Genomic DNA, 57,671 nt, shown 5'->3' on the forward strand with positions numbered 1-57,671 from the left:
TGAGCTAAACGAATTCCCATATTTTTGCGTGTTGTATAAACACTACGTCCTCCAACGATTGAATCAGGACGGGAAAAATAAACATATTCAAACAGGCAAAGTTTTTCTGGTTTTTCATTTTCTGATTTTATAATTTTTTTAGTAATTTCTCCATTTTTTTGTATTTCACATATGATTATTTCTCCATTTTTAACATCACGGACATATTTTGCTCCAATAATGTCAAGTGCACACGTTTCAGAACAAAAGATAGGTTTACCATCAAGTTCTCCCATTACGAGGGGTCTAATCCCTGTTGGATCGCGGGCAGCAATAAGCTTTGTACGTGTAAGCGCTAACATAGCATACCCACCTTCTACCTTTCGAATCGCATCAACAAAGCGATCGGAGGATGATTCATAACGTGAGCGGGCTATAAGATGGAGAAAAACTTCTGAATCTGATGTTGATTGACAGATAGCACCAGAAGCAATGAGTTCACGACGCAATGTAAGCCCATTGGTAAGATTACCATTATGAGCAATAGCAATGCCTCCAGCTTTCAATTCAGCAAAAAGGGGTTGAACATTACGTAATGCTATTTCTCCAGTCGTTGAATAACGAGTATGTCCAATAGCGCGATTTCCCGGTAAACGCGCAAGTGTTGCGGGGTTTGTATAATGATCACCAACAAGACCCAAATGTTTTTCTTGATGAAACATTTTATTATGGTAGGAAACAATACCAGCTGCTTCTTGTCCACGATGCTGAAGAGCGTGGAGTCCAAGGGCTGTTAATGTTGCTGCATCTTCATGCCCAAGAATACCAAAAACTCCACATTCTTCATGGAGGATATCATCATCTAATGAAAATTCTTGACAGAAAATATCGCTTTTTATCATCATATTCTTTCAGTTGTGATTTGGGGAAATCATTAATATCACATTTTACATTATTTAGTTTTCTTTTCTGATGAAAAATTATTCTCTATTTTTTAGAATTATTTTTTCATGAGAGTGTTGTTCATGCGTATTTTTATCCCTATCTTTAAACAAATTTTCTGCTTTTTCGAGAACAGATTCAATATCTTTTGGGATTATTTCCCAAACTTTTTGTCCTAGCGAATCTAAAATAGGCTTTGTTTTTGCATTTTTTAACCAATTTGCCTGATGTTCAGGCTTAATCAGTGCATTAATTAGCAACATACCGATAACCATAATAAATAAACCGCGAAGCGCTCCAAAAATAAATCCAATAGCACGGTCAAGGATACCAATTCGACTATCAATAATAAAATCAGAGATCTTCATTGTAATAATTGAAGTAATAATAAGAACAATAATAAAAATGGTAATTAATGTTGTGATCAATGCAATTATTTTATTAGAGAGATATTGTTCAAAGAAAGGTAAGATAGGCTTGAATAAAAACAGTGTAGTAACAGCTGCAATTGCCCAAGAAATTAATGATAATACTTCACGTGAAAATCCTCGAAGCATAGCAAGAAAAGTGGACAACAGGATGACTACTACGACAATTCCATCAAGGATTGTTATGATCATTTGTTTTTTCCTTATACATAAAGTTGCGTTCTTTTAAGATACTATGCGAATATATTTTTTATTCTTATAGCAAGAATATTTTGTATTTTATATATTTTTTTCTATATTAATCTTCCTGTAGTGCAGACCATTTTTTACTTGTAGTAAGAATGGCAATGAGTTCGGGAAGATTGGAGAAAGTTTTTTGTTGAAAATTGAACGGTTTTATCATTTCGGTTGTTGTTGTAGGATGAAATGCACCTTGAAAACCAAGTTTTTTTGCTTCATTGATGCGTTGTGCTGTATGTGCAACAGTGCGGGTAGCTCCCGAAAGACTAACTTCACCAAAATAGACATAATCCGTTGGCAAAGGGATATTACTAAGCGAGGATACCAAAGCAGCTGCAACAGCTAAATCAGCGGCCGGTTCTGAGATACGGTATCCACCTGCCACGTTTAGGTAAACATCATGCTGTCCAAAACGAATGCCACAATGGGCTTCTAAAACGGCAAGAATCATAGAAAGACGATTTCCATCCCATCCTACAACTGCACGTCGTGGCGTACCAAGGGAAGAGGGAGCAACAAGGGCTTGAATTTCTACTAATATCGGGCGTGTTCCTTCTATGCCCGCAAATACAGCAGCACCAGGTGCTTTTTCATTGCGTTCTCCTAAAAACAATTCAGATGGATTTATTACTTCGCGTAAACCTTTATCAGACATTTCAAAGACACCAATTTCATCTGTTGGTCCGAAGCGGTTTTTTACAGTTCTGAGAATGCGATAATGATGTCTTCCTTCCCCCTCAAAATAGAGAACACCATCAACCATATGCTCCACAACCCGAGGACCAGCAATTTGCCCATCTTTTGTAACATGACCAACAAGAACAACAGCAGCTCCTGTTTTCTTAGCAAAGCGAATCATTGCCTGAGCACCGATACGTACTTGTGTGACAGTGCCAGGTGCTGAATCTACGGTATCTGACCATAGGGTTTGAATCGAATCGATAATCACCATATCAAGGTTTTTATGCTCGTTTAAGGTTGCAAGAATATCTTCTACATTGGTTTCAGCAGCAAGTTTTATTTCTGTATTGTTAGCGCCAAGTCTTTGCGCGCGCAGACAAATTTGCGCAATAGCTTCTTCACCTGAGACATAGATGATATTATGGCCTTTGCGTGATAAGGCAGCAGCTGTTTGGGTTAGTAATGTTGATTTACCAATCCCTGGATCACCACCAACAAGTAATGCCGATCCACGGACAAAGCCCCCACCGGTAACACGATCAAGTTCAGCAATGCCAGAATGAATGCGTGGAGCATCTTCGATATTTCCAGAAAGAGATGTGAGTGTGATGATGCGTCCTTTACGCATACTTTGCTTAGGGCCACTTCCTATGCCACTATTTACATTTTCTTCAATAAGAGAGTTCCATTTTCCACAAGCGCTACATTTCCCTACCCAACGGGAATGAATGGTTTCACAATTTTGACAGATAAATTGAATACGATTACGCGTCATAGTGTGAACCCATTTTTTCTCTAAGATAATCATTATCTGCCAGATTGCTAAAGCGTATGGAAACAGACTGAAAGGAAAGATGAACAGTTCTGGTTAAGCCATGGTGTTGTTTTGCATTAATGATATCAGTTTTCCTAAAAATGTTGTTCATTGTGTCTTGCCATTTCATATATTCAAGTCTAATAGACTTAAAATTCTACATTTTTGAGATAATTTGCTTTGCGATATTTAAAAATAAAAGGTCTAATGACGGCATTTTGTTTAATTGAACTAAAATCACCTAAATTTGAAAGTTGTGAGCATTTATCTGTTCGATTTTTAACTTGGTGTGAAAGCTGTGAAAGAGCAACAATGGGAATATTCAATTTTTTAGGCAGTGTTTTAAGATCTAGAGTGATTTTTTGAATATGATTCTCAAGTGAATGTCTTGAATTTTTGATTATTAACTGGGTATAGGCAATAATCAGGACAATTAAGTTATGTTGGCGCTTGAGACGTTGTCCATATGCTGCCAGTTGTGTGATTGATAGTGTCCCTATTTTGTTGATATAAAGTGGTGCTTTTTGTAGTTTCTTCACGGTATGAATGATTTTTAAAAATTGTTCATCTGAAATGCTACCATTTTGAATATAAAAAGAAAAAATTGCTGTTTGTTCAGAAATAATATGCATTGCGAGCTGTTCTAAGAATATTTCAAGTGAGAAGAATCCTAAAATGCTGTTTTCATTTTCTTGGATAATTCTATTGCGATTATAAGCATTAGCAATCTTAAAGGCAATATTGATGGTCAGAGAAGCTTTACTCATATTATGGAATTTTAAAAGGATAATTAATTTGGATGGTTGGAATTTCTCCATTTTTTCATCAAGTGTTTTAGGATAGAAAGCTACCTCTGATAGTTGTGAAGAGCGTTTTTTGCAGGATTTTCTGGATCAATAACTCTTTTGATAGTTTCATCAAAATTATCAAATCTACTATCGCAGTCTTCTTTTTTATGGCATAATTATTAATACTTCCTTTTTAGTAAGATATCAGTGTTTATATAATCTTATATCAAGAATATTTTGCATATTGTAGAATCTATTCTGTCTTGTAATGTTAAAAAAACAACTTGTTTTTTATATGCAGCAAGTAGGATAGCTTTTTTAGAGAGATTAAAAAATATCTTTGTTAAAAGATAAGGGATTTTCCGAAGAGAAAATTTTTTGATATTTCATATGATAACTGTCCTTACATGACAGCAGTAATTATTTTCGAATTTCAAAATAGAAAATAAGTGTATTGTGAAGAAGAATTTTCGTAAAAGGAGGGATAATATGTTAAGATTTAAATTGGTGATGGATTTTAAATATATGTTCTCTGCTTAGAATATTAAGAGGTATATTATTACCTCCATATTATCAAGATGGGTATTAATCAAGAGCTTTTTAAACAGCGAATAATGACAATTAGAATCATTAAAAAAATTTTCTGTAAAGAAATTCTATTCTTTAACAAGCATTGCTTTTTTCTAATGAGAAGAATTTTCCCACAGGTTTGACAGATAAGAATATGGTTGCGTGTTATGATAGTTTAACCAATTTGCTCTGGAAGATAGCTGCCATCAGCCAGATCGCTAAAGCGTGTGAAATCCGATTGAAAGGCAAGCTGCACGATTCCTGTTGGTCCATGGCGTTGTTTTGCAATAATAACATCAGCTTTTCCAAAAGCTTTGTCCATTAATTCTTGCCATTTTGTGTGTTCAAGGCTTCCTACTTTGGGTTCTTCATTTTTGAGGTAGTATTCCTCACGATAAACGAACAGAACGATGTCGGCATCTTGCTCAATAGAACCAGATTCACGTAAATCTGAAAGTTGTGGACGTTTATCTGTTCGATTTTCGACTTGACGTGAAAGCTGTGACAGAGCAAGAATAGGAATATTCAATTCTTTAGCTAAAGCTTTGAGTCCCATAGTAATTTCTGTAATTTCTTGAACACGGTTTTCAGATGAACGCTTTGAGTTGCTTGTCATGAGTTGGATATAATCGATAATTAAAATATCCAAACCATGTTGTCGTTTGAGACGTCGTGCACGGGCAGCTAGCTGCGTAATTGATATTCCTCCAGTTTGATCAATATAAAGCGGTGCCTTTTGTAGTTGGTTCACCGCGCGAATAATTTTTGAAAATTGTTCATCTAAAATATTACCACGTCTAATATCAGAAGAAGAGACTTCTGTTTGTTCAGAAATAATACGGGTTGCAAGCTGTTCTGAGGACATTTCAAGTGAGAAAAAACCTACAATGCCTCCTTCATTTTCTTGGACGTTGCTATACTGATTATAAGCTTTAGCAATATTAAAGGCAATATTGGTAGCAAGTGAGGTTTTACCCATTCCAGGGCGTCCTGCAAGGATAATTAAGTCAGATGCTTGTAATCCTCCCATTTTTTCATCAAGTGTTTTAATATGGGTAGCTATCCCTGATAGTTGTGAAGAGCGCTTTTTCGCAGCACTTGCCATATCGATAGCTTTTTTGATGGCCTCATTAAAATTTTCGAATCCACTTCCATATTTTCCTTTTTCTGCTAGTTCAAATAACTGATTTTCAACAGTTTCAATTTGCTGGGTAGGTGTAAGCTCTACAGGAGCATCAAAGGCTGTATTAACAACTTGAGTTCCAATGTTAATTAAAGATCGGCGGATAAAAAGATCATAAATGACGCGTCCATAATCTTCGGCGTTAATAATAGTTACTGCCTCTGTAGCTAAGCGGACAACATATTGGTATACAGTAATATCTCCAATTTTTTCTTCAGCTGGAATATAGGGTTTGATGGTAACTGGATTTGCAAGTTTTCCTTTTTGGATAGTTTGAAATAAAATCTTATAGATTTTTTGATGTAAGAGTTCAAAAAAATGGTTTGGTTTTAGGAAGTCTGAAACGCGATCAAGTGCATCATTGTTAATAAGGATTGCTCCAAGCAATGCTTGCTCCGCTTCAATATTATACGGGAGTTGGCGAAAAGAAGAGGGATCTTCTCTTTTTGAAGAGCTGATATTAACAACGCTAGTTTCTTCCATAATATTTTTCCACTAAAATTTCAGCTTTAGCTACTTTAAGCGATAAATTGAAAGCTGTATATTCTAAAGAATAGAGCTAAAAATTTTTATTTTAAGTTAAAATCATATAATTTTTAAAAATTCTCTTTAAGTCGTTTATTCGTCATTAGTGTATTAATAACAGCTATTTTTTATATTTTTTATAATATATGATTTTAAAAATGCCAATTTTGGCGTTCTAAATTTAATTATTTCGAAGTTACTCGACCTTAAAATTTTAATGTTGGTGGAAGTAAAATTATTTCTTTTCATAATTGAAATTATTTCAGAGAACGTGAGGTGGTAATCAACTCACTGCTCATACAAATTTTACTTTTGGTAGAATCTTAAACGATTTTACTTCTATGCTAAAAAACAAGAAGCATTTTCTCTAATTGATATGATCATTTCTAGCATGCAATGCTTTATAGAATATATCTATAATTCTTTCATAAAATTGGATTCTTTATGTATAATAATCATAAAATACTCAATTTTAAGAAGTGAGTATTTTATGACCAGTGTTAAATGCAATAAAAAATACAAAAACAGAAAGAAAAAATAGAAATTAAGCTTTTTAATTAATATCGCTTATATCGTTGCATCAATTTCTTCTGTCAATAATTCCTCCTGACTTTCTTCTAATATTTCTTCTTGAATATTAGATATTTCTTCGGCAGAAGTGAGGATTTTGCCTTCTGCTTGGCGTTGTGCTTCGCTGGTGGAGCGCGCAACGTTAATAACCACAGAAATTTGAACTTCAGGATGTAGGCTAAGAGTAATAGTGTGAAGACCGATCACTTTTATTGGATGGTTAAGTTCAATTTGATTTCGCTCAATAGAAAAGCCTTGATCTGTTATGATTTCAGAAATATCACGCGTTGACACAGATCCATAAAGCTGCCCCGTTTCACCAGCAGAACGAACAACAATAAATGATTGACCATCAAGTTTTTCAGCAATTTTTTGCGCTTCGCTTTTACGTTCAAGGTTCCGTGCTTCAAGTTGTGTACGTTGTATCTCAAAATGTTTTTTATTAGCTTCGTTTGCGCGTAAAGCTTTACCTTGGGGCAAGAGAAAATTACGTGCATAACCATCTTTAACTGAGACAATATCACCCATCTGACCAAGACGAGGAATGCGCTCAAGTAGAATAATATCCATAGTTTTTCCTTTCGAACAAATAAATTTAGTAAAGTTTTTTGCGTGATTGAAAGTTGTGTTGGATAGTAGCCCAAATACCCATCAAAAGCATCATGAAAGAGATGGGTGGGGAAAAAACGACAGTTAAAATAGCAATGTAGACAAGAGAAAGTATAATAATCCGACCGTTTATTCCTTTTGTAATATTGTGAAGATATGCTAGACCACTAATTGATATAATGATAGTATACGCAGAGCTAAAAACGCGTGTACCCAAATTAAGAGAAGTGTTTAATTCAACCATTGACGCGATGGATACAACAATGAAAATAACAATTCCAGAAATTGGAAGACGGAAAGTTTTGCTCCAATCATCTCGAGGTCTTTTTAGCCACTTTAGATATCGGGCTGTTATCATTGAAAAATAAAGATTACCAATAAGAAAAATCAAACTATAAACTGTCAGAGCGATAGCTGCTAAAGTTGGAGCATGTGCCATTAAAAACTCACTAATAGCAAGTATATTGGCCTCTTTTAAGGATTGAGATTGCTGTAGAGTTTGTACTATATTTTCAGTGATTTTTTTTGCAACAAGTGTGGTATCTGGGCGGGTTTTTATATAGAGTCCAATGAAGGTCACTATAAGAGCAATAAAGTTAGTTAAATGAAAAATAATGGATGACAATGGGTACCATATCAGTGTGTTTTCTTTTTGTGCTGGTCGTGCAAGTCCAAGAAGCCAAGAGGCATAACAAGCAGGAAGAAAAGATAACAACATAAGATTAAGGGCAATGTAGATATTAGCAGCTATAGCAAGAATAATAGTAGCACTTATTAAGGCAATAAAGCTGGCAAATGTCCCTTGACCGAACGCAACAATAAAAATTGGCAATGAAAGAAAGCAGCCCAGAAGAAAAGAAAAATAAGGCGCAATATTTGCAACGCTGATGATTGCCATTCCTATCACAACAGCAAACAATCCCGCCAAAACACCGGTTAATATTTCATAGGTGCGATTTTTTTTCATGTATTGCTGTCCTGCTTTTTGCAGTTAGAGGTATATCAACACCTCAACTCTGACTGTTTAATAGCTTAACACAGTATATAATAAGCTATTTTTCTAAACCATACAAGAAAAGCAACTGGAAAGATTTTCCAGTTGCGTAGTGTTTGATAGTTTACTTTATAACATATGGAAGTAAGCCTAAAAAGCGAGCACGTTTGATAGCATTAGCTAATTCACGCTGTTTTTTTTGACTAACGGCTGTAATCCGCGAAGGAACAATCTTCCCACGTTCAGAGATATAACGTTGTAACAACTTGATATCTTTATAGTCAATTTTGGGAGCATTGGCTCCTGAAAAAGGACATGTTTTACGACGACGATGAAAGGGACGACGTACAGAGTTTTGATTAGTATCAGTCATCATTCTACCCCTTCTATAGTACTTTCACGTTGACGACGAGAGAAACGAAGACGTTCTTCATCATGACTAACGTGCCCATTGCGATCAAGGTGCGAGAGCATGGCAGATTTGTCTTTTTCGTGTCTTTCTACACGAATGGTCATGTAACGTAAAATATCCTCATTGATACGCATTTGACGTTCCATTTCAGTAATCGCTGTAGCTGGTGCATCAATATTGACCAATACATAATAAGCCTTACGGTTTTTACGAATACGATAAGCAAGAGGACGAAGTCCCCAGTTTTCTACACGCCCAACTTTGCCACCATGTGTTTCAATGACACCTTTGTAAAGACTCAAAAGTTCATCAACTTGCTGTGGTGTAATGTCTTGTCGGGCAAGGAACATATGTTCATAAAGAGCCATTGTTTTGCCTTTCTTCAATTAAACTTCACCGGTTTTAGCGCAAAGCCTCTGCGACTTGTCTTTTCGGGAAATCCAAAGAAGAAAGGACGCATTTACAATTTGAGACATCCGAGAGCGGAGATACGGGAGGCCGGAAACATTGTATTTCCTACTGATATTTTACAGCCCTCCGTTCAACCTCCAGCTAAAGTACCGGCAATGAACGTTTCACATTTACAGGTTATCTTTAAAAATAGCAAGTTTACGCACATAAAAAAATTGATTTATTAAATCTTGATATGTTTGCAGTATATTTTCCTCTTTTACAAAGAGATGGCGCTATAATACTATAAATGGGAGAGAGAAATGGATTCCTTAAATCAAATTGATGTTACACTCTTTAAAATGTTTGCCGGGAATCATCAATCTTGGTCGATTTTAGTTTTGTTTAGTATTTTTTGTGCAAAGTTTTTAATTTACGTTATTCCTCTCCATCTTTGTGTGTTGTGGTTTTATGGTAGAGAGAGGGAACGATGTGGAGTGCTAAGCATTTGCGTAAGCATTTGTGTTGCTCTTTTCATTGGTTATCTCATTTCTCTTTTTTATTTTCAGCCACGCCCGTTCGTTGTAGGTTTGACAACACCGCTGATTCAACATCGCGCAACAGCTTCTTTTCCTAGTAATCATGCCTTGACGATTGCAGCTTATACAGCTGGCTTTTATTTTTATCAATACAAAGTTGCTTTTAGATTTGCTATGATATTTCTATGCTTGATTTGTTGGGCGCGCGTCTTTGTGGGTGTACATTATCCCTTTGATATTTTGGCAGGCATAATTTTAGGAAGTTTCATAAGTTTGGGTGTTATTCAGTTTATAGCACCATATTTTCCTAGGTTTTTATATCAAATTCCACCTTTAAAATATAATTTTAAGAGAAAATTTCGTTTTAAATAAAGGGCTGTGTCTTGATTTGTGTGGATGAATAAGGTCAAAAGAAAATAATTTAATTGCACAATTTGAGGAGTCGATTAATGAGTGCTGCTTTTATTTTTCCAGGGCAAGGGAGTCAAATTGTTGGTATGGGGAAGGCGCTTACAAAACAATTTGTTGCGGCGCGGATGGTTTTCGAGGAAGTGGACGATGCTTTAGGTGAGAAATTATCAGAAATCATTTTTGAAGGACCAGCGGATGTTTTAACGTTAACAGCAAATGCACAACCAGCATTAATGGCAGTATCCATGGCTGTTATTCGTGTGATGGAACAATTAGGGCTTCATATAGAAAAGAAAGTAAAGTTTGTTGCTGGTCATTCTTTAGGGGAATATTCAGCCCTTTGTGCTGTTGGTACATTTAGTCTTGCAGATACGGCAAGGCTTTTGCGTGTTCGTGGCAATGCCATGCAGGCTGCTGTTGCTGTTGGTGAAGGTTCTATGGCAGCACTTATCGGTTTGGAAGAGCAAGTTGTGGAAGAAATTTGCGAAACTGTTTCTAGAGAAGGACTATGTCAAATTGCTAATGATAATGGTGGTGGGCAAATTGTTATTTCAGGTGAAGCAAAAGCAGTTGAGATGGCGGTAGAAATGGCATCAATAAAAGGTGCAAAACGGGCACTTCTTCTTCCGGTTTCTGCACCTTTTCATTCGTCGTTAATGCAACCCGCTGCTGATGCCATGAAGAAAGCACTTTTGACTGTTAGCAAAATACCTCCTATTATTCCTTTAATTGCCAATGTTTCTGTTGCACCAGAAAGTGATCCAGAGCGTATTGCTACTCTTCTTGTTCAACAAGTGACTGGGAGGGTGCGGTGGCGTGAAACGATAGAATGGATTGGTGTTAATGGGGTTGATACGCTTTTTGAAGTTGGTTCTGGAAAAGTGTTAACAGGTTTAACACGGCGTATTAACAAGGATATAAAGGGAGTAACAATTGGAACAGTTAATGAAATAGAAGCAGCGTTGGGGATGCTTGGCGTTTAATCTTTAAGGAGTTAAAAAAATGTTTAAATTGACGGGGCGCAAAGCGCTTGTAACCGGAGCATCAGGAGGAATTGGTGAGGCAATAGCACGGTGTTTCCATGCACAAGGGGCTATTGTTGGACTTCATGGAACACGTGAAGACAAGCTTAGAGAAGTAGCAGCAGAATTAGAACAGAATGTTTTTGTGTTTCCCGCTAATCTTTCTGAACGGCAAGCGATTAAGCAATTGGCTGAAGTTGCAGAAAGAGAAATGAATGGTGTTGATATTTTGGTTAACAATGCGGGAGTCGCTAGAGATGGTCTTTTGGTGCGTATGCAAGATAAAGATTGGGATGATGTTTTAGCAGTTAACCTAATAGCTGCTTCTTTTTTAACCCGTGAATTAACACATTCTATGATGCGTCGCCGTTACGGAAGGATTATTAACGTCACATCTGTTGTCGGTGTTATAGGAAATCCTGGGCAAACGAATTATTGTGCTGCAAAAGCAGGCTTGATAGGTTTTTCGAAAGCGTTAGCACAAGAAATTGCTTCGCGAAACATTACTGTTAATTGTATTGCACCAGGATTTATTAAATCTGCAATGACCGACAAGCTTAACGAAAAGCAAAAAGAAAATATTATGGCTGCGATTCCAATGAAGCGTATGGGGAGTGGGCAAGAAATAGCTGCTGCTGCTGTTTATTTAGCAAGCGATGAAGCGGCATATATGACAGGTCAAACACTCCATATCAATGGTGGAATGGTAATGATTTAAGTATTTTCTTTATTCAACATTGATTTATAATCCGTATTATTTTAGATAGTAGTGATTGAAATGGAAAGATGCATCTGTTTCTTTAAGATGGTCGTTAATCAATTGATATCGGAATGTCAAATTGGCTTATTTTGTAGGGATATCCACAGGATATTTTAAATCATTGCTAAAATCTTTTAAAGTGATGCATCTATTACTTGATTAGATGAGCCGATATAGTTAACCAAATTATAGGAAAAATATAAATTCGAGGATTTCAACATGAGTGATACAGTCGAGCGCGTTAAAAAAATTATTGTGGAACATCTTGGGGTTAATGCTGATAAAGTTGTAGAAAATGCAAGCTTTATCGATGATTTAGGGGCTGATAGCCTTGATACCGTTGAACTCGTTATGGCTTTTGAAGAAGAATTTGGTGTAGAAATCCCAGATGAAGTTGCAGAAACGATTTTCACAGTTGGTGATGCAGTCAAGTTCATTGATAAAGCTTCTGCATAATTATTAAAGGGCAAAGGCATAAATTGCTTTTGCCTAAATTCTGTGGATCTCTTTTGAACAGAGAGCCTTGAGAGGTGAAATTTAGTTCAAGGTTAGGAATTATGAGACGTGTTGTTGTTACTGGTTTAGGATTGGTATCTCCATTAGCTGGTAATGTTGAATGTTGTTGGAAACGACTTCTTGAAGGAAGAAGTGGTGTTCGGCGTATCACTGAATTTGATGTATCAGATTTGCCGTGCCAAATTGCTGCGCGTATCCCCTTGGGGGATGGAACAGAGGGTACATATAATGCTGATTTATATATGGAACCTAAAGAGCAACGTAAGGTTGATGCGTTTATTGTTTATGCAATGGCTGCTGCTAATCAAGCACTTACAGATGCTGAATGGTTTCCTAAGAGTGATGAAGATCAGGTTTGTACAGGTGTATTAATTGGATCGGGGATTGGGGGAATTGAAGGTATTGTTGAAGCTGGTTGTACTCTTCGTGATAAAGGTCCCCGTCGTGTTTCTCCTTTTTTTATTCCGGGTCGTTTGATTAATCTTGCTTCTGGTTATGTATCTATTCAATATGGTTTACGTGGTCCTAATCATTCAGTTGTAACGGCTTGTTCAACAGGGGCGCATGCGATCGGTGATGCAGCGCGCTTGATTATGTTCGGTGATGCAGATGTAATGGTGGCAGGGGGGACAGAATCTCCAATAAATCGAATATCTCTTGCAGGTTTTTCTGCTTGTAGAGCTCTTTCTACTTGTCGCAACAATGATCCTGAACGGGCATCGCGTCCTTATGATGCTGATCGTGATGGTTTTGTGATGGGTGAAGGAGCGGCGATTATTGTTTTAGAAGAGCTGGAACATGCAAAAAAGAGGGGAGTGCGGATTTATGCTGAAGTTATTGGCTATGGTTTATCTGGTGATGCTTACCACATTACAGCGCCTTCAGAAAGTGGGGAGGGTGCGCAGCGTAGTATGATGGCTGCTCTTGAGCGTGCACAAGTGAATGTGAGTGAACTTGATTATATTAATGCTCATGGTACATCAACGATGGCTGATTCCATAGAGCTAGCGGCTGTTGAACGTGTTTTAGGGAGTTATGCTCCACAAGTTTCTATGTCATCAACGAAGTCATCTATCGGGCATTTGCTTGGTGCTGCTGGTGCTGCTGAGGCTATTTTTTGTATTTTAGCTATACGGGATAATATAGCTCCAGCGACGCTTAATCTTGATAATCCAGCGGTTGAAACAAAAATTGATCTTGTGCCACATAAACCACGTGAACGAAAAATTGATACGGTTCTTTCCAATTCTTTTGGATTTGGTGGAACAAATGCATCTTTGGTAATGCAACGTTTTAGAGAATAATAAGTATTCTTATTTAATTTCTACTTCTAAGTTTTCAATTTTATTATAAAGTGAATGAGCACTTATAAGATTGTACTTGAATCGCTATTGAAGGGTTATTTCCAATGTGAAAAATAGGAAATTACTAAAGGACAGAGCAAATCCTTCTTTGAAATCATTTAGCAGATAATCATAACATGTTAATACATAAAAAAACGAGTAAATCGTCTATTGTCCGTAATCCTTTGGTTATTTTCAGTCATATTTTTCTCATGCTGATTGTGATTGTTCTTTTCGGCATAAGTATTCTTCTTTATATTGGAAAAAGCATTTTTGAGGAAAAGGGAAAAATTGAGCAAGAACAAGTTATTCTTATCCATCCTGGTATGGGAATTCGTGAAATTGCTTTATTATTAGAAAAACGAGGTTTCATTCGATCACCAGATATTTTTGTTTACGGGGTGGGTTATTATCAAAAAACGGCTCACTTGAAGGCTGGTGAATATTTAATTCCAGCACATGCTTCTATGCAAGATATTATGGATATTCTTGTGAAGGGAAAATCCATTGAGTATACATTTACAGCACCAGAAGGTTTAACGGTTCAGCAAATTTTCGATCGATTAGCGGAGAATGAGATTTTGATTGGAGATCTTCCAAAGACTTTGCCTCCAGAGGGCTACTTGTTGACGGATACGGTTCGTTTTGTTCGGGGGACAACGCGTAAAGAAATTGTAAATAGATTGCGTAAGGGACAGGAAAAATTAATTCACGCTATATGGGCGACGCGTTCACCTGATTTACCTATTAAATCAATTGATGAATTTGTTATTTTGGCCTCAATTGTTGAAAAAGAAGCAAGAACTGCAGTAGATAGACCAATGGTTGCTGCGGTGTTTTATAACCGCCTTGCAAAGCGTATGCGTCTTCAATCGGATCCAACGGTAATTTATGGTCTTTTTGGGGGAAAAGGGAAGCCATCTGGTCGTGCAATTTACCGTTCAGATCTTGAGAAAGAGACACCATATAATACTTATAAAGTTACTGGTTTGCCACCAACAGCGATTACAAATCCAGGTCGGGATTCTTTGAAAGCAGTGGCTCAGCCATCAAACAGTGATGTGCTTTATTTTGTTGCTGATGGTTCAGGAGGACATGTTTTTTCTAGAACCTTAGAGGAACATAATATGAATGTTCGCAAGTGGAGAGAATTAAAGGCAAGACATTGATTGATGATAACGCATCTTTTTGCATCGTGAAATAAGAACCTAAGATATAGTAAAATTTTTCTATTTAAATTTTTGTATGAAAATTATAAAAAATCATTTTCTTGTATGTTACAAGTAGGCTTAACGTATGGATAGAAATATTTAAGAAAGAAGTAAATATACTACTGATAAATTATCTCAATAGAAGAATAGAGTGACATTGAGAGCTACTAAAGCAAATACATTTGATTGTGAGACAAATTGAGTTAATGTATTATTCAAATTGTGAAGAAAATTTATAAATAAAGTAGAGCGGCGTGATGACAGTCTTTGAAAGTAAAGTAAATGCTATAAAAACAAATCAACGTCGGGGTTTTTTATTTATTCTTTCGTCACCTTCAGGTGCTGGTAAATCAACAATTTCTCGATTACTTCTAAAGGATGGGCAATTAGAGCTTTCTGTAAGTGTAACCACAAGGAAGAGGCGTCCCAGTGAAGTAGAAGGACTCCATTATCACTTTATTTCAAAGGAAGAGTTTGAATATAAGTGTGATAGAGATGAATTTATTGAATGGGCGGAAGTTCACGGGAATTATTATGGTACTTTACGTGAAACTGTTGAAAATGCATTGAGTGCTGGTCATGATATGTTATTTGATATTGATTATCAAGGTACCGAACAACTGCAAAAAAAAATGTTAGGAGATACTGTATCTGTTTTTATCCTTCCACCATCAATGAAAGAACTTGTTTCGCGTTTACATCGTCGAGCAGAAGATAATCAAGATATCATCAATTTACGATTGCAAAATGCACAAACGGAGTTAAAGCATTGGCGTTCTTATGATTATGTTGTGATTAACGAAGATTTAGATCAATCTTTATCTTTTATTAAATCAATTTATTTAGCTGAAACCGTAAAACGCGAGCGTTGTACTTTTCTTGGTTCTTTTGTTGATGGACTTATTGCTGAAAAAATTGATAAATACCTTTATTAAAAAAGAGTGTAGGGAAAAAAGTGCACTTTTTAGAGCATTAGATGCGCTAAAGTTACAAATTCTGAAACCGAGAGCGTTTCAGCACGGCGTGTTCCATCGATTCCAGCTTTTTCTAACAGCACTTCACCGCCAAGAGTTTTAAGATTTTGACGAAGCATTTTTCGTCTTTGTCCAAAAGCAATTTTTGTAACGAGACTTAGTTTTTGAGCAGAGCAGGAAAGAGGTTGTGTTCGCGGAATAATATGAACAACGGAAGAAGTTACTTTAGGCGCAGGTATGAAAGCTTGAGGAGGCACATCAAAAGCAATTTTAGCAATGGTACGCCAGCCAGTTAGAACACTAAGGCGCCCATAGTGAGCAGATTGAGGTTTGGCCGTAATCCGTTTGGCTACTTCACGCTGAAACATCAATGTCATTGATTCATAAAAAGGAGGCCATGGTTCGGTCAAAAGCCAATTCAATAAGAGTTGTGTTCCAATATTGTAGGGAAGATTTGCAATAATGCGAGGTTTTTCTGAGCTTGTTTCAAAAAGTTTTGAGAAATCTTGCCTCAGAGCATCATTACAAATAAGTTTTAATTTTTGAGGATAGTGTTTTTCTATTTCTAAGAGAGCTGGTATACAGCGTTTATCGCGTTCTATTGCTGTTACAATGGCGCCTTTTGCCAGTAAGGCACGTGTAAGACCTCCAGGACCTGGCCCAACTTCAATAACAGTTTTTCCTTCTATATTTCCTGCTTGATGAACAATTTTAGAGGTTAAATTAAGATCAAGAAGGAAATTTTGCCCCAAAGATTTTTGTGCTTGTAATCCATATATATCAATGATTTCACGCAGAGGAGGGAGATTATCTATTGGCATGGTATCAAACTATTTTTTGCAAGTTGATTTGCAAGTTTAAGAGCAGCAATAAAGCTTTCGGGAGAAGCTATACCTTTATCAGCAATATCAAAAGCAGTTCCGTGATCTGGAGATGTACGAATAAAAGGTAGACCTAATGTGATATTAACAGTGGTATCAAAGTCTAATGTTTTAACAGGGATAAGGGCTTGATCATGATACATGCAAAGAGCAACATCGTATGTCTTTCTTGCGCATTCGTGGAACATTGTATCAGCAGGAAGCGGGCCTGTAATATTAAGTCCTTTATTTTTAAGATATTTAATAGTGGGAGTGATAACTTCCATATCTTCTGTTCCCATTGCACCTTCTTCTCCAGCATGAGGATTAAGACCAGCAACAGCTAGTCGGGGTGATGTTATTTTAAACCGCGTTTTTAAGTCATGTGCCGTAATGAATGCTGTTTGAATGATTAAATAAGGGGTAAGTTGTGAAGGAACATCTTTGAATGGCGTATGAACAGTAATTGGCACCGTTTTTAATCTAGGTCCTGCTAACATCATAACTGGATGATAATACTTATGAAAAGCTTTATGTGCCAAATCAGCTAAAAATTCTGTATGACCTGGAAATTGAAAACCAGCATCATAAAGATTCTTTTTTGCAATAGGGCAAGTGATAAGTGCACATGCATGGCCACTTTGAATTAATTGAACACTGCGTTGAATTGCTTCAATGATTCCAGCAGCATTATTCAATGAAGGTATTCCTAATTGATCACTTTGTTTATTTTTTAATGGTAAGATAGGAAGAGCGTTTTGAAAGTTTTTTACGGGGTTATTGATTAAAACAGATTCTACTTCAACATCAATTTGTAAAAAACGAGCACGTGAACGAATAACACTTGGATCAGCAAGAAGCACAAAAGGTGGGATTTGGCGTGTAACACGCAAATTCCACGCTTTTAATACTATTTCAGGACCAATTCCGGCGGGATCACCACCGCTAACAACAAGAGCAGCCATTATGAATTTTGAATACGCGCTACTCGTCGCAGTTCTTCCAAATATTTTTTGCTTAATTCTTCAAGTTTTTGCGGGCTACTTTTTTTACTGTCTTGAAGCGAAAATAACAACCGAGCAACATAATCATCAGAAACTCTTTTTATTTTGCAGACAGCAATTGCTTCGATTCCATCAGATGTTTCTTGGAATGTTGTCATTTTTCCAGCAGGTGTTGCAAGAATAGCTTGTTCCCATGCACTGGGAAGTTGGGGCTCTAGAAATTTTCCTAAATGGCGGATAGTAACGTCTAAAATACCTCTTGCTTGATTGTGAGAATTTGCACATCCATGGAAATGTGCGCGGAAATTCTTTGCTTCTCTTTGGCGCCTTTCAAAGATTTCTGAACGACGATGTGCAGGAATAACGAAAATAATTCGCTGTAATGTATATTCGTTAGTGGAAGGTTTTACACCACCATTTTTTAAGATTCTACGTACAGCATCTTGTTCAGTAACTATATTAGTTTGAGCTTGGTAGCGTGCGTTTACAAGACGCCCCCATCCTATTTGTCCACGGATGTAATCTTTAAAGTGTTGCACAGTGATATCATTCTGGATCAGAATCTGATTGAGTTGATCAATCGTCATATTATTTTGCGTTGCAAAGTTCTCAAAAGCTCTATCAACTTCATCATTGCTTACCTCAACATTACGGCGTTTAATCTCAATATTTTTCAACTTTTCGTCGATAAGCTCTTTTTTAGCTTGTACCACCAAATTGCCTTGCTTTTGTTGTAATTTAAGAAAAGCAAGGCGTCTTTGTAGATCATAGTTTGTAATAGGGTTGCCATTAACTGTAATAACAATAGTAGTTTGCGCAAAAACTGCTGAAATCAAAAATTCATTTACTAGCAGGATGTTTACGCTCAAAGGTGCAATACAAAATAAAGCAAGAAGACGCTTTTTAAATTTATTCATGTAAATAGGCTTTCGCATTGTTTATTAATTTTCATCAACAACTTTAAATATACGTTTTCTTTCATAAAAACAATGATAAGTTAAATTACTTATACATTCCCTTTATAAATTCGAATCTATCTTTTTTCCAATATCTGCAATTGTACGTAATGAAAAAGAGAAATTAAAGTTTTGCAAAGGTGTTTTTTTCCCTGGATTCGTTACTTGTTGATAACCAAATGTTAGCCCGAAGCATTCATCTGTATAATTCAAGCTAATCCCTCGTTTTATAAATGTACCAGATACTAAATCATAACCAGTGTTGCTATTAATGGACCAATAGTCTGCTAGTTTAAAGCCAGTTTGAAAAGAAATTTCTTGGCGCTCTTTGGGATATTCATAAGATGGTTGGCTTGTGATATAAGCATATTGCACAGATGCCCAAAAATTTTTCCATTTTTGTGATGCTTCGATTTCACTACGGCGAATCTTTCCTGTTTTTTTGTCAAAGCGTCCTCGCGTTTCTAAGGAAAAACCACTTTTATGGTTTGTACCAAACATGGCAACATAGTCTGAACGTTTTGCTTCGAGGCTAGAGTGAATGCCTACATTAACAAAGTCTTGCTCTGCAAAAGAATTCTTTCCTGCTAAATGAAAAGATTGTCCAAGAAGGCCATAAAGAGACCAATTATCGTCAAAGTTTCCAGAATATCTTAGACCTAGATTGGCTCTTGTGCCACCTTCTACACGATCATAACCAGAAAATTTATCCCGTTGAAAGAGCGTAGTTGCATCAAAGACGAAGCTTTGTGCATCTTCATTAGGAATTTGTCCGATATATTGTTCATTATTGCGTATAAAAATTTGGGCGGTTGGTTCGATAATATGCGTAGAATAATTAGCTGTAATGAGAAAGGGATAGCGTAGTTCCAACCCTGCTGTTGCCATGCTACGAATTGTTGAACCACGAATTGTAAATAAGGCATTGTTTTTTATAAAATCTGCGTGATCTTCGTGTACATTAGTTGTAATGATATCGGTCCGTAGAGAAAGAAGGGGGGTTAAGATGAGTCCATTGTGCGTGTTGAATCGTTTTTTCCATAGAATCTCGTTTGTTAAACGCAAACTATTTCCAGCCATCCCAGAAAGTCTTACTAAGTTGAGGGGAGTTCCATTTCGGTCGGTAGAACTGAAGTCAGCATGATGACGATAAATTGATTGCATATTACTATGGAAGGTAAGCTCTCCGTTAGAAATGGGGTCAGCTGGTGTAAAAGAATAATCGATTCGTGGTAGGACCCACCCTTGCCGAGAATGACGTTCATAATGAGGATCACTCAAGACTGAATCTTGAATTTGAAAATGATAAAAACGCATATCAAAATAGTTTTTTTCTGCAAGACCATTCAGATAGATCTGAGAAAGTTGTGTGGGATTGCTATAGTTTTCGAGTTTATACGCACGACTAAAATGCCGGTCGGATTGTGCAAGAATATCCCATCCATAAGTCCAGTGTGAATTAATACGAAAGTCTCCCTTTGTTGCCAGCATATAACGGTTTTTATACTGTGCATCAATCGTATCATTATCAAATCTATGTGGTTTCATTTGATATACATGAGCAAAGCGAATATTATAACGGCCCGTTTTTAAACGTTGACGCCATTCTCCTTCGGTTAAAAGTCCTTGTTGAGTATAAACCGTAGAGGAAAGGGTAAAATCATAATGGGGGGCGAGATTCCAGAAATAAGAATTCTTTAGCCCTATACCAAGATAATCAGTATAAAAAAAATGGGGAGTAAGCAGACCGCTAGCACGCTTGACGGTTGGATCATAGAGTTCAAAATTTGGAAATTTTATAATCGGGATACCAAAAATTTCAAAACTGCTATTTTCAAACAGAATTTTTTTAACGCTATTATTCCATATGATTTTTCTTGCTTTAATTTTCCACAGGACGTTTTTATCGGGGTTATAAGAGCAAGGTTCGCAGGCTGTATAGGTTGCATTTTCAAAAATGGTTATCTGATTGTTTTTGCGTGTAGCATTTTGGGCTGCAAAGTGAACATTATTGGCTGTATCAATACGTAAGGCGTTTACAAAACCCTCGCCAAGATCTTTGGTCATATCAATTTGATTGGAATAAATTTTATGACCATCTTTTTGAGTAATTTCAACGTTCCCTTTCGCTATAAGCCGTCCTGTTTTTTGATTATAAATAATTTTTTGAGCGGTAACTTTATTGCCATCATATTCGATTTGGACATTACCTTGGGCAGAAACAGTGTTTTCATCACGATTGTAGATGAGTTCATTCGCAGAGAGCAAAAGAGGACGTTCTGGATTTTGAATGCGACCTAGAGAAGAAGACATAAGGCTTTGAGCGTGAACACAATAAGGTAAAATTCCCCCTAAAATACCCCCCATAACACTCTTAAAAGCGAGAGCACTTAACTTTTTTAAAATAATTTTCTTACGTATTAATGCTTTCACTTAGCTATCCTCTTTATGGAGTAAAAAAGAGATTCCCAAAAATAATGCAATAACAACAGGTGTCCAAGCTGCAATAATTGGTGGAATATATCCAGCATTACCAAAAGCTTGGACAAGGACAGAAATAACATAAAATATAAACCCTGCTATGATGCCACCAAGAATTAATGTTTTAGATTGTCCAAAACGTGTAAAATTTAAAGATACAGTCGCTGCAATGAGAGTCATTGCCACAAGCAAGGCTGGTAATGCAATCAAAGATTGTAAATACATGTCAAAATTATTAGCAGAATAACCAAATGAACGTGCAATCATAATTTTTTTTGGCAATTGATAAAATGAAATAGTCGCGGGATTCACTAATCGTTCCGTTAAAAATTCAGGTTTTAGATTGGTTTTTATCTTCATCATGGTAAATTTTTCAGGAGGATGCCCGATTTTATAGATTGTTCCATTTGTTAATAGCCAAGCGTCATTGGTTAATGTTGCTTTTGGAGCGTTAATCCAATTTTTGATGGTTGCATTGTCTGTGTATTGTACAAAGGTTGCATCGAGAAGAGTAAGTCCTTGATCAGTGATAAATTTAGCACCAATGGTTGTTCTGCCTAAATTTGTACGCTGTGTTAACCAATGAATACGTGGATTCTGAAGGGGTGTTAGTACATTATTATTGCGCCATTCAGTTATCATTTTTTCTGCTTGAGAAAATCCCCATGCAGCAAGTGGATTGATCACAAGAATTGAAAATAATCCCAAAAGCAAAGCTCCTAAACAAGCTGGCATAAGAAATTGCCATGCAGAAACACCGATTGAACGAGTCACCACAAGTTCAAGTTTTTTGTTAAGCGAGGTAAGCGTTGCCATTGCAGAAAAGAGTGCGATAAAAGGGACAAGTTGTTGCATGATAAAAGGGATGCGTAAGACAGAGAGGAGAAATGAATTTTTTGCTGTATAATGCGGAAAAGAGGATAGCCTACCGGAATTTTCTGTAAAATCGATTAAAAGAGCAAGAATGAAAATGCTACCCCAAAAATAACAAGTTATTTTAAGGTAACGGATAAAAAAATATCGTCCAAGTGTCCACCCAATCATGGTATATTATCCGACCAGTCTTGAGATTTTCGATGTTTAAATTTATTTATTATTTTTTGAAAAACGATTTGAAGAACCTCATTAAGTTTTGTGGGGATTTCAATTTTATGATTGGTTAAAAGCATAAAAAGGACAAATATACTTGTTCCTATGGGCGTAATGTAAAGGAGAGGAACGTATTCAAGATCGTTTTTTGCTTTTTCAGCAAAAAAATACCCGATCCAATACACTAAACAAGAAAGGGCAATTGCGGAAAAATTAGCGCAATGACGTGCTTGTCGATGTGAGCATACGTGTCCTGCCGTTGCTAATGCAATAAGTGAAAAAACGATTGGGTAGAGCCATTGTGTTAGTCTACGGTGAAATTCAGCTCTATATTGGAGTGGTTTTCGTTGATAGTAGGAATCTTTTGGGTCAGGATTTTGTAAATAAGAGAGAGACCGATCTTTGGGATAAAGAGTGGGTGTTTTATCACTAGGGATAAATTCTCCTAAGCTAAAGGTATAGGAGCTAAATTGAACGATTGAAACGCTGTTGTTTTGATGATTGATTCTTTCTATTTCGCCGTTATTGAGAATTAAAAAACAGCCGTTTTGATTATTTATAATTGATGCTTTTGTTGCATAATAAAAAAGATCAGTCTTAGGATCACGCTGGTCGGCAATGAAAAGACGTTCAAGTGTTCCATTTGGATTCCGTTCGCCAATTTCTATGTAAAGGTTATTAGCGAGTGTTTGAAAGCTCCCTTCACTGATGAAAAGATTAATAAGATCAAAATGGGCATTTGCTAGCATTTGCCGCATATGAAGACGCGCTTGAGGAACGACAAAATTAGCTATAGAAAAGGAGATACATGATGCAACAATAGCAAGAAGAAGAATAGGTTTCCAAATAGTCCTCCTAGGAAAACCGGAAGCATTGATGACAGCAAGTTCTGAGTCTTGATTCATTGCTGAAAGGGTAGTTGTGGTTGCGATCACTAATGCAAATGGAATGACAAGAAAAATAATAGAAGGAACCAATGAGAGTGAAAATTGTAAGACTGTGAGGAGTGTTTGTTTACTTGTTGTGAGAAAATTTATCCGTGCGAGAATTTGTACTGTCCAACTAACGCTTACTGCTGCAATCATGACAGAACTAAACAAAACAAAGAGGCGTTTTAGGATGTAAAACTCAATAATGCACATAAATTGGGGAACATCCTCAATCTTTAATTCGGTAGCAAATACTCTATACTGCTTTCAGTTAAAATGTTATAAAATAGCTTTCTTATGGATTACACATTTTTACCAGATAACATTAAACTACCATGAAGTTTTCTCTTTTCTAGAATATTATATTTTATTTTTAACTATAGTCTATAAAGAATCTAGAAAATAACTTAAAATCTTTATGAATATGTGAACAACTGTTTTTTGTCTTTTAAATAAAACATGCAAAAATATAATGCATTTTAATCAGGAAGAGGTTTATGTCTTGAGCTGTTGCTTTTGTGTTAAGAATATAGAAGTTTTTCTAAAAAGATGTTAGCTTTTTTCAAAGAGTAATGAGGATTTAAGAGTTTGGATATTTTATTCTATCATTTGACACAGTCAACGCTGAAAGATGTTTTGCCGACGCTTGTAGAACGTGCGTTGGTTCGTTTTGGGAAAGTAACAATACAGTGTGTGAGTGAAGAACAACGCGATTCTATGGATATACATTTATGGGTTTATGCTGATGAATCATTTATTGGACATGGAACTGAGTGTGATCAATATTCAAATTTTCAGCCTGTATTTCTTACTACAGGACAAGAAAATCCGAATGATTCAAAGATTCGTTTTCTCATAGAAGGGGCTGTTTGTTTGGATATTGATGCTTATCAACGGCTTGTTGTGATATTTGATGGGAAAAGTGATGAGCAGTTGAAGCTCGTTCGTGCACAGTGGAAAAAATATAAAATGGAAAATCGTAATTTAACATATTGGCAGCAAACTGAAGATCGTTATTGGGAAAAACAGGTTTAATGTGTCTCATATCTGCTTTTCTGATTTTTATAGGATTGATAGGAATAGTAAATCCAGCACTTTTTATTGCGAAAAGATTAGGGCGAGGGCGGTGGATTTTTATTGTGATTTTTCTTTTAGGCATGCTAAAAATATACTCTATAATAAAAAAATGAAACAGCACGATGATGATTGATCGGATTTTGCTTGTTTTATGGGCTGTGATGTTGGCTTTTTTGTGTGTTTCGTGGTTGGGGACAACGCATATCTTATCGCGGGTATTTTCTATTGCTTATATGAGCGATGTTGTAGATTTTTTATTTTTCTTTTTGAGTGTATTGTTTGCAGGAATATTATGGTGGAAAATACCTCATCCTATGCCTTTAAAAATGAAACTGGCAGCATTTTTGCTGCCAGTCCTTATTTCATTCTTCTTTATTATATTTTAGTTGGATATTTCATCGTCTGTAAATTTGATGAAGCAAATTAATGAAATAAAAGAAGCAAAAAGCAAGTAATAGCCGATATAAGACGTATCGAAATGCTGCACCAAATATTCTGCAATATAAGGCGCGAGAGATGCCCCTACGATAGCAGATAAGTTGAAAGTAATAGAAGAACCAGTATATCGAATTTCTACTGGGTATGGAGAAGCCAAAACAGCACCAAGAGGACTGTATATCATTCCCATGATAGATAAACCAATGACAGACATTGCAAGGACTCCTATAACTCCAGAATTCAAGAAATAAGGAATTGCAAAAGAATAGATACCGATGATGATAGTAATCCAAATCATCAAAGTTCTACGTTTAATATGATCAGCAAGTCTTCCAGTAATGACAGTAAAAAAACCACAGAAAACAGCACCGATAATTTCAATTTGAAGAGCTTTATGAAATGGCAATTGCAAATGGTTTGTTGAATAGCTTAACAAATATGTAGTGACCAAGTAAAACAGAACAAAAGTTGCCATACCAGAAAATATCCCAAGAAATAGGATTCTTGGACATTTTAAAAAAACATCGATGATAGGAACTTTGACATGTTCTTTACTTTCAAGAGTTTTTTGGAATTGAACAGTTTCATTGATTGAAAGGCGGACCCATAGTCCTATAATCATAAAAACAACCGAAGCAAGAAAAGGAATGCGCCAACCCCAAGCTAAAAGTGCACTACGATCAAGGAAATGCAACAGACCTAGATAAACAGCAATAGATAAAAACAAACCGATTGGAACACCCAATTGAGGGAACATCGCATACCAGCCGCGCTTTTCTGGAGGAGCATTTTCTGTTGCAAGCAAAACAGCTCCCCCCCATTCTCCTCCTAATCCCATTCCTTGTCCAATACGGCACAAGGCTAAGAGGAAAGGGGCAAACCATCCAGCTGTTTCATACGTGGGAAGAAAACCAATAATAACTGTTGAAAGACCCATTGTGAGAAGGGAAGCGATAAGTGTTGCTTTCCTGCCAATTTTATCTCCAAAATGTCCAAAAACAATTGATCCAAAGGGGCGAGCAAAAAAGGCTACTCCAAAGATCAGAAAAGATTGTAAAATGGCAATCTGATCATTTTGTGTTGGGAAAAATATATAAGGAAATACGAGAGCCGCAGCAGTGCCAAAGACGTAGAAATCAAAGAATTCAATTGTTGGGCCAATAAGGCTTGCAAACAAAATACGACGAGAGGAATTTCTGTTGCTTGTACCTTGCATTGCTAAGTTTGTAGACATGAATAAAATGTCCCTTTCAGTATATGGAAAATCAAATGTTGAATCAACTGAATGTAATTATAAAAATTTTAAATCAGTGTCGAGTCAATTATACTAGAATAATGATTATGGACTGATGCACATGAATTAAGTGTTCTATAGATTATCCAAATTGAATAGAATAAAAACGCTATTTTAATGCTATAGAAGATGGAAATAGGTAGCCAGAAACGCTGCTCTCGTTCATATTGCTGTTTTTTCAAAAGTTTAGTGCACTTTAGTTTAATGTACTTTTATCTATTGGGGGATCAATCTTATGTGTAGATCAGTATTTAGTGTCTCAAAAATATTAAAAAATTTTTCATAGATGTAATTATAACACTTTTTAAGTGTATGAAAAAATAAAATAGTTTTTTAGTTGTGTAGGCGTTTTAAAATACATGATGTATATTTTATCTTTCATAGTTTAATCCATAGAAGGCTTTATTGTCTTTAAAAGATACGGGGTTAAGCAATTGCATTGTGTCATTTTGGTCTATGTACTTTTTTCTAAATGGGGAGGTTTAAATTTGAAATTATGGAGTGTGAATAATGCAATGCAAATTAAAATTAAGTTTTTATGCGTTAATGACCAGTAGTTTTTTTATCAAGATTGCGAGCGCAGATGAAGTAGTCACACTAAAAGAAAAGCTATTAACACCAGTAGGGATCAGTAAATATTTAGAAGAGACAAGAAGGCTTTTATCAGAAGTGAGGGGATTAAAAGAAAAAAAAGAGGAATCAAAAAGGATAGTGCATAAAAAAACAGTAGAAGGAAGTAAATCTTCAGAAAAGGGAAGGAAGGGATTAGAAAATCTGTTTTTTGAAGTTCTCACAAATTCAATAATAAGCGATGGTGCTTCTATCTATATTGCTAACCGTTATTCCGATGATTCTGAAATAAATAGCTTTAACTATGAAGATGCGGGATATTCCATCAATAATACAGTTCAAGAGGATGGAAAACTTTACATTAATGCAGCAAGTGTTAGTAGGGATACGGAAATTAAGCATGGTGGGATTGAGTTTGTCCAAAACTTGAGCAGTTCAGAATATGCAATTGTTGGAAAAGGTGGTAAACAAATTGTTGAGAGTGGTGCAAATGCAGAAGGGGCTAAAATTTATGGTGGAGAGCAGATTATTTTTGGTAAAGGTAGCCTTCGATCTAGTTGGTTGCCTGAAGATAAAGCAAGTAGTGCTTATAATACTGAAATTTATGCTGAAGATGGAATGTTAGGACTACAAAGTGTCTATAGTGGGGGGATGGCTGTTGACACAAAGGTTATGAAAGGAGGTATCCAGAAGCTTGATGGTAAAGAGAATTTTAATAACGCATTCTCAGAAGATGCGGATACAGAAGATGAAGATTTCATAATAAATGAGGGGGCTTTTGCACTTGGTACCGAACTTTTTAAAAATGGTGCACAATATATCTTTGCAGGAGGGAATGCGAGGGAGGTTAATTTATATGATAATTCTACTCAGAAGATTTATGATTCTGGGTACGCGGATAATTTAACAATTAATCATCAAGCAAAATCATGGTTATCTGCTGGTGCGATATTAGGTGAAAATACAAATGTTAATGATTTTGGTAGTCTTTATCTTTATGCTGGTACCGGTGAAGTTGTTACGGAAGTAGAAAATCTTATTTTAAATGGAGAAAATGCCAAGCTATATTCTATTGCTCTTGACAATAACGGTGAAAAAAAACAGGTCAACATTAGGAGTTTAAAAGGAAGCGGTAGAGTTATTTTTACATCTTCTGAGACTGATAAGGGTTACTCTGAACTTAATATTGATTATCTTTCAGGTTCTTTACATTTTGATTTCAATGTTGATTTTTCCAAGCAGGTTGGTGATACCCTTCTTATTAAAAAAAGTGCTTCAGGGAATCACACAATAAGTGTGACTGATTTGGGGCGTGAAATTACAAATTCTTCTCACAAAAAGCTTAAATTAATTGTTGATCGTAGTGGAAATGCGCATTTTACTCTAAAAAACACTTTTGGTGAGAAAATTGGAACTATTGATGCTGGAACCTATAGGTATAGATTGAAACACAGAAGCAATAAGGGTATCGGTAAAATCTGGTATTTAGATGCAAATCATACCATTGATGAGGAAATTTCTCAAGTTTCAGATTTTGGGTTGAAATCATATATTGGCTCATCAAGTGGTTTACTCACAGAACTCACAATTGATCAAGGAATAAGTGTTTCTATTGCGGATCTTAGCTTTGACACGAGTGATAAGAAGGTTGATAGCAATGGAGAAACTTCAATTAGTAATACGGTTCGTGGTGGTGGGAGAATCTATGTTTATAACGGTGGTTTCAATTTGTATACTAGAATTGAAAATGGTGGTACTGAGTTTGTTAAAACACAGGGCCTTTCGCAGGATACTATTGTTTATAAAGGTGGGCGACAAAGGATTGAAAGTGGAGGAAATGCTGAAGGGGTTAGAATTTACGGTGGTGAACAGTTTGTTTCAGGAAAGTCTGATGTCAAAGGTGAGATGGTGAGGAGCAGAGCCTATGATACGGTAGTTTCTGGTGAAAATGGAGTATTAGGATATCAAAATGTGTACGATGATGGAGAGGTTTTTAGTACAAAGATCATGGAAGGGGGAATACAAAATCTTTATGTGGAAGAAAATTTAGATAATTATAGCAGTTTTGCATTTGACACGAAGGTTTTTTCTGGTGGAGAGCAACACGTTTTGGCTGGTGGAATCGCTATTGGAGTGCTTTTACAAGGGACTGCTTTCCAGGCAATAGAGTTAGGAGGCTATGTAAAAGATTTAATAATTAAGGATCAAGCACAATCATGGTTACATCATGGTGCGACATTAGAGGGAAGCACAAAGATTAATGATTCTGGGCAAATTTATCTTTATGCTGGTGCTGGTCTGTCTCGTACTGAAGTAGAAAAGATTGTTCTAAATGGAAAAGATGCCAAATTGTACTCTATTGCTTCTAATACTGATGGAGAAGGCACTTTGATTGAAAATTTAAGTGGTAATGGTCGAGTTATTTTTACTTCTACCGTATTTAATCCACATTACTCTAAACTTGAAGTTAATGAGCTTTCAGGGAATTTACATTTTAGGTTTAATATTAATTTTGCAGAGCAGCGCGGTGATTATCTTCTTATAAAAAAAGGAGCAGGTCATCACAAAATAAGTGTGATCGATTCTGGTGTTGAAATTGTCAACTCTCCTCTCCTAAATCAGAATTTAATTTTCGATCTCGATTTAATTCATGATCAAAGTGGAAATGCGCATTTTACTCTGATAGATTTTTCTGGTGAAGAAATTTCTACTTTTGATAGTGGAGTCTACATGTACGCTCTAAGGAAGAAAGATCATAACGGTGGAAAAATTTGGTCTTTATCTACACCAGAAAAAAAACCTTCTCCTTTAGTCCCTTCATTTCATATGAGGTTACCTATAGCTAAATTTTTCGAGCGAGAAAAGACGGTTTCCTTTTCAGAAGATTCCATAGTCAGTTCTTATACAGGCGATTTCAGTTTTTATGCAGAGGATTTCAATATAGGTACAGGTGACGAAATTTTGCGAAGCTCCATACTCAGCGACAATAGCATAGTTTACATTTCTGGTGATGGAGAAACGGATAATTTGAAATTATCCATTAATAATACGATTCAAGAAACAGCAGCACTCTATGTTGAGGCTGGTGGTTTCAGTAAGAATACGACAATTGAAAATGGTGGTTCAGAGATTATAGGAGAACAGGGAATCTCAGAATTTACAATTATTTACGAGGGTGGAAAACAAAGAGTAGAGGGAGGAGGATCTGCTTTGAAAACTGAAATTTATGGTGGGGAGCAGCTTGTTTTTGGAGATGGTTATGACAATGGGGGGGTGGTGGGGAGCAGCGCTTATAACACTACAATTTATGGACAAGCTGAAATACCAGGATTGCAGAATGTATATGATGATGGAATGGTTGTGGGAACGAAAATTATGAAGGGGGGAATACAGACTCTTGCTAAATGGTTTGTAGATGATGACGATTTTCTACAAAAGAGTGGTGGTTTAGCTGTGAATACTGAGGTTTTCGCGGGCGGTGTACAAAGGATATTAACAGGAGGAATGGCGGATACTGTGATTTTACACCGCCACGCTGCTCAAGAAGTTCATGCTGGTAGCACTGTAAGAAATCTAATAATTGAAGAGGGAGCCAATTCATGGGCCTTTGCTGGGGCAATATTAGAAGGGAAAATAACGGTTCATGATTTGGGACAACTTCATCTTTATGCTGGAAATGATAGTTCTTATACTGAATATCAAAATCATCCGACTACAGTAGATGGTATCAATTTAGAGGGGGAAAATGCTAAATTGTACTCTATTTCTAGTGGATATGGAAATACAGAAATTTATATTAAGGAATTAAGTGGGGTAGGAAATATTATTTTTACTTCTACAGAGTCTGATTTACATTATTCTCAGCTTTATGTTGATGATCTTTCGGGCAGTTTACACTTCGATTTTAATGTTAGCCTTGCAGAAGGAGAGGGTGATTATCTTTTTATCAAGAATGGTCGTGATTCTCATACAGTCAATATTATAGATTCTGGTATTGAAATTGTTGATCCTTCGTTAACAGAACTTGATTTAATTGTTGATCAAAGTGGGGGAGCACATTTTACGCTAAGAAGCTTTTCTGGTGCAAATGTTAAAGCTATTGATGGTGGAACCTATATTTATGGTTTAAAACAGAGAATTAGTGAGGATGGGGGTGAAAAAGTTTGGTATTTATCTGCAGTATTTATTGATAAATTTTCATTTCTTAACAGCTTTCCGGAGGGTAGGAGCAGATTTACGCGACATTTAAGTCAAAAACAACCGGTTTCTTCTCCTTTAACTCTTACAGCTACAGAAAAGCATGCTATTAAGTCGCTACGTCAAAGGGAAAATCACCGAAGCCTGCGGCAAAAATCTCCAGCTTTTGTTTCTTCAACTCTTTCAACTCAAGAGCATCGAGTTGCTGAAGTATCAGGTTCATCAGATTTTCATCATTTTTCTGATGCACAACAGCAAGGAGTTTTTTTAGCAGATGTTTCATTGACAAGTGATCAGATGATTTTGCGTCCTGTTCATAAATCTCAACGTTCTCTACGTTTGAGCGATACGCTTTCGGTTTCGCAGTTTTTAACAACACCTTCTACAGATGCGGTATTGTCTTTGTCTGTAGCTCCAGCGATGGTGTTTCACAATGAAATACAAACTGCACGTATGGGAAGAGGCATTTTAGCTAAAAGTAAAAAGAATGCAGCGTTGTGGACTTATGCGATCAAGTCTAAAGAGAGTATTGCCACAGAGCATATAGATTTTAAGTTGGATCAGACAGGTTTAGTTGTAGGGATCAATGGATTAAGCGAATGGGCAAATGGTGAGTTTTATATAGGGGGATTTAGCAGTTATGATCGAGTTCGCATTGCGCATGCGCGTGGTGGTACTAGCGGTATAAATACATATGGTATTGGTGCTTATATAACTTATTTAGATTATAGCGGTTGGTATTTAGATGGTATTTTAAAATACAATCATTATCAAAATACTCTAAAAGCAGTTTCAACGAATGGTTTAGGGATTGAAGGGAGTTATACGCAATGGGCAGTAGGTTCCTCTATTGAAGCTGGTTATCGTATTAAGATGTCAAAGAGTAGTTGGCTACAGCCTTATGGACAATTTACTTGGTTGCAGGTTGAGGGTAAAGAAATCAAATTATCGAATGAAATGACAGGTGATCTGCGTCCTTTCACTTCGTTACGCAGTGAGGTTGGTTTATCTTTAGGGTATGAATTTGGTTCTCGTATGGCGTCTTCATCATTTGCGTATATTACAGCAGCATGGTTGCGTGAGAACAAAGATAACAATCATGCGTTAATTAATCGACGTCATTCATTTACCAGTGATTTATCAGGTAATGCGGGTAAATTAGGGGTAGGTTTGAGCAGTTTGGTGGGTGAAAAGTTAAAGTTCTATGGTGAAGCACATTATGTTAAAGGACGTAAAATAAAACAGTCCTTTCAGGGTGTTGTAGGTGTACGCTATAGTTTCTAACTAAATGATTATCCTTTAGTTATCTTTAAATGTATGAATGGTTTTAAAAAGTCTTTAATGAAACGTCAGAAAACAATTTTTTAAAGCTTGCAGATTTATTTTATGGCAAATTATACTCTTATACATTTTATTGTATATTTTTTACTTCGATAAGAAAATTTTGAAGAAATGCTAAAGAAGTCCTAAAAATGTGTTTATGTTCTTGATCAAAAAACATCTGGAAGATCGTAAAGAACAGTTTTTACGAAATAAGAAATGCGTTTAAGAAGAATTATTACAATTCAAGGTTGAAAATATATTTTGTAGAGCTAATTACGTTTGGTGGCTATGCGGACGTAAAGGGGGAGGATATGGCTATACAATATAAATGGAAACGAAATTTTTGGCTATTCATGTTGAGTAGCTGTTTTGTGCATACTGCTGCTGCAAATGAGGGGAGCACATCGCTTTTTTGTCAATCTTCAAGTTATGAAAGTGACAAAGTATTCCAAGATCAATACAATAAGGATATAAAAACAGGAAGGTGCATACTTGGAGTATCTAATGATGTTATTGAAAGGATGCGCAATAAATTAGGCTTTTTAAAAAAGCCTAACGACTTTACTATGGATAAGCACGCTGGTCGTCGTGACAATGTTGGATATAATGCATCAAGACGAAATGTTGCGTTTTTTAAAAAATCTGAAATTATCTTTATTAAAGATGGTGCGCTTCTAGAAAATTATATCCTTGATAATGAAAGTAAAGTATATGTTTCAAATGATGGTGAGACTGATGATCCAGGGCAATCCATTAATAACACAATAAGGAATGGTGCAGAGCTTTATGTGTATGCAGGGGGATTCAGTGAGAATAGTAAAATTGAATATGGTGGAATTGAAAATGTTCAGGCTTTAAATGGAAAACAAGGTTTTTCGAAAAATGCTGTAGTTAAAGAAGGTGGACAACAAAGTGTTGGAAATGGAGGAAAAGTAGAGGGGACTAAAATTTATGGTGGAGAGCAGCTTGTTTTTGGCGAGGGAGATGTTAGAGGAGAGGTTAAAGGGAGTAGTGCTTCTCATATTGTCATTTATGGTCAAAATGAAACACTAGGCCAACAAAAAATATATGATGGAGGGAAAGTTTGGAATACGAAAGTGATGCGAGGGGGCATACAAGAGGTTGGAAAAAACTCTCAAAGTGCAAATGGTGCTTTTGCATTTGACACAGAAGTTTTTAGTGGTGGTAAACAACGTATCTTAAAAGGCGGTCAGGCTATTGGCGTGACTTTAAATGAGAATGCTGTTCAAGAAATATATACTGATGGATCTGTAAAAGATCTAACAATGAATGATGTAACAAAATCATGGGTGAAGGCTGGAGCTAGATTAGAAGGTAAGACATATGTGAATCATTCTGGGCAAATTAATCTTTATGCAGGTAATGATCAACATCGTACGTCAGTAGAAGATATTATTTTAAATGGAAAAGATACAAAACTGTACTCTATTACTGATGAGTTTGATGGAAAAAGCTCTTTGATACAAAAATTAAGTGGTGACGGGGATGTTATTTTTGCGTTTACTGGTTCTGATCCATATTATTCTCAGCTTCATGTAAATAATCTTTCAGGAAGCTTACATTTTGTATTCAATACCACGATTGCCCATAACCGAGGTGACTATCTGTTGGTTGAGAAAGGCGCTGGGAATCATACAATAAGTGTTGCTGATTCTGGAGTTGAAATCATTGATCCGTTTTCAAAACAGCGTGATTTAGTTACGGATCAAAGTGGTGGAGCGCATTTTACGCTGACAGATCTCAAGGGTGAAAAAATTAATGCCATTGATGGTGGAACTTATATGTATAGCTTGAAAGAAAGAGAAAATGAAACTGGAAAAGTTTGGTTTTTATCTGCAGATAGCTTCGGTGGATCAGAAAGTTTTCTTCCAGATTCGGAAAATCCTTTTGTTCCTGGTAAAACATTAACGACACCCTCTACAGATGCAGTGTTAACGTTGTTCGTAGTTCCTGGACTTATTTTTAACAATGAGTTGCAAAATGTGCGTAATGGTCGAAAAATTTGGAACAGAAATAGGAAAGATACTGAACTATGGACTTATGCAATTAAGAGCAGAGAACGCATCGCGACAGGCCATACAAATTTTAAACTTGAACAAACAGGTTTAGTCTTTGGTTCTGATCAGTTGAGTGAATTAATGCATGGAAAGTTGTATATTGGTGGTTTCGGTAGTTATGATCAAGTACGTGTTTCTCATGCCCGGGGTGGTGATAGTGATCTGAGCTCTTATAGTGTTGGAACTTACGCAACTTATTTTGATTATCGCGGATGGTATATGGATGGTGTTTTGAAATATAATTATTACCAAGATAATTTGAAAGCCATCTCAACAAATGGCTTAGCTATTCAAAGTCATTATAATCAGTGGGGGATAGGTGGGGCATTTGAGATTGGTTGTTATTTTGAACCGGCACAGAATACTTGGATGCAGCCTTATATGAAGTTAACAGGTTTGCAGGTTGAAAGTAAAAAAATAAGACTTTCTAATGGAATGATAGGTGATCTAAGTCCATTGAATTCATTCCGCAGTGAAGTTGGTTTGATGGCAGGACATGAATTTTTTGTGAATTCAGAAACCTCATTAACAGCTTACATTATGGCTGCTTGGTTGCGCGAAAATATAGATAATAATTATATGACCATTAATAACCAATATAAATTTATTACAGATTTGTCAGGTAGTGCGGGTAAATTAGGAATTGGTTTAAACGGTTCGGTCAATGATAAACTAACACTTTACGCGGAAACACATTATCTAAGCGGACATAAGATTAAGAATGCTCTTCAAGGTGTTTTAGGATTACGCTATAGTTTTTAAATATTTGTGTATATGGCTGATTAGCTTTACAAATGTGTTTTTGCAACTTTAAACAGATAATGCCCGATTGTATCTTCTCGAGAGTGTTGAAACAGTAAGATATGTTCACACTCTCTTTTAAAAGCACGAGCATTTTTTCCATTTATAATTTTAAAATATTTCAAATGAACAAATTGAATTTTATTCAGTTTTTTTGCTTTAAATTATAATTTTTTAGTGGTTTATAGATATACAACTTATAATTGTATATATAAAAATAACACTATTAAATTGTAATTAGACATAAATAAAACACATTATGATACAATCTAAGACGTGTTACCTACGGAGCCGCGGGATATTTTTCTAAATAATTGAGAGTGGAGTGTGGATAATGCGATATAAATACAAGTTAAGTTTTTCAGCATTGATGATCAATAGTTTCCTTGTGCAGGGTGCAAATGCAATTGAAAGCAGGAACGGAGAATTAACAACAGTAGAACATGTGCAAGAAGGAGAGAAGTTACAAAAAGGTTTAGCATTGGTTCTTTCTCCTTTTAGCAGCAATATTGTGATTGGAGATGGCAGTGTTGAGATTGTTGAAAATGGAGCAACATCTAGAGGGTCCACTATTGAAAGAGGGGGGATTCAGATAGTTACGCGTGGAGGAAATGCAATAGAGGCTAAAATTCGTGGAGGTAAGCAGTTTGTACATGAAGAAGAAGGTCTTGATCTTACAGACGTGGAGAGAAAAAGCAGTGCTTTTAATAGTACAGTTTTTGGTGATGAGGTAGAAGTAGGACAGCAGAATGTGTATGATGGGGCGTGGGCTTGGTATACGAAAGTGGGGAATGGTGGCGAACAAAATCTTTATGCGGCAAAAAGAAAAGAGGGTGGGAGAGCAATAGCAACAGAGGTCTCTGGGAATGGTAGGCAGCATGTTCTAGCGTTAGGAGAATCTTATGGTACTATTTTGAGTGGGAATGCAACTCAAGTTGTATATCCTAATGGTTTTGTGGATAGTCTGACCGTTAACAGTGCAGCTAAATCGTGGTTCCATGTTGATATGCAAGATGTTATTGGAGAAGTCAGGGTCAATGGTGGCGGAGAACTTTATTTATTTGCTGGTGATAGGACAAACCATACTACTAAGAAAAAGATTTCTCTAGAAGGAAGGGCTGATGAGGTAATATTTGAGGTTGGTAAACGAGATATTAACCATAAACCTCAAATTAAAATTGAAGATTTAGGGGGGCAGGATGGGACTGTTATTTTTTCTTCTATTCTTTATGATCCGCGTCATATTTCGCTTTATGTTGAGAGACTTTCAGGAAATTTGCATTTTCGATTCAATATTAGTGCTACGGGAGCTGCAAGTGATTACTTGTCGATTGGCGATGGCACAGGTAATCACAGAATAAGTGTTACAGATTCTGGAGCTGAAATTACAGGACTTCTTTCACAAAAAAATAGTTTTGTGTCTGAGTTTCCGTTAGTTACTGATAAAAGCCAAGATGGAGGAGCCAATTTTACTCTGGAAGATCGCTCTGGCAGAGAAATTACAACAGTTGATGGTGGAACCTACCAATATCGATTATGGAAGAGGGAAAGGTGTGCTGGTTCTAGTGGTAATGCTGCAATTTGGTATTTAGGAAGAGTGTCTAGAGACATGGAACGTTCGAATACTGAAGTACGGTGTATGAATAAAAAAACGAAGGTTCCTCTTGAATTATCTGCTGGTAGTGGTTTGCAGTCTGATCGGGGTGTTTCTTCTGGGAGAAAAAATACCAGTTCTCGTAAATCAATTTCAAAACAGTCAGCTAAACCACGGCCCCCACGTCATTTAAGGAAAGCACAAAATGTCTCTAATGTTTCAATATCTCCCTCTCAAGAGCATCGAGTTGCTGAAGTATCAGGTTCATCAGATTTTCATCATTTTTCTGATGCACAACAGCAAGGAGTTTTTTTAGCAGATGTTTCATTGACAAGTGATCAGATGATTTTGCGTCCTGTTCATAAATCTCAACGTTCTCTACGTTTGAGCGATACGCTTTCGGTTTCGCAGTTTTTAACAACACCTTCTACAGATGCGGTATTGTCTTTGTCTGTAGCTCCAGCGATGGTGTTTCACAATGAAATACAAACTGCACGTATGGGAAGAGGCATTTTAGCTAAAAGTAAAAAGAATGCAGCGTTGTGGACTTATGCGATCAAGTCTAAAGAGAGTATTGCCACAGAGCATATAGATTTTAAGTTGGATCAGACAGGTTTAGTTGTAGGGATCAATGGATTAAGCGAATGGGCAAATGGTGAGTTTTATATAGGGGGATTTAGCAGTTATGATCGAGTTCGCATTGCGCATGCGCGTGGTGGTACTAGCGGTATAAATACATATGGTATTGGTGCTTATATAACTTATTTAGATTATAGCGGTTGGTATTTAGATGGTATTTTAAAATACAATCATTATCAAAATACTCTAAAAGCAGTTTCAACGAATGGTTTAGGGATTGAAGGGAGTTATACGCAATGGGCAGTAGGTTCCTCTATTGAAGCTGGTTATCGTATTAAGATGTCAAAGAGTAGTTGGCTACAGCCTTATGGACAATTTACTTGGTTGCAGGTTGAGGGTAAAGAAATCAAATTATCGAATGAAATGACAGGTGATCTGCGTCCTTTCACTTCGTTACGCAGTGAGGTTGGTTTATCTTTAGGGTATGAATTTGGTTCTCGTATGGCGTCTTCATCATTTGCGTATATTACAGCAGCATGGTTGCGTGAGAACAAAGATAACAATCATGCGTTAATTAATCGACGTCATTCATTTACCAGTGATTTATCAGGTAATGCGGGTAAATTAGGGGTAGGTTTGAGCAGTTTGGTGGGTGAAAAGTTAAAGTTCTATGGTGAAGCACATTATGTTAAAGGACGTAAAATAAAACAGTCCTTTCAGGGTGTTGTAGGTGTACGCTATAGTTTCTAACTAAATGATTATCCTTTAATTGATTTCAGTATTTGAGGGGATTTTCAAACCTAGACACGAAGTGTCTAGGTTCCTTCTGATGATAATGTATAATATAAAAAAAGAAATAAAGTCAAAATGTTGAGTGCAATTATTTTATAAGAATTCACTTAAGAATCCATCCTTTTATGCATGATTCATTTGACCCTTTTTTATATAAGATTGCCATGTATGAATAGAACATAAAAAGCAAATCATAAAGAAGTTTAAGAAGAAAAAACAACTTCAAAATGTCCTTCAAGCGTTTTAACTTCTTTCGGATTAACAATAATCTTTATATCGTTTCCCAATTTTGCCAAACACTCAAGCATTTTCATTTCACTAATTCCTCGAAATTCTCCATTTAAGAATTTAGACAGTTTTGGTTGAGTCATTTTCAAAAGTTGACTAGCCTGTTTTTGTGTTAAGTTCTTTTCTTTCAGAATTTGACTAATCTTATGAGCAAGTTGCGCTTTGATAAGCATCTCTCTGGAATCTGAAAAGCCAAGATCCGCATAAACATTGGAACTACCGTGAAAAACATTGATCATTTTAATTTCTTTCTAATTGTTTTGCTAACTTGAGACGTTCTTTAATCAGATTAATGTCTGGTTTTGGTGTTGCAATGCCACGGGTCGATTTTTTCTGAAAACAATGCAACATATAAAGAGATTTTTTATATTGTATCGTTTAAACAATGTGATAAGTTCCTTGCATGTCATGTTCAACATGTTTGAGACAAAGATTGAGACGTATCAATGCTGTCCGAGCAGCTCCAGTTTTTGTATGCCAAATAGGGGCAAGGGTATTGCGTATCTCTGTTTGTGTAATCTCAGAAACGGGCAGACAACCTAATTTAGGGAGAATATGAAGGCGTAATGGTAAAAACCAACTTCCATTCTTACCATCATTTTTTAATTCAGCTTTACGACTTTCAAAAGCCTCTAAAGCAATATCTTTTAAATAATGGAGATTGCTTATTGCTTCACGCTTTTGTTTTTCACGTTCTTTAATAGGGTCACGCCCTTCACGTAGAACAGAGCGCCATCCTGTTGCCAATTCACGGGCTTGTTTTAAAGAAACATCTCTTAAAGCACCCAATCCCATTTCACGACGGCACCCATGAAGGGTATACCGTAAAATCCATTGAGCACCTCCATCTTTACGCTTATGAAGAAGCAAGCCGGCACCATCATTATATTTGCCAGCCCCCAATGTTGCGACAGATCTTGCATTAAGACGGTTCATAAGAGACATTTTTTACTCCTTTCTTATACAAATTTGATCCACACACTCATCCTACTTGTGATGTGCGAAGGAGTGGTTTTGATTGATTCAACATAGAGAGGTTTGAAATGAGAGAATCTTACGATATTCGAGACTCTCATTCAACATACAAAACAGTGAATTATCATTATAAATCAATGCATTGTCTTCTTAAATAAGGAGGTTTTCATAAAAGGTATATATTTTGCGTGTTAGATTTTTCTTATTAATTTTTTATTGCTTAAGTGGTCATTTGATGAGAGATGTTTGGGAGTATAAAAGCAGAGCCGACATTTTCAGATAGACAGTTGCATTTTTATGATGAGATGAGAAATTGTAGGTATTTCTATTTTTATTGAAGTTGTTTTCTAATTAATTCTACGTTTTGAGAATTTGTGTAGATTTTTAGAGAGTCACTTGGCAAAGGGTTTCTGGCTCGTTATAGAAATCGCCAGAAAATGTTATAAATGAAATAAAGGTGGTAAAATGGATTTAGAGCGTACTTTTTCGATGATTAAACCAGATGCAACACGTCGCAATTTGACTGGTGCAATTACAAAGATGCTTGAGGATAGAGGGCTGCGTATTATTGCGTCTAAACGTGTGTGGATGAGCAAGCGTGAAGCTGAAAATTTTTATGCAGTTCATAAAGAACGCTCTTTTTTTAACGAATTAGTGGAATTTATGTCTTCTGGCCCAACAGTTGTACAAGTTTTAGAAGGTAAAAATGCAGTAGCTAAAAACCGTGAAATAATGGGTGCTACAAATCCTAGTGAAGCAGAAGAAGGAACAATTCGTAAGGTTTATGCTTTGTCGATTGGCGAAAATTCTGTCCATGGATCTGATAGTATTGAAACTGCAAAAACAGAAATCGCTTTTTGGTTTTCTGAGATAGAAATTGTTGGTTAATAAAAATATAAAGAAGCAAAAACCTGAAACACTATGTTTTGAGTTTTTGCTTACAAGAATTATAGTTTTGGGGGGAAGGATATGAAGCGCTCTTAACTTTTTCGGTTTTTAATGTTGCAACTGTTTTTGCAAGGAAATATAAAAAGTATGTTTATTCGTTTCTCAAAGATTTTTTATTTATATACTAGCTGCGTTTGTGATGTGCAAAAGAAGTGTTTTGATCGTTTCATGCTAAGTAGATTTTAAATAAGTAAGTTTCAAGGTAGCTCTTTTTTCACTTAAATTGCAAAAAGATGAATTTATAGACTATTTCATGAGATGACGTGTTTTAAACCTGCACGAAAATAATCCCATCCTGTCCATAATGTAAGGAGTGCAGCAATCCACAGCATAGTAATGCCAAATTCCACCGTATAAGGGAGGATTTTATTACCGGCCGGTCCTGCTAAAAGAAATACAAGAGCGATCATCTGTACAAAAGTTTTCCATTTTGCAAGACGAGAGACAGGAACACTAACTTTTAGCTCTGCCAAATATTCACGTAATCCTGATACAAGAATTTCTCGGCAAAGAATGATAATGGCTGCCCATAGTGTCCATCCAGCGATGGTACTGTTTGCGGCAAGCAAGAGCAAACAAGCAGAGACAAGAAGTTTATCAGCAATTGGGTCTAACATGCGACCAATATTGGATGTTTGTTCCCAAATACGAGCCAGGTAACCGTCAAGAAAATCAGTAATAGATGCAATGATAAAAATGGAAACAGCAATCCAGCGCGCGATATCACTCGATTGTAGTCGCCCTTCTAAAAAAAAGCAGGCAACAACCATTGGAACGGCAACAATTCGTGCATAAGTTAAAATATTTGGAAAAGAAAAAGTATGATTTCGCATAGAGCCATTTTTAATTTTTGTGAAAGAGTATATATTGCCTAAACGTAACAAGGCTAAGGTTATGAAACAAGACTATTTTTCATGAAAATGATTATGAATTTTTTGTGCAATTGACATAGAAATACCCGTAACTTTTTTCAAATCTTCAAGTGAGGCATCAGCAACAGCTTTGGTACTTCCAAAATGATGAAGCAACGCACGTTTTCTTGTTGGACCAATATTTTCGATTTCATCAAGTAGATTTTTGAATGTTGCTTTTTTTCGTTTTATTCTATGAGTTCCAATTGCAAAACGGTGTGCTTCATCGCGAAGACGTTGCAGAAAATAAAGGATAGGATCACGGGGAGGAAGTGTAAAAGGGGCAAAACCTTTTATAAAAAATCGTTCGCGTCCCGCGTTACGGTCAGTACCTTTGGCGATTCCAACAACTGTGAAGAGGTCTTTTAATTGTAATTCAGCAAGGGTTGCATGCACACTGTTGATTTGTCCTTCACCACCATCGATTAAGATAAGGTCGGGCCAGTTGGGAAAAAAATCATTATCTTTTATATCATTCCTCTTATTTGGTAGATCATGCTCTTTGATAAGACGTGTAAATCTTCGTTTAATCACTTCTTTCATCATGCTAAAATCATCGCCAGGTGTAATATTTGTTGAGCGAATGTTGAATTTGCGATATTGATTTTTAATAAAGCCCATTTGACCAGCAACAATCATTGCTCCGACAGCATTTGTGCCCATAATATGAGAATTGTCATAGACTTCTATACGGCGTGGAGGAAAAGGCAGATGGAATGTTTCAGCAAGAATTTGAAGCAATTTTCTCTGGGTAGCTGTTTCAGAAAGCTTATGTTCAAGTGCTTCATGAGCATTGAGATAGGCATGATTAACAAGGGTTTTCCGTTCACCTTTTTGGGGGAAGGAGAGAGACACTTTATGATTTGCTTTGAGACTAAATGCTTCTGTAAGAAGTGTTTTTTCTTCAATTTCTTCAGATAAAAGGATGCTTTTTGGAAGTAGTTTATCATCGTAAAATTGGGCAAGAAAACTTGCTAAAATTTCAGGGCGGGAAAAAGAGGGATCTGCTTTAGGAAAATAGGCGCGATTTCCCCAATTTTGCCCCATGCGAAAAAAGAATACTTGAATACAGGTTATTCCTTCTTTTTGTGCAATTGCAAAAACATCTGCTTCTTTTATCGTTTGAGGATTAATACCTTGATGGCTTTGTATGTGAGAAAGGGCTGATAAGCGATCACGATAGGAAGCTGCTTGTTCAAAATCAAGATTTTCTGCGGCTTTATACATAGCTTGAACCATATCGTTTTTAACAGATTGATCTTTTCCCGAAAGGAATGCTTTTGCTCCTTTTACTAGTTTTTTATAATCACTGTCACTAATTTCATGTGTACAAGGTGCAGAACATCGCTTAATTTGATAAAGCAAACAGGGGCGCGTACGGTTTTCAAAAACTGCGTCAGTACAGGTCCGTAATAAAAAGGCGCGTTGTAAAACATGAATTGTTTGTGCTATCGCGCCAGCAGAGGCGAAAGGACCAAAATATTGAGCTTTTCGTGTTCGAGCACCACGATGTTTATAAAGTGCAGGTGCTCGATGGTCATCTGTAACCATAATATAAGGGAAGCTTTTATCATCACGTAGTAATATATTAAACTGCGGATGCAATTTTTTGATAAGATTGGCTTCTAAAAGAAGTGCTTCTGTTTCTGTGTGGGTAACGATAAACTCCATATGATAGGTTGCACGAATCATGCGGGTAATACGGTTATTATGTCCTTGTTCACGTGTGTAGTTTGAAACACGTTTTTTTAGATTACGTGCTTTGCCAACATAGAGAATGTTACCATTTTCACCTATCATTCGGTAAACCCCTGGTTTATGGGGGAGATGTCTAACAAAATCTTGTATGAATTTGATACCTTGGCATTGATTTTTTTCATTGTTTTGAGGGGCATTATTCCATGTAATATCAGAGAAAAAAGAAAGATTTTCTCGGTTAGTCGGTGGATAATTTGTATTATTTTTCAGGATCATTCCGTTTATAAGGATATATTTTTTTTTAATATATGAAATATTCTTTTCTATTAATAACTTATTTATGTCTTTATATTTTTTCTACAAATGATATTTTATAGCATAAGAGTGTAATTTTAGAGTACTTATCTTTTATAAAAAAGATCAAATTTCTTATTTAAGACAATTTTATCAATTTGCCTAATTTATTCATTAAAACGATTGAAGTAGAAAATCTATGATGATAAAATTCCACATTTTCTAAAAGAGAAAAAACAATTCACGCTTATCGTTATGTTAACTTTACTCCAAAAAACGAAAAATTTCATCATTTAATGCCTTTATATTCTACGGCTGATATTTTATTTAAAAAATATAGCTAAAAATCTAGTATAATAGATATTCTTTTTGAAGCCACTTATGCTTTATTTGAGCATTTTCATCTTCTCCAAGACGGTTGATGAGAAGGGGGGTGAGTTTTTTTATTTCTTCTTCCAAAAGATAGGGAGGGTTGATAATAATCATACCACATCCGTTCATGGTAGGTGGAGTTGAGCTTTTTCGGATGCGCATTTCAAGCTGTAGAATCTTAGGAATGCCTGTTTGACAAAGCGCGTGAAGAAAACTTTCAATTTCTTTGTCATATTTAACAGGATACCATAAAGCATAGATCCCTCCAGAAAAACGGCGGTAAGCTTTCATTAAGCCTTCAATAAGGCGAGAAAATTCTCCAGTTTTTTCAAAAGGAGGGTCAACAAGGATAAATCCTCGTTTTTCTTTTGGTGGTAAATGAGCATTTAAGGAAAGCCAACCATCCAAATGCAGAACTTTTGTCTGATAATCGCCGGTAAAGTTTTTTGCTAAAATATGATAATCTTCATTGTGCAATTCTATTGCAGTGAGGCGATCTTGTCTTCGTAATAATTGGCGAATGAGAATAGGAGATCCAGGATAAAATACAATTTCTTTTTTCCCTTTATTAAGAGTATCAATGATATCACACCATGGACAAAGAAGATTTCTTAAGTCTTTTGGGATAGGAGTTGAAAAGAATCGCTGGATACCTTTACGCCACTCTCCTGTTTTACGGGATTCTAAGGAAGAGAGGTTATAAATGCCGATTCCTGCATGTGTGTCTATAACGCGAAAAGCTTTTTCTTTGCGTTTGAGATATTCTACAATGCGGGTAACAATAATATGTTTAAAAACATCAGAAAAATTGCCTGCATGATAAATATGCCGATAATTCATGGAATAAACTTTAGCATGTATATAACTGTACTAGATTATTAGCATAGAAGAATAGAATTGATATCCATAAAATTTTTTTGGAGAAATCAGATAATACTCTCATCCACAAATTATACACATACAGAAAAATATTAATGTCATGGGAGCACTTATTTGCAGGGCTATTTTTATCTTATGAGATTAATTATTAAGATAGGAAATCTTTTGATCTGAAAAACAGACAGGAACAAACATTTTAATAGAGTATTTGTCAGATGATAAAGAAAATTTTATGATTGCTACGTCTCACAAGAAGGCTATGAAAGGCGTCAGTTAACGAGAATCCTAAGTAAAATTTGTTAAAATTTTTAAGCTTAGTTTTCAAATTTATTAATAGATTGTGTTAAAAATTAAAGAATTTAAAATGCCCGATAAAAACAAAGTATTGTTACGTTTATCAGTTTTTTCTTAAAAGTGAGCGTAAATTATGGGTAAAGCAATAAAGTTTTTGTGTTATATATAGCTTTTTTAAAGAGTATTTTAAGTGAATGAATCTCATTAGTTGGAACGAACGCTTTGACTTTATAGATTTACTAAACGCTAGATGATGATATCTGATGCTAAAATAAGGCTTTTAAAAATTGATAATGCTTTGCAAGCTGTCTTATGGAATGAGAAATTTAAAATTAAAATAAACAGTTCTCTCTGTCTCTAACACTGTTTTATCTAGCAATTTTAATGTTGGGATAATTTTCTAAAAAGACTAAGATAAGGGATTTTTTCTATATGGGTTATACTTCGATTACGTGTTGTTGATTAAATGTAATTTAGTCTTAATGGATGTTCTGTATTCAATACTGAGATAGGTTAAGCGCGGGATGTTATGAGAAAGTAGGTCTTAGGCTTGTGAGACTTGTAACTAGGGCAGATAGCTGCCCGGATGATTAGTTTAGAAAGTACATTTTATGCTTTCCTTTAAAAGGTTTTATTCATTCATCAGCTTTTTAATCGAATGCGATGATGGTTCATATTATTTGTGAAACGATGAAAAAATTCCTGCTAACGCAAAGAATAAATGTTATTCGTAAGATAATAGTTTTTGAGGAAGTTAATAATGTAGCAAGAAAGTCTTTTGTAAGATTTTTCATTGCTAATGGTAATTGGGCAGAAATTTTTGTAAATTACATGTGTGACACTGTTTAAAAGGAAAAAATCTGAATAAATATATGTATAGTATTTGCAGAAAAATGATTAGTTTTAAGAGATTAGATGAAGTTATTTTAGAAAAGCTTTTAAATCTTTTAAATTTTGTATGAAGCAGTTTATTATTTTTGAGTGGATTGTGTTATTAAAGAGATGAGATGATAAAAAGTTCTTTTGCAATCAAAAGTATGCAATTGCTTTTAAGTTGAGAAAAAATATATAAGTGATATAGGATGATTTGTGATATATTCTTTAGAGTAAACATGAATAAATGAAATCAAATTCAAAAGCATATAGTATTAGACAAATACGGCAGTAGTTTTTTACCAATGCACTTAATTGTAATTTTATTGATTATATTTGTGCTTTTCGGGTGTGGTAAAAATTCTGAATTAATAAGCGGTGTTGCTAAACGAAATAAACCTTCTGAAAGAATATGAAGGAAAAAGATGACAGTATTTGGCAGTAAAGATAATTTATATTTATAAATCAATGCGTTATGTTATTTAAGCTTATATCTTAATTTTTTTACTATGGTCGTATTAGGGGGCAGTAAAATATAGGGAGTAATCCTAAGAATATCCGTATGAAATCAACACAAATATAGGAATTTTTTTAATAAAGATAAAACTTGCTGCTTTTGGGAGGATTATTTTATCTTTTCCTTATACGATTTTTCAGTTTTATAGTTTTCTCGCACCAGGTCCTTATAAAATGAGCGTGTGGCTTTTTTACCATTTCTCATGGGTATCCTTATTTCATTTTGTATGGGGAGAATGTTTGTTTATGCATTGTTGTTAGCCTTTCTCAATAATTTCTTCCAGTTGTTCTTTTAAGAATAGATTTTATAGTGCGTATTTCCGATTATTTGAATGTTATGATATCGTTTATCCTAGTTTTTTGTTTGATTTTTCATTTACTTTTTGTCATCAGTTTTTTAACAAAAGTTCGATTTTTAACGTTTCATGATTTGATGTCTAAACGGAAATAGGCTATCTTGCTGTCCTTTAGCATTATGGCAATCATAGTAATCCCTTTAGATTTTTTTACAATGTTTGCAGTGGCGTTACCAACGATAGCACTTGATGAGATCTCAATTTTAATTGCTTATGGTATAAAAAGAGAAGAAAATCTGTTTAAGAAGAATGTATAGTTTTATGCAATGAGTTAAGAAGTGAATAAAAACAATATAAATGAGGAATTTTGATGCTTGATATTAAGTGGATTCGTGAAAATCCTGAAAAATTAAATAAAGCACTCGTAAATAGAGGTCTCGAGCCACAAGCTGAAAGGTTAATACAACTTGATCTTGCACGTCGAACGCATGTTGCTAAGGTGCAATTGGCACAGGAACGTCGCAATGCCGTTTCAAAGGAAATAGGACAAGCTTTAGCTGCGTCTGATCATCAAATGGTTGAGCAGCTTAGAGCTGAAGTTGAAGAAATTAAAGTATTTCTTTCTTCTGCAATAATTGAAGAAAAAGAGCTGACGGAAAGTCTTGAGAAAATTCTTTCAGCACTTCCCAATATTCCATTGGATGATGTTCCAGAAGGTAAAGATGAAAGTGATAATGTCGTCATTCGACATTTTGGTGCACCTCCAACATTTAATTTTATACCAAAGGAGCATTTTGAACTTGGTCAAAATCTCAAGCAGATGAATTTTGAGCGAGCTAGTCGTTTATCTGGAACACGTTTTACAGTGCTTTCAGGAGCGTTAGCACGGTTGGAACGAGCATTGGGACAATTTATGCTTGATGTGCATGTGAATGAGCATGGTTATACAGAAGTTTCTGTGCCTTTTCTTGTTCGTGATGAGATTGTTTATGGAACAGCACAATTGCCGAAGTTTGCGGAAGATCTTTTTCAAACAACAGATGGTCGATGGCTTATTTCTACAGCAGAAGTACCATTAACCAATTTAGTTAACGGTGAAATTCTTGAAATATCAGATTTGCCACTACGATTTTCTTCTTTGTCTCCCTGTTTTCGTTCAGAGGCGGGAGCAGCTGGTCGTGATACACGCGGTATGTTACGTCAGCACCAATTTTGGAAGGTAGAAATGGTCTCGATCACCAGTGAAGAGCAGTCTTTAATTGAATTGGAACGTATGACAGAGTGTGCAGAAGATATATTAAAACGACTTGATTTGCCTTTTCGCACAGTGGTTCTATCTACGGGAGATATGGGGTTTGCGGCGCGTAAAACCTATGACATTGAGGTTTGGCTTCCTGGTCAAGAATGTTATCGTGAAGTTTCGAGCTGTTCGGTTTGTGGAGATTTTCAAGGTCGCCGTATGAATGCTCGCTATCGTAAAAAAGGCGATAAAAAATTGCATTTTGCTCATAGCCTTAATGGTTCTGGGACAGCTGTTGGTCGTTGTCTTATTGCAGTACTTGAAAATTATCAACAGGCTGATGGATCAATTATTGTTCCAAATGTTTTACAATCCTATATGGGAGGCATGCGTTGTATTATGATTTAATTTTGCGAAAGGGGGACAATCTGCATTTTTTGCTAAAAGGTGATAAGATGCAAATGCAAGGTTTTTCTATTATAAAAGAAATGGTTTTTAGGTGCGAGAGAAAAGCTCTTTCATTAAAGATTGAATGATATTATGGAGAAAAAGGGTATTTTACAATTTCGTGAGGAGTTGGCTGCTCTTGTATTGAAAATACGTAGCAAAGGCATTGATGACGTGTGCTTTTTTTCGGCATTAGAAAAAATTCCGCGTCAACAGTTTGTTTCTGCCCCTTGGTTTAACAGCGCTTACGATAATAAAGTTATTCCCCTTGAGTGTGGTGAATATATGGAACGTTTGGAAGAACAACTCTTAATTCTTTCCGCATTATCGTTGAAAAAGAAGCATCGTGTCTTAGAAATTGGTACAGGATCTGGTTTTTGTACTGCTCTTATGGCGTGTCTAAGTGAGCGGGTGATGACAATTGACCGTTATAAAACACTTGTAGATTTAGCCCGTCAAAGATTTCAAACTTTGGGAATTGAAAATATTGTTATACGGCAGATTGATGGAAGTCATAGTGTAATAGGTTTGGGATCATTTGATCGAATTCTTATTTGGCCATCACGTTTTGATGAACCCAAGGATTTTTTAGAACTCTTAGCTGAAAACGGAATTCTTATTCAGGCTATAGGACCTGATGAAGGAGTACAAACGGTAACGTGCTATACAAAAAATGGTAGCCAATTTGAATGTTTAAAACTTTTTCAAGTGCGTTATCAACCTTTTATTAAGGGTATTGCGGAGATACTTTAAAGTTTTAAAAATAGCATAAATTATTTCGCCTTTTTGTTTTACACTAAATTCATTTTGATATTATTCAGAGATAGAGATATTTATGAATAAAGCATCTCATTTTAACTCTTCGGTAATTTTAAAAAGCTTTAATGGAATGAGTTGAGTATTGATGAGTGGGCAAAACTATGTGTTTAACGGCTTTGGATAATATTTTCAGGCATAATTTTCAGAAAATAACTTTTTGTGCTGCGGTAACTATTGTTGCTGGTTGTAGTTCTGGTACACAGCGTTTTTCCGATATTGCCTTTCATCGTATGGGATCGCCTCAATCAAATATATCTAACACTATGTCTACGGATTCGCGAATGTTATCGTACAGTGGTGGTATAATACAAAGCACTGAATTGCCACCTGTGGAACCAAGAGATGATTCGTGGGTAGACGATAATTCTCCCTATAATTCTCCACAACAAGGTAGGATGGCTTCTTTAGATAGTCGAGTTATGGGGGAACCTCCACGGAGTCTTGGAACGCTTTCTCGTTCACAAATGGATAACTCACCTATTTTTCAGCGGAATTCTTATATTGTCCAGAGTGGAGATACACTACTCAGTATTGCACGACAGATTGGGGTGAGTGTTGAGGCATTGAAATTAGCAAATGGCATCAATAGCAATTCTGTTTATATTGGTCAGATACTTGTGGTTCCAAGTAGGCGTACCTTAGCAACTTCAAATGCGCACAAGAATAATGATGGGGCGGCATCAACAGCAAAATCTTCATTCCAACCTCAGGTGCCGTTCCCTATAAAACACAAGGAGGCTTCTCCTGTATATAAATCTCCTGTAACAACACCACTTTCTGTAAGGATGAATAGATCAAGTTCTGAGAAAAATTCTTCCAAACAGATGATGCAATTGAATGATGATGCAACTGATTTATCAAGTACTGTTACCAAGACAGATAATATTCTGACTCCGCAAGCCACAGGAATTTCTAGGATGCGTTGGCCAGTACGAGGGCGTTTATTAAGTCAGTTTGGTCAAAAAAAAGGAACAATAATGAATCGAGGAATAGATATTGCTGTACCTGAAGGGTCATCGGTAAAGGCAGCAGAAAATGGCGTTGTTATTTACGCGGGAGATGGATTGAAAGAGCTCGGTAATGTTGTCATGATTCGACATGAAAATGATATTATCACTATTTATGGATGTAATAGTAAGCTTGTTGTCAACAAAGGACAAAGGATAAGGCGTGGTGATGAGATTGCTAAGTCTGGTGTGTCAGGAAATGTTAAAACTCCACGTGTCTATTTTGAGATGCGTAAGAATTCATTACCTGTTGATCCTCTTAAATATTTGGAAAACTAATTTATTAATGATTTTTGAATTTGAGAAATTTTTCTGTTGATAGAAATTTTATCAAAAACAATTGATTTTTTAAGATCAAAGAGTACTGCAGTAGAAAAATCACTGCTTTAAGGAAAGCAGTTAGTTTGGTTCATTAGATATTATCATCTTTGTGTTTATATAGATATCAGACTATAGCATCATGCTTTTGTCGGTTCTCAATGTTTTAACTGCTCTTGTATTTGATAAAGGAGTATGAGAAAAGGAATTTTACGCCTTTCTTAAATAGTTTTTATCTAAAGGCTTTTTTCACAGGTGTGACATGCAAGAAAATCATTTTGATTAATTCAGAAGAGTTGAAATGAGAGCGTTTTACTTGTATTTAGGCTTATCATTTAACATTGAAACCGATGAATTATCCATATAGTTAAGGATTTTTCTTATTGTATTCTGTCTCTTAAGGTTTTTTTAAGGCTGAAATTACATCATGTAATTATCATTTTTTATGATAAATTCTTTAGGGAAAGTTTTTCTAAATCTTTAATGGAGTGGGAAATACTTGAAATTTAACTATAGGAGATAAAAATGTTTATTACGAACGCTTATGCTCAAGGTGCAGGTGATGTTTTCAGTGGAATTTCATTTGTTAGCATTGTTCCGTATATTTTACTATTTGCAATTGTGTATTTTTTTATAATTCGTCCACAGCGTGTACAAATGAAAAAACGACAAGAAATGCTTGATGCAGTACGTCGTGGTGATACTGTTATAACGGGTGGTGGTATTATCGGCAAGGTTACGAAGGTTCACGATGAGAGTGGTGAATTAGAGATTGAAATTGGTGAAAATCTTATTATTCGTGTTATTCGCTCAACATTGTTTGATGTACGCGTTAAAGGTGAACCGGTTGCAGAAAAAAAATCAAAGTTTAATGCTAAAACAAAAATACCACAAAAGTCTAATCTAAAACGACAACGAAAGAAAATATAAATGGATCTAAGGAGAAAAAAGCTATATCAAAAGAAAATGTATCTTGAGATGTGATTACAATTTGTTACGTTTTTAAAAGCATTTTGATAAAAATTTTTAAAATAAAGACAGTTTTATTGGAGGATTTGTTTTTGTAATCCTAAAGAAAAAGATTTCTCTATTTATGGATTGTTACGGAAAACTTTTCTGTATTTTAAATAGGATCATTGTTTCTATAAAGAGAAGTTTCTTATTTTAAAGTAAATAAGCTAAGGGAATTTTTTAAAAGGTAGATTTGTTTAAACAGGTATAGCATTTGATCATGGTTTGTTATCAAATTTTCACGTATTTGTTATATCAATGGATTTGGGTTTATAGAATTTCTACCTCAATATTCTTATAAACTATGGTTGACATATCAATGTTTGTATCAAAATTTCGTTAACTTTTTTGGTGAGAAGTAAAAGATAATTGGGTTTTCTAAAATAAAGGATCTTTGTTCATGTTCGATGCAATTCAAATTCGCGAGGCGCATTTTCCAAGTCGTGCACCTATTGATGCTTATGGAAATGGTGGATTTCGTTTTGCTGATATGTCACATAGAGGTTCTATTATTTGTGTCCCATCAGGTATTTATGGTATTGATATGGTAGAGCCTATTCCTACTCAAGGGGATATATCTCGAGTTTTAGAAGAAGCATCTGAGATCGAAGTTTTATTAATAGGTACTGGAATTGAATTATTGCGATTACCTGAAGAGTTACGGATTCTTTTATGGGAAAAACGTATTTCATCAGATACGATGAGTACGGGAGCAGCGGTACGTACATTTAATGTTTTGTTGGCTGAAGGTCGCGCTGTTGCTGCATTATTATTTGCAGTAGAATAAGGTATTGTTTATAAAATAAATACTTTCTCTATTTTAGGTTTCTAGTTGGAGATTCATATTATATTACGCAAGCAATTTTTATAAATTTCTCTGTAAAAGAATTAAGGTTAATTTTGAATGTTTTTTTTATAGGATGCTTTTACTTACAAAGTACATTGTTTGATTATTATTTTTTCTTATTTTTAAAAGGTATAGTCATGGGTTGGTAAGCCTTAAAGGATAAAAAGAATAGAGAAAAACATAGGGTGTTTTGATAACTATTGATGAAAATTTCAAAATTTTTAAAGATATGAAAAAACAAAATAAATTTTAAGAATTGGTATTAAAAAGGGCTGTTAAATAAAAAAATGGAGGGAGTTAATAGGTGCGCGCTCTTCCATCATTAAATTCCTTGAAAATGGAAGTGCATCACGATGCAAACCAAAAAATGTAACAAAAATTTAAGAAAAATTGTGACAATATCGGTTTTTACTGTGACTGTTATTACTTATTTGATCTCTTTGTAAGAATAAATTATGAAATAAAATATGGATGCAAAGATAGAAAGTTTATGCTGGGGGTCAATTTCAGCACTATACCCTATTTGCTTACTTGGGAATATATTATTATATATAAAATTAGAGGAAGAGATAAACTTTGGTTGATGAAAAGGGAAAAAATAATTTGTAGGGCATAATTCTTAAAAGGTTTTCTTTTTATATGTTAGTATGGTTGCTGATTCAATAATTTGGGGTGAATAATAGAGGTGATGGGTTGATTGTAGTTTTTTAATTGTTATTTTCAGTAATATACACAGTGTGATCGTATTTTTGTGAAATTTTTTTGCACATTGCTCTTGAATTGGCATGAATAGATTCTGGCATATAGGTTTTCAAACCTTTAAATATTTTATTTTTTGTGTATTCAATTCTTTGTGATATTCTTGGATGTTCTGAAATTGAAAGCTAAAAGGTTTTCGTGCTTAGATGGAAAATATCATGTAGATGAAATCTAGGAAAATTAAATTTATATGCTTTGAAGAAGTTTATGATTTGTTCTTTGTTACAGTGAAAATATAAAGCGAATAACAATTCTTCATAAGAGTTGCTTTATTTATTAATTTTTATTCTAAAAAGAATTATTTTATTTTAGAATAGGGAATTTTTTGTTAAGCATATTGTCTTAAGGGAATTGATTATGTAGAGAAAAAAGCAAACACATATTTATTTTCTCTATTTTATTGTGCTTTTGAGAATATTGTTTCTCATAGGGCGGTTTTATTTAGTGCGAAGCCAACTTAAAAAAATCAAAACGGCTTGACTTTTGGGTATGCTTAAGAAGAGTGACCAGAAAAAATCATTTTTTTATAATACATTAAGAGAAATATTTGAAAATTTTATTTTCGGTGTTGTAGTTGCCTATCCCTCATTTTTTAAAAATAGGAGATTAATTTAATTGCTGAAGAAGGGACGTTAATAGGTTCGTGGAATGATAGGTTTTCTTCCTTATTGTCTTAATACTTTACGTACCATAGATCGTGATCGCTATATATCAGTTTTATTTGCCCCTAAAAAAAAGCGTAATGCATTGGCTGCTCTTTATGCATTTAATGCTGAAGTGTCTCGTATTCGCGAAAGTGTACATGATCCATTCATAGGGGAAATACGATTGCGTTGGTGGTATGATTCTATCTCTCATGGTGAAATGCAAACGAGTGGAAATAATCCGATTTTGAGTGATTTATTGACAGCAATGGCTCTTTTTAAGTTACCTAAGACAGCTTTTTTACGTTATTGTGATGCACAAATTTTAGATCTCTATCACAATCCAATAGAAACACTTCATGATCTTGAGCATTATTGTAGTGAGACAGCAAGTATAATTTTACAGCTTTCTTGTCAGATATTAGATCCTGATATTGCACAAGATTTTACAGATATCTATGAACATGGAGGAATTGCTCAAGGATTAAGTGGTGTATTGCGTCTTTTATCATTCATGCAATCACGATATCAATATTATTTACCTACTGATATGTTGAAGGCTGTAGGCGTGAATAGGGAGGATTTAGAATCTCATCGTCTCAGTGATGAACAAAAGGGCTGCATTGTTGAAGCTATGGTGACATTATCACGCGATCATTATACTCAACTTTACAAGTATTCCCGTGCTTTACCTAGAACTCTTAAACCAGCGTTTCTTCCGTTAGTAATTATACCGGCTTCTCTTCAAAGAGCTATACAGCTGAAGGCTGCGATTTTTCAAGAAAATGCAACTTTGCCATTGATACATCGTTATTGGTTGATAACAAGGGCAGCAATAAGCGGTAATTTTCCAACGATATTGTAAAAGAATAGTGTTGTGTTGGAATTAGACTGATTTTTTTAGATTGAAAATAGAAAAAGATATTGTGATTCTAATGCATTTCTTTGTTATAAGAAATGTTAATATGTTGTTTGCTATGAATGAGAAAAATAAGAAATTTTATAATCTTCAAAATATTATGTATTTCCTCATCAAGTAATATGTTTTATCCAGTGTATTGGATGAGGGTGATGCAGAGAAGGAAAAACGTGAAATAAAATTTAATACATTGGTTCGTTTGATGAAGAACTTTTGAGCTTGAGTATTCTGAACGGATTGGTTGCGGCTCATTTGTAAATGAAATTTAATTTCTAGATGTGAGAAATTGTAAACCGAAGCATTTCAATTTGATAATATATCAGGTGATATTCTCTCAAAAAGCTTAGCATCTGCTAAAATATTTTATTCCCCATTGAAATAGATTGCTCAAAATCTATCGCTCTTTTCTTGATTCAATCATGATTCTCATTAGAACTAATTTGAATAAAATTTTTAGATTGCATTATTTCTTTTATACATTGTCAATGTACTTAATCTTCTTAGTTTTTCTTTGGTAGAAAGATTATTACTTAGATCATGATGGTCAATTTTAGATGGCTGTTTATTAGCTGGATTACGTACAAAAAGAGTTATCGCTATTCTATTCATGCAACCAGATTTAAAGATATTTTTCCCTTCTTTTGATTTCTGCTTTTTGCAAAAATAACCACAAAGATTGATGATCTAAAGAGAAGAGTATTTATTCTGTAATATTTTATATGCTATCAGCGAATGTTTTTATCTATCCGTTTCCAGAAATGTAGGCTAAATACTTCCTTGCGAGCCCAAATATGGTTGCTTGCCTAACGAATATAGCTATCGTAGAGGCTTCTTTTTAGTTTTGCTTGTGATTCAGATGCATATGTAGCTCGAATATTGTCGTTAAGTGGAATGGAGAAGGATGAATGCTGAGAAATGTTACTTTAAAGAAGGCGTGTGAATTGGCTAAACGATGGTATCCTGTTCTGTGAGAGAAATGATTCTATTAGAGAGTGCAAAAAAAGTATAGCGCAGTATATATACACATTATTTCTATATTTTTATATGATCATTTATAGGAATTCGTTTTATTAAAGAGATTATTGAAGTGTTCTTGATCTAGGATGCTTTCTCTTTTTCAAATAGTAAAATGAAGTTATTTTCAGATAGGTTTTTAATTTTGAGCATTTGTTTTTTTCAGAGGTTTGCAATTATGTGCTTTATCAAACAATGAAAACCAATTACAGGGTGAAATAGTATCTCTAATATTTAAGATTAAATATTAATTGAAGATTATAGAAACGATTGTTTTTTGATATGGATATATATTTAAAAGTTTATAGGAATTTTTGTAGGAAAAGAGCTAAATATTCCTATGTTTTTCATAGAGAGAAGATTCTTATAAAAGTTATTTCAAGTCTTAATGTAAAAGAAATAAATACAAATAATGATCGTATTAATTCACATATGCAATTGCATTAAGTATGATTATATTCTATTTAGATGTTAAACGAAAAGAAGTTGTTAATAGCCTTTTATTTATTCAGGTGGTGTTTTAGAGGCTCTTTTCCAATATTGTTGTGCTTCGAAAATAGCAACTACAAATAATGAAATGATGAGCGGTATAATCAAATAAAGTATTCTGAAGACAATAAGTGCTGCGATAACATCGGTTGGATTTATGTTAGGCATGCCTGTTATGAAGAGAGCTTCAAGAACTCCTACGCCTCCTGCTGGCGCATTCGAGAGAAGAGTAATCGTAAAGGATGCTAGGAAAACACCAAGAACAGAGATAAAATGAATATCTGCATTGTGTGGGAGAACAGCATATATAATTCCTGCCGCTCCTAAAAGCTCTAGGGGGCTAATGAGAAGCTGTTGAATAACAATTTTTAACTTTGGATAGGAAAGTTGGATTTTTTTGCTCAAGCGTAAGGGGTTCAACTGAAGCCAGCTGCCAAAGGTATAAAGTGCTATACAGCTGAGTAAGATTACTCCAATTGTCATTCCCAGCCATTCAGGAATCTCTTCATGAATGAGGGTGATAATTGTAGGTTGCAAAACCAAAACGATTCCCAGAAGTAAAATTGTTCCGATTACAAAAGTAAAAGAGCAAAAACCTACTAATATTGCGATTTCTGTTCCATTTAATCCTTTCATTTTATAAGCGCGATAACGCACGACAGCACCAGAAAAAACTGAAGCGCCGATATTGTGTGAAAGAGCGTAGGTTGTAAATGAACATATAGCAATAAAAACCCAAGAAATTCTATGACCTAGATGTTGTAAGGCAATTCGATCATATCCAGCAAGAGCAGCATAAGCTAGGAGAGAACATAAACAGGCTAATAACCAATGCTGTGCATTTAAATTGCTCAAGCGTTCCAATACATCTCCAAACGAAATGGTAGAGAGCTTTATATAAAGAATCCGAATAGATAACAGCATTGCTAAGATACCAATTAATGGCCATATAAATTTCTTTATTTTCACGCTTCTTTATCCATTTTATGTTTTTTGTAAATTTTCATAATTGGGTATACTTTATTACAGATTTCTGTTCCGTTATATGTTCTATAATGCTATTGGCAATTTCTTCATCATCAGTTACTACAATATCAGCACCTAAATCAATGAGATAAGCTGTTTCTGTATCGGATAATGCATGCGTGATGATTTGGATATCCTTCTTCATATCACGTATATTCACTATACATTCTCCCACTTCAATGGTACTTCGCATTGTAATAACAACTTTGTATGCATTATTTATATTTGCTGCCTTCATTACTTCTTGTTGAATGATATTGCCGCAAATAGCCTCAAAGCCATTTGCAATTGCTTTATCAGAGAGGCGTTTTGATTCTTCTACGATCACTATAGGTTCACCTCTATTTATTAAAGACAATGCAATATATTCACCAATACGACCATAGCCGATAATTACGATATGGTTGTTTTTTGAGGTTATCGGTAACAAATCTTGATCAAAGTCTTGTGAATCAGTATCAATAATTTTGGGGGTATTTTGTGAAGATGCAGAAAATTTTTCTAAATGTTTTTTAATTTTATTACAGGCAATGAAAACAAGAGGATTGAGCAAAATAGAAAAAATTGCGCCTCCAAGAATTAAATCATGGGCATCATTGTTTAAAATTCCTAAGCTTAAACTTAAACCAGCAAGGATAAAGGAAAATTCTCCGATTTGGGCAAGGCTTGCAGAAATAGTTAAAGCCGTTGCATTAGAATAGCGAAAAGCTTTGACAATGAAAAAGGCAACAGCAGATTTTCCGATTACGATAATAAATAAAGTAGCTAAGAGAGGGAAAAAATGAGTTAAGAGTTTCTCTGGATCAAATAGCATGCCTACAGAA

Annotated in this window: 40 protein-coding genes and 5 pseudogenes (2 of these 45 cut by a window edge); 21 read left to right on the forward strand and 24 right to left on the reverse strand. The window is 35.3% G+C overall.

Going from position 1 to position 57,671, the window contains the following annotated elements:
• The 9 genes and pseudogenes from purF to rpsF all read right to left on the reverse strand — a co-directional run.
• Positions 1–881, reverse strand: partial view of an amidophosphoribosyltransferase gene (gene purF, locus GGR08_RS01690; protein ID WP_183193779.1) — the 5' portion only. 610 nt of this gene lie to the left of the window's left edge; the window shows 881 of its 1,491 coding nt (coding positions 1–881); its start codon is at positions 879–881; its stop codon lies beyond the left edge, outside the window.
• A 78-nt stretch (positions 882–959) separates the two neighbouring features.
• On the reverse strand, positions 960–1,541 hold the full coding sequence (locus GGR08_RS01695; RefSeq protein WP_183193688.1) for a CvpA family protein: 582 nt from the start codon (positions 1,539–1,541) through the stop codon (positions 960–962).
• 106 nt (positions 1,542–1,647) lie between these two features.
• Positions 1,648–3,045, reverse strand: a complete 1,398-nt coding sequence (radA, locus tag GGR08_RS01700; protein WP_183193689.1) for a DNA repair protein RadA — start codon at positions 3,043–3,045, stop codon at positions 1,648–1,650.
• Positions 3,046–3,233: 188 nt separating this feature from the next.
• Positions 3,234–3,908: pseudogene (locus GGR08_RS01705) on the reverse strand (DnaB-like helicase C-terminal domain-containing protein); the annotation flags it as partial.
• A 709-nt stretch (positions 3,909–4,617) separates the two neighbouring features.
• A complete protein-coding gene (locus GGR08_RS01710; RefSeq protein WP_183193691.1) occupies positions 4,618–6,108 on the reverse strand; it encodes a replicative DNA helicase in 1,491 nt (496 codons plus the stop codon).
• Positions 6,109–6,717: 609 nt separating this feature from the next.
• Complete coding sequence (gene rplI / locus GGR08_RS01715) at positions 6,718–7,290, reverse strand: 50S ribosomal protein L9 (RefSeq protein WP_183193692.1); 573 nt, start codon at positions 7,288–7,290, stop codon at positions 6,718–6,720.
• A 25-nt stretch (positions 7,291–7,315) separates the two neighbouring features.
• On the reverse strand, positions 7,316–8,296 hold the full coding sequence (locus GGR08_RS01720) for a hypothetical protein (RefSeq protein ID WP_183193693.1): 981 nt from the start codon (positions 8,294–8,296) through the stop codon (positions 7,316–7,318).
• A 151-nt stretch (positions 8,297–8,447) separates the two neighbouring features.
• Positions 8,448–8,696 carry a 30S ribosomal protein S18 gene (rpsR, locus tag GGR08_RS01725; RefSeq protein ID WP_183193780.1) on the reverse strand — a complete coding sequence of 83 codons (249 nt, stop codon included), beginning with the start codon at positions 8,694–8,696 and terminating at the stop codon, positions 8,448–8,450.
• Complete coding sequence (gene rpsF, locus GGR08_RS01730; protein WP_183193694.1) at positions 8,696–9,103, reverse strand: 30S ribosomal protein S6; 408 nt, start codon at positions 9,101–9,103, stop codon at positions 8,696–8,698. Before rpsF ends, rpsR begins: the two co-directional genes overlap by 1 nt.
• Before the next feature lie 345 nt (positions 9,104–9,448).
• On the opposite strand from rpsF, the gene GGR08_RS01735 reads away from it, so the two are divergent.
• From GGR08_RS01735 to gmk, 7 genes and pseudogenes are all read left to right on the forward strand, one after another.
• The gene (locus GGR08_RS01735; protein WP_183193695.1) at positions 9,449–10,036 is read left to right on the forward strand and encodes an undecaprenyl-diphosphatase; all 588 of its coding nucleotides are present in this window, start codon (positions 9,449–9,451) and stop codon (positions 10,034–10,036) included.
• A 77-nt stretch (positions 10,037–10,113) separates the two neighbouring features.
• Complete coding sequence (gene fabD / locus GGR08_RS01740) at positions 10,114–11,058, forward strand: ACP S-malonyltransferase (RefSeq protein ID WP_183193696.1); 945 nt, start codon at positions 10,114–10,116, stop codon at positions 11,056–11,058.
• 19 nt (positions 11,059–11,077) lie between these two features.
• A complete protein-coding gene (gene fabG, locus GGR08_RS01745; RefSeq protein ID WP_183193697.1) occupies positions 11,078–11,815 on the forward strand; it encodes a 3-oxoacyl-[acyl-carrier-protein] reductase in 738 nt (245 codons plus the stop codon).
• A gap of 261 nt (positions 11,816–12,076) precedes the next feature.
• The gene (locus GGR08_RS01750) at positions 12,077–12,313 is read left to right on the forward strand and encodes an acyl carrier protein (protein ID WP_183193698.1); all 237 of its coding nucleotides are present in this window, start codon (positions 12,077–12,079) and stop codon (positions 12,311–12,313) included.
• Positions 12,314–12,414: 101 nt separating this feature from the next.
• A complete protein-coding gene (gene fabF, locus GGR08_RS01755; protein WP_183193699.1) occupies positions 12,415–13,677 on the forward strand; it encodes a beta-ketoacyl-ACP synthase II in 1,263 nt (420 codons plus the stop codon).
• Positions 13,678–13,774: 97 nt separating this feature from the next.
• Positions 13,775–14,885: pseudogene (gene mltG / locus GGR08_RS01760) on the forward strand (endolytic transglycosylase MltG).
• A gap of 299 nt (positions 14,886–15,184) precedes the next feature.
• Positions 15,185–15,862: a guanylate kinase gene (gene gmk / locus GGR08_RS01765; RefSeq protein WP_183193701.1), complete on the forward strand. Its 678-nt coding sequence runs from the start codon at positions 15,185–15,187 to the stop codon at positions 15,860–15,862.
• A gap of 29 nt (positions 15,863–15,891) precedes the next feature.
• On the opposite strand, the gene rsmA is transcribed toward gmk, so the two are convergent.
• The 6 genes from rsmA to lptF form a co-directional block, all read right to left on the reverse strand.
• The gene (rsmA, locus tag GGR08_RS01770; RefSeq protein ID WP_183193702.1) at positions 15,892–16,722 is read right to left on the reverse strand and encodes a 16S rRNA (adenine(1518)-N(6)/adenine(1519)-N(6))-dimethyltransferase RsmA; all 831 of its coding nucleotides are present in this window, start codon (positions 16,720–16,722) and stop codon (positions 15,892–15,894) included.
• Positions 16,713–17,726 (reverse strand): 4-hydroxythreonine-4-phosphate dehydrogenase PdxA, encoded by a 1,014-nt coding sequence (gene pdxA, locus GGR08_RS01775; RefSeq protein ID WP_183193703.1) that lies wholly within the window; start codon positions 17,724–17,726, stop codon positions 16,713–16,715. The genes rsmA and pdxA overlap by 10 nt, the downstream gene beginning before the upstream one ends.
• The gene (locus GGR08_RS01780) at positions 17,726–18,682 is read right to left on the reverse strand and encodes a SurA N-terminal domain-containing protein (RefSeq protein WP_183193704.1); all 957 of its coding nucleotides are present in this window, start codon (positions 18,680–18,682) and stop codon (positions 17,726–17,728) included. Before GGR08_RS01780 ends, pdxA begins: the two co-directional genes overlap by 1 nt.
• Before the next feature lie 102 nt (positions 18,683–18,784).
• Complete coding sequence (locus GGR08_RS01785) at positions 18,785–21,154, reverse strand: LPS assembly protein LptD (RefSeq protein WP_183193705.1); 2,370 nt, start codon at positions 21,152–21,154, stop codon at positions 18,785–18,787.
• The gene (gene lptG / locus GGR08_RS01790; protein ID WP_183193706.1) at positions 21,155–22,246 is read right to left on the reverse strand and encodes an LPS export ABC transporter permease LptG; all 1,092 of its coding nucleotides are present in this window, start codon (positions 22,244–22,246) and stop codon (positions 21,155–21,157) included. It lies immediately after the preceding gene.
• Positions 22,243–23,433 carry an LPS export ABC transporter permease LptF gene (lptF, locus tag GGR08_RS01795; protein ID WP_183193707.1) on the reverse strand — a complete coding sequence of 397 codons (1,191 nt, stop codon included), beginning with the start codon at positions 23,431–23,433 and terminating at the stop codon, positions 22,243–22,245. The genes lptG and lptF overlap by 4 nt, the downstream gene beginning before the upstream one ends.
• Before the next feature lie 375 nt (positions 23,434–23,808).
• Between lptF and GGR08_RS01800 the strand changes: the two genes are divergently transcribed.
• Together GGR08_RS01800 and GGR08_RS01805 are read left to right on the forward strand one after the other, a co-directional pair.
• Positions 23,809–24,255 carry a DNA polymerase III subunit chi gene (locus tag GGR08_RS01800; RefSeq protein WP_183193708.1) on the forward strand — a complete coding sequence of 149 codons (447 nt, stop codon included), beginning with the start codon at positions 23,809–23,811 and terminating at the stop codon, positions 24,253–24,255.
• Positions 24,256–24,419: 164 nt separating this feature from the next.
• Positions 24,420–24,683, forward strand: a complete 264-nt coding sequence (locus GGR08_RS01805; protein WP_183193709.1) for a hypothetical protein — start codon at positions 24,420–24,422, stop codon at positions 24,681–24,683.
• Here GGR08_RS01805 and GGR08_RS01810 read toward each other — a convergent pair.
• Entirely contained in the window at positions 24,680–25,969 is a 1,290-nt protein-coding gene (locus tag GGR08_RS01810; protein ID WP_183193710.1) for an MFS transporter, read from the reverse strand. The two genes, GGR08_RS01805 and GGR08_RS01810, sit on opposite strands and share 4 nt — an antisense overlap.
• Before the next feature lie 570 nt (positions 25,970–26,539).
• On the opposite strand from GGR08_RS01810, the gene bafA (GGR08_RS01815) reads away from it, so the two are divergent.
• The 3 genes from bafA (GGR08_RS01815) to bafA (GGR08_RS01825) all read left to right on the forward strand — a co-directional run bounded on the left by bafA (GGR08_RS01815) (position 26,540) and on the right by bafA (GGR08_RS01825) (position 37,921).
• Positions 26,540–32,080: a BafA family autotransporter gene (bafA, locus tag GGR08_RS01815; protein ID WP_183193711.1), complete on the forward strand. Its 5,541-nt coding sequence runs from the start codon at positions 26,540–26,542 to the stop codon at positions 32,078–32,080.
• Positions 32,081–32,430: 350 nt separating this feature from the next.
• A complete protein-coding gene (gene bafA, locus GGR08_RS01820) occupies positions 32,431–34,959 on the forward strand; it encodes a BafA family autotransporter (RefSeq protein WP_183193712.1) in 2,529 nt (842 codons plus the stop codon).
• 373 nt (positions 34,960–35,332) lie between these two features.
• Positions 35,333–37,921, forward strand: coding sequence for a BafA family autotransporter (bafA, locus tag GGR08_RS01825; RefSeq protein ID WP_183193713.1), 2,589 nt, complete (start codon positions 35,333–35,335; stop codon positions 37,919–37,921).
• A gap of 245 nt (positions 37,922–38,166) precedes the next feature.
• Here the strand turns inward: bafA (GGR08_RS01825) and GGR08_RS01830 are convergent, their stop codons facing one another.
• The 3 genes and pseudogenes from GGR08_RS01830 to GGR08_RS01835 form a co-directional block, all read right to left on the reverse strand.
• Entirely contained in the window at positions 38,167–38,490 is a 324-nt protein-coding gene (locus GGR08_RS01830) for a helix-turn-helix domain-containing protein (RefSeq protein ID WP_183193714.1), read from the reverse strand.
• 1 nt (position 38,491) lies between these two features.
• On the reverse strand, positions 38,492–38,626 hold the full coding sequence (locus tag GGR08_RS08115) for a type II toxin-antitoxin system RelE/ParE family toxin (RefSeq protein WP_343050707.1): 135 nt from the start codon (positions 38,624–38,626) through the stop codon (positions 38,492–38,494).
• 18 nt (positions 38,627–38,644) lie between these two features.
• Positions 38,645–39,196 (reverse strand): annotated as a pseudogene (locus GGR08_RS01835) (integrase arm-type DNA-binding domain-containing protein); the annotation flags it as partial.
• A gap of 495 nt (positions 39,197–39,691) precedes the next feature.
• On the opposite strand from GGR08_RS01835, the gene ndk reads away from it, so the two are divergent.
• On the forward strand, positions 39,692–40,114 hold the full coding sequence (gene ndk / locus GGR08_RS01840; RefSeq protein ID WP_183193715.1) for a nucleoside-diphosphate kinase: 423 nt from the start codon (positions 39,692–39,694) through the stop codon (positions 40,112–40,114).
• A gap of 311 nt (positions 40,115–40,425) precedes the next feature.
• Here the strand turns inward: ndk and pgsA are convergent, their stop codons facing one another.
• The 3 genes from pgsA to GGR08_RS01855 form a co-directional block, all read right to left on the reverse strand.
• Positions 40,426–41,007, reverse strand: coding sequence for a CDP-diacylglycerol--glycerol-3-phosphate 3-phosphatidyltransferase (gene pgsA / locus GGR08_RS01845; RefSeq protein WP_183193716.1), 582 nt, complete (start codon positions 41,005–41,007; stop codon positions 40,426–40,428).
• Positions 41,008–41,079: 72 nt separating this feature from the next.
• Complete coding sequence (uvrC, locus tag GGR08_RS01850) at positions 41,080–43,059, reverse strand: excinuclease ABC subunit UvrC (RefSeq protein ID WP_183193717.1); 1,980 nt, start codon at positions 43,057–43,059, stop codon at positions 41,080–41,082.
• Between the two features lie 366 nt (positions 43,060–43,425).
• The gene (locus GGR08_RS01855) at positions 43,426–44,289 is read right to left on the reverse strand and encodes a 23S rRNA (adenine(2030)-N(6))-methyltransferase RlmJ (RefSeq protein ID WP_183193718.1); all 864 of its coding nucleotides are present in this window, start codon (positions 44,287–44,289) and stop codon (positions 43,426–43,428) included.
• 1,833 nt (positions 44,290–46,122) lie between these two features.
• On the opposite strand from GGR08_RS01855, the gene GGR08_RS08630 reads away from it, so the two are divergent.
• From GGR08_RS08630 to GGR08_RS01890, 8 genes and pseudogenes are all read left to right on the forward strand, one after another.
• On the forward strand, positions 46,123–46,272 hold the full coding sequence (locus GGR08_RS08630; protein WP_425485745.1) for a hypothetical protein: 150 nt from the start codon (positions 46,123–46,125) through the stop codon (positions 46,270–46,272).
• Between the two features lie 76 nt (positions 46,273–46,348).
• The gene (locus GGR08_RS08635) at positions 46,349–46,462 is read left to right on the forward strand and encodes a hypothetical protein (protein ID WP_425485746.1); all 114 of its coding nucleotides are present in this window, start codon (positions 46,349–46,351) and stop codon (positions 46,460–46,462) included.
• A 215-nt stretch (positions 46,463–46,677) separates the two neighbouring features.
• The gene (serS, locus tag GGR08_RS01865; protein ID WP_183193719.1) at positions 46,678–47,955 is read left to right on the forward strand and encodes a serine--tRNA ligase; all 1,278 of its coding nucleotides are present in this window, start codon (positions 46,678–46,680) and stop codon (positions 47,953–47,955) included.
• A 132-nt stretch (positions 47,956–48,087) separates the two neighbouring features.
• The gene (locus GGR08_RS01870) at positions 48,088–48,747 is read left to right on the forward strand and encodes a protein-L-isoaspartate(D-aspartate) O-methyltransferase (protein ID WP_183193720.1); all 660 of its coding nucleotides are present in this window, start codon (positions 48,088–48,090) and stop codon (positions 48,745–48,747) included.
• Positions 48,748–48,914: 167 nt separating this feature from the next.
• The gene (locus GGR08_RS01875; RefSeq protein WP_183193782.1) at positions 48,915–50,099 is read left to right on the forward strand and encodes a M23 family metallopeptidase; all 1,185 of its coding nucleotides are present in this window, start codon (positions 48,915–48,917) and stop codon (positions 50,097–50,099) included.
• 564 nt (positions 50,100–50,663) lie between these two features.
• Positions 50,664–51,115, forward strand: a pseudogene (gene yajC / locus GGR08_RS01880) (preprotein translocase subunit YajC).
• Positions 51,116–51,549: 434 nt separating this feature from the next.
• Positions 51,550–51,936 carry an Mth938-like domain-containing protein gene (locus GGR08_RS01885; RefSeq protein ID WP_183193721.1) on the forward strand — a complete coding sequence of 129 codons (387 nt, stop codon included), beginning with the start codon at positions 51,550–51,552 and terminating at the stop codon, positions 51,934–51,936.
• A gap of 1,467 nt (positions 51,937–53,403) precedes the next feature.
• A complete protein-coding gene (locus GGR08_RS01890) occupies positions 53,404–54,264 on the forward strand; it encodes a phytoene/squalene synthase family protein (RefSeq protein ID WP_183193722.1) in 861 nt (286 codons plus the stop codon).
• Positions 54,265–55,836: 1,572 nt separating this feature from the next.
• On the opposite strand, the gene GGR08_RS01895 is transcribed toward GGR08_RS01890, so the two are convergent.
• Positions 55,837–56,790 (reverse strand): lysylphosphatidylglycerol synthase domain-containing protein, encoded by a 954-nt coding sequence (locus GGR08_RS01895; RefSeq protein WP_183193723.1) that lies wholly within the window; start codon positions 56,788–56,790, stop codon positions 55,837–55,839.
• A 15-nt stretch (positions 56,791–56,805) separates the two neighbouring features.
• Positions 56,806–57,671: pseudogene (locus GGR08_RS01900) on the reverse strand (cation:proton antiporter domain-containing protein) (it continues 887 nt past the right edge of the window).

The organism is Bartonella fuyuanensis (assembly GCF_014197255.1).
GTDB classification, from domain to species: domain Bacteria; phylum Pseudomonadota; class Alphaproteobacteria; order Rhizobiales; family Rhizobiaceae; genus Bartonella; species Bartonella fuyuanensis.

Coding starts and splice junctions, on each gene's coding strand:
- GGR08_RS01695 (WP_183193688.1), bottom strand. CDS start 1,541: ATGATCATAACAATCCTTGATGGAATTGTCGTAGTAGTCATCCTGTTG.
- radA (WP_183193689.1), bottom strand. CDS start 3,045: ATGACGCGTAATCGTATTCAATTTATCTGTCAAAATTGTGAAACCATT.
- GGR08_RS01710 (WP_183193691.1), bottom strand. CDS start 6,108: ATGGAAGAAACTAGCGTTGTTAATATCAGCTCTTCAAAAAGAGAAGAT.
- rplI (WP_183193692.1), bottom strand. CDS start 7,290: ATGGATATTATTCTACTTGAGCGCATTCCTCGTCTTGGTCAGATGGGT.
- GGR08_RS01720 (WP_183193693.1), bottom strand. CDS start 8,296: ATGAAAAAAAATCGCACCTATGAAATATTAACCGGTGTTTTGGCGGGA.
- rpsR (WP_183193780.1), bottom strand. CDS start 8,696: ATGACTGATACTAATCAAAACTCTGTACGTCGTCCCTTTCATCGTCGT.
- rpsF (WP_183193694.1), bottom strand. CDS start 9,103: ATGGCTCTTTATGAACATATGTTCCTTGCCCGACAAGACATTACACCA.
- GGR08_RS01735 (WP_183193695.1), top strand. CDS start 9,449: ATGGATTCCTTAAATCAAATTGATGTTACACTCTTTAAAATGTTTGCC.
- fabD (WP_183193696.1), top strand. CDS start 10,114: ATGAGTGCTGCTTTTATTTTTCCAGGGCAAGGGAGTCAAATTGTTGGT.
- fabG (WP_183193697.1), top strand. CDS start 11,078: ATGTTTAAATTGACGGGGCGCAAAGCGCTTGTAACCGGAGCATCAGGA.
- GGR08_RS01750 (WP_183193698.1), top strand. CDS start 12,077: ATGAGTGATACAGTCGAGCGCGTTAAAAAAATTATTGTGGAACATCTT.
- fabF (WP_183193699.1), top strand. CDS start 12,415: ATGAGACGTGTTGTTGTTACTGGTTTAGGATTGGTATCTCCATTAGCT.
- gmk (WP_183193701.1), top strand. CDS start 15,185: ATGACAGTCTTTGAAAGTAAAGTAAATGCTATAAAAACAAATCAACGT.
- rsmA (WP_183193702.1), bottom strand. CDS start 16,722: ATGCCAATAGATAATCTCCCTCCTCTGCGTGAAATCATTGATATATAT.
- pdxA (WP_183193703.1), bottom strand. CDS start 17,726: ATGGCTGCTCTTGTTGTTAGCGGTGGTGATCCCGCCGGAATTGGTCCT.
- GGR08_RS01780 (WP_183193704.1), bottom strand. CDS start 18,682: ATGAATAAATTTAAAAAGCGTCTTCTTGCTTTATTTTGTATTGCACCT.
- lptG (WP_183193706.1), bottom strand. CDS start 22,246: ATGATTGGGTGGACACTTGGACGATATTTTTTTATCCGTTACCTTAAA.
- lptF (WP_183193707.1), bottom strand. CDS start 23,433: ATGTGCATTATTGAGTTTTACATCCTAAAACGCCTCTTTGTTTTGTTT.
- GGR08_RS01805 (WP_183193709.1), top strand. CDS start 24,420: ATGATGATTGATCGGATTTTGCTTGTTTTATGGGCTGTGATGTTGGCT.
- GGR08_RS01810 (WP_183193710.1), bottom strand. CDS start 25,969: ATGTCTACAAACTTAGCAATGCAAGGTACAAGCAACAGAAATTCCTCT.
- bafA (WP_183193711.1), top strand. CDS start 26,540: ATGCAATGCAAATTAAAATTAAGTTTTTATGCGTTAATGACCAGTAGT.
- bafA (WP_183193712.1), top strand. CDS start 32,431: ATGGCTATACAATATAAATGGAAACGAAATTTTTGGCTATTCATGTTG.
- bafA (WP_183193713.1), top strand. CDS start 35,333: ATGCGATATAAATACAAGTTAAGTTTTTCAGCATTGATGATCAATAGT.
- GGR08_RS01830 (WP_183193714.1), bottom strand. CDS start 38,490: ATGATCAATGTTTTTCACGGTAGTTCCAATGTTTATGCGGATCTTGGC.
- ndk (WP_183193715.1), top strand. CDS start 39,692: ATGGATTTAGAGCGTACTTTTTCGATGATTAAACCAGATGCAACACGT.
- pgsA (WP_183193716.1), bottom strand. CDS start 41,007: ATGCGAAATCATACTTTTTCTTTTCCAAATATTTTAACTTATGCACGA.
- uvrC (WP_183193717.1), bottom strand. CDS start 43,059: ATGATCCTGAAAAATAATACAAATTATCCACCGACTAACCGAGAAAAT.
- GGR08_RS01855 (WP_183193718.1), bottom strand. CDS start 44,289: ATGAATTATCGGCATATTTATCATGCAGGCAATTTTTCTGATGTTTTT.
- GGR08_RS08635 (WP_425485746.1), top strand. CDS start 46,349: ATGATATCGTTTATCCTAGTTTTTTGTTTGATTTTTCATTTACTTTTT.
- serS (WP_183193719.1), top strand. CDS start 46,678: ATGCTTGATATTAAGTGGATTCGTGAAAATCCTGAAAAATTAAATAAA.
- GGR08_RS01870 (WP_183193720.1), top strand. CDS start 48,088: ATGGAGAAAAAGGGTATTTTACAATTTCGTGAGGAGTTGGCTGCTCTT.
- GGR08_RS01875 (WP_183193782.1), top strand. CDS start 48,915: ATGTGTTTAACGGCTTTGGATAATATTTTCAGGCATAATTTTCAGAAA.
- GGR08_RS01885 (WP_183193721.1), top strand. CDS start 51,550: ATGTTCGATGCAATTCAAATTCGCGAGGCGCATTTTCCAAGTCGTGCA.
- GGR08_RS01890 (WP_183193722.1), top strand. CDS start 53,404: ATGATAGGTTTTCTTCCTTATTGTCTTAATACTTTACGTACCATAGAT.